The following is a 52,326-nucleotide window of genomic DNA, read 5'->3' on the forward strand; positions in this document are numbered from 1 at the left end:
AGGGAGCTGAGGTCGGTATTTTGATTGCTGCCGAGAGACAGGGATGTCATGCTTGAAAGTATCTGCTCCGCTGCTTGAGCGTCATCAGTGCCAGCCTTTTCTAACAACACTTTAACTGTGTACCTTGCCTCTTGTGAAAGGCTGTCAATATGCCTGCACCAGTCCGCAAAGCTGCTAAAACTCATTGGCTCGTTTGGTTGTTTTTCTGACATAAAACACTCCGAGATTGGTCAGGGGGCATGGGGCATAGGGGATGGGTAATGGGAATACTGTTGACTGTTGACTGTTGACTATTACAAATCGCCCTTGCGTACCTTCTGTTACTGAATTAAGTCTTCTATTTCAAATCTTCCAGCTTAATCCTAGAAGCGACAGCTTTCAGCAGCAAATCTGCCAACAAATTCCCAAGAATCAACATCGCCGCACCCATCATCAAACTTGCCATTACTAAATACAAGTCTTGATTAGTCACAGCCTCCAAAGTCAGCTTTCCCAAACCCGGCCAATTAAAGAAATATTCGGCAATAAACGCACCGCTCAACAAACTAGCTTGCCTCAAAACCCAATAGCGTAATCAACGGATTAACAGCATTCCGCAAAGCGTGAACGTAAATTACTCGATCGTCCGGCTTCCCGGCGAGCCCGTGCTGTTGGCATCTAATCTTGACGCAGCACGTCCAAAAATTGTCCGCGCCTCAATCTTTGCTGAAGAGCAAAACCAGTAAGGCCCAGGGCGACAGTTGGCAAAATTAAGTGCCAGCCGTAATCGAGGATTTGACCCCACATTGGGTAAGTCTGCGCCCTCGATACAAGTCATTCCTCCGACGGGAAACAGAGGCTTCGTATTCTGAGCAAAAAATAGCAGCAGCTTTGCTGCGAGCGAGCTGGGAAATCCTTGTCCCCTGTAGCTGACTACTTGTAGATATCCATCGCCGCCATTATATCAAGTCTGCACGGAAAATTCCTCTGGATCAATATCCCAATTTACCCAGCGAATTGCCTCCCTCGCTGATATCAGGTACGGCGGCACTCTCAAAGCGTGAATGAATCCCGTACTTGGACAAGTCATTTTTAACAAACAAATCGGCTCGACATCATAGCCGTCATCTATATCATCGGCGTCATCTATTTGTAATAGTGCATACTCCTGCCAACTATCTATTTGTTTTGCTGACAATTCTTGAATTATGCGAGCGTAACCAATTCCTTCAATTAACACTCGCCGAACTTCGGCATTATATTCTGCTAAAATCCATTGGGATTGCCATTGATTTGGGTGGAATTGGCCGTATTCTTCAGGCAATCTGACACCGTGATAATAATAAAAATTCCATCCATCCGCAAACTCAATCGCAGGTTCTGCTTCGGCGTGCAAGCGGTTTTGACTGTCAAAGCGCAGGTGGCGGGGGCGATCGCACACAAAGCAAATTTTTTCAAAGGGAAATATAAAACCGCAATGCTCGAAAAGCAGCTTTTGGCAGTGATGTATTTCTTGTGCCTTTTGGGAAAGATTGACGCCTAATGAAGAAATATACCATTGAGTCAAATAGATTTCTTTAAACAAAGTCGTGGGGGTTTCAGGGAATTCCAGGTCTAACAAATGAGCGGGAAAAAAATTCCCCATCGTTCGTTCCGATCGAGCATATTCCTCAACAACTTCGTACATTAGCGAACTCAGCGTGCTGTCTGCTTCGGACTCGATCGTCATGCTACGGAGCTCATACTCCCACACCGCCGGACTTGTAAATTCTCTCACAATCGATGGGGACATCCATTTCCCGTCTAGCTTTTTCCCCAATCTATCCCAATGCCCTTCCTTTGACCAGTTTGGTGAATGGTCGCCTTTGGGCAAGTTGAAGAGTTGGAGAAAAGCGTCGCGGGGACTGCTGCAAACAATAACGGAGGGTTCTTCTAAGCCAATAGCGGCGTAAGCAACTTTGACTGCTTCTGTGGCTTTTTGAGCATCAATTGGCGTAGTCGAGAGAGTAATAAGATGTTTCTGTGCGAGGAGGCCTAACACGCACAGAGCGGTAATTTGATTGCCGCCGAGATCCAGTGTTGTCAGATTGGTGAGGGCTCGCAAGGCGCTGATGTCGGTAATTTGATTGCCGCCGAGATCCAGTGTTGTCAGATTGGTGAGGGCTCGCAAGGCGCTGATGTCGGTAATTTGATTGTTGTGGAGATTGAGTGTGGTCAGATTGGTGAGCGAGCCGAGAAAGCTGATGTCGGTAATTTCCTTAATTTCCTTGTTGGCCAGATTCAGTGTGGTCAGATTGGTGAGCGAGCCGAGAAAGCTGATGTCGGTAATTTGATACCAGTCGAGATTGAGTGTGGTTAGATTGGTGAGCGAGCCGAGGAAGCTGAAGTCGGTAATTTTATTGCTTTCGAGATCCAGTGTTGTCAGATTCGTGAGCGAGCCGAGGAAGCTGATGTCGGTAATTCGATTTCTGTAGAGATTCAGCGTGGTCAGATTGGTGAGCGAACCGAGATAGCTGATGTCGGTAATTTTATTCCAGTCGAGATTGAGTGTGGTTAGATTGGTGAGCGAGCCGAGAAAGCTGAAGTCGGTAATTTTATTGTCGCCGAGATCCAGTGTGGTCAGATTGGTGAGCGAGCCGAGGGAGCTGATGTCGGTAATTTGATTGCCGCGGAGAGACAGTGTTGTCAGATTGGTGAGCGAACCGAGAGAGCTGATGTCGCTAATTTGATTGTAGCCCAGATCCAGTGTGGTCAGATTGGTGAGCGAGCCGAGGAAGCTGATGTCGGTAATTCGATTTCTGTAGAGATGCAGTTCTGTCATGCTTGAAAGTATCTGCTCCGCTTCTTGTGCGTCATCAGTGCCAGCTTTTTTTAACAACACTTTAACTGTGTGCCTTGCCTCTTCTGAAAGACTGTCAATATGCCTGCACCCGTCGGTAAAGCGGCTAAAACTCCTTGGCTCGTTTGGTTGTTTTTCTGACATAAAACACTCCTAGATGGGGAATGGGGAATGGGGCATGGGAATATTTATCGCACTTTTATGGTAATTTATCGCGTAGTAATAGCCAAGTGTTGAGTTTTTCATCTAAAACATATTTATCAGTATCAGAAAGTGCTGCAATAACTTTCAAGCGATTTTTAAGTTTTCTTAACTCGCGAATTTCTGCAATAGGTAGCGTTTGCCAATTAGCAGCCTTTTTTTCGACATCTTCCTGCGACTCTTTGATGTTATCCCAAAACCATTCTAAAATTAAGTTAACATCGAGAACAGGATGATCGGAAATTACTTCCTGTTTTTCTATCATCGCAGCCCGCAACATCATTGAGGAAATCGTAAAAGACTCGCCACTACCTGGTTTTTTGAGATCGGCATCATCGGCCTTGCGATCGTAAATTGCGATCGCGACTTCTGCCCATTTGCGATCGCACAAACCGGAACCATTTTGACCTTTTCGAGCCTTAGCCGAGGCAACATCGGCTAATAATAGCCAGTTAAACCCTTGTGGTTCGGTGGTTTGACCTGAAAATATGTTGTTCGCCCAAATCAGTACAGATTCGGCATTTTGTTCGAGAATGCGATCGAGGGATATTGTCGTAGGAGATTGAGTCATAATTTATCTACTCCACATATTCGATATCAGCATTATTTGTATCAACTCCTTGCTGCCTAAAGGCTGCAATTCCTAGTTCTAAGCTCTCTGAATTGGGTCTAAAATGCCCGCTGTGATTGCTGATTGTTAGCAAAATATACAAACCGTTGGTGCCGACAATCTCGGCTTCTCCTGCCGCCAAAACCGGCTGACCGCGAGTTATAACCGTATGGTAAATTTCATTGTTAACATCTAAAAATTTCGGAATTATAAGGAGTTCTAGGTTTGTTGTCACTGCCCATTTGACAGTACCTTCATTAATTATATCGTCAAATCCTGCTTCTCCCACTTTAATGGGTCTGATACCTAACTCATCTGCCGATCGAATTTCATCATTTAGCGTCGCGGGGGACTGATTGGAAAAGCGAGGGCTAGGAACATTATTTGAAAATGATTGTGTCACAACCGAAATTAACGAGAATCAAATTTATAATCAAATATGATTCTCTCACTTCAAATCTTCCAGTTTAATCCGAGGATCGACAGCTTTCAGCAGCAAATCCGCCAACAAATTCCCAACAATCAACATCGTCGCACCCATCATCAAACTAGCCATTACTAAATACAAATCTTGATTGTTCACCGCCTCCAAAGTCAGCTTTCCCAAACCCGGCCAATTAAAGAAAAATTCCGCAATAAACGCACCGCTCAACAAACTAGCAAACTCAAAACCCAACAGCGTAATCAACGGATTAACAGCATTCCGCAAAGCATGAATGTAAATTACTCGATCGTCCGGCAAACCTTTCGCCCTTGCCGTTCGGATGTAATCTTGACGCAGCACGTCCAACAATTGTCCGCGCATCAATCTTTGCAAACCAGCAAAACCAGTAACGCTGAGGGCGACTGTTGGCAAAATTAAGTGCCAGCCGTAATCGAGGATTTGACCCCACCAAGGTAAGTCTGCATGGTCAATGCTTGTCATTCCTCCGACGGGAAACAGAGGCGAAGTATTCTGTGCGAAAAATAGCAGCAGCAACGCTGTGATAAAGCTCGGAAATCCTTGTCCGGTGTAGCTGACTACTTGCAGAACTCGATCGACTGTGCGGTTTTGATTGACGGCAGCGACTATTCCCAAGGGAATCGCGATCGCCCAAGTTACAATCAAAGATGCGATCGCCATTAATAACGTCGCCGGTACCCGTTCCCACAGCAGCGAAGCTACGGATCGCTGATACACAAAACTCGTGCCAAAATTCCCCCGCGTCACAATTTGTTGCAGCCACCGCCCATACTGCACAATCGCTGGTTTATCTAAGCCGAACTGCTGTTCGAGTTGCTTGAGTGTCTCCGGCGAAATCTTGGGATTTTGGCTCAAAGTATCCAAGTAATTTCCCGGTGCTAGCTCAATAATTGCAAAACAAAGCATCGATGCCAAAAATAGGGTTAAAAGTGCCTGCAACAGTCGCTTGAAAACATAAGTAAATGTCTCGCTGCTAAACAGAGAACTCAACATTCGCCAATTTCGATTCAATTTAATAGAAGTCATAGGATTTTAGATTTTAGATTTTAGATTTTAGATTTGAAGAATTGTGAATGATATTAATTCCGGTTGCATCGGAATGATTTAACCACAGAGAACGCAGAGATCGCAGAGAAAGAGAAGAGAGGGATGAATAATTCCGATGCAAAGGTCAAGGATATTATTTGTCTGTAGTTTTTACTCAGCAGTCAACAGTCAACTGTCAACTGTCAACAGTCAACTGTCAACAGTCAACAGTTAACTAACTAATACTCCACTAGCGTGACGATCGGCACATCGGGCAATTTCTGCCTGCCGCCCAAGGCCTGCAATTCGATGATAAAAGCAAAACCGACAAGCTCGCAGCCAGCTTGTTCCAACAATTTAGCCGTCGCCGCCGCTGTTCCGCCAGTGGCGATTAAATCGTCCACAATCAGCACCCGGCTGCCGGATGTCATTGCATCTCGGTGCATCTCCAGTCGATCGACACCGTACTCCAACTCGTACTCAGCAAAATGAACCGCACCTGGCAGTTTCCCCGGTTTGCGGACAGGAATAAAGCCTATTCCCATTTTATAAGCCAACGGCGCGCCAAAGATGAAGCCCCGCGATTCCATGCCCACCACATAGTCAACAGACATTGCAGAGCATTTTTCCGCTAAGCTGTCAATGGTGTAGCTCAGCCCTTGCGGGTCGCGCAGCAAAGTTGTAATGTCTCGAAACATAATTCCCGGCTTGGGGAAATCAGGAATGTCGCGAATCAGAGATTTGAGATCCATAAGCTTGCAGATCGGCGTTGAGGGTAACGAGGCATCAAAAATGGTACAATAATAACGTCAAAATTTAAAAATTTAAAAATAAAAATTAAAACTAAGAGCTTCTTTAATTTTTATTCTTTAATTGCTTAATCCTTTACGTACTATGTAAACAAATGTCATAATTCCCTAACAATAGGGTTGAATATCAACATTTGTCACCCTATGATCGAAAGTCAAAAATCTAATATCTAAAATCCAATGATTAAGTTGGCAGCACGAGTGGGTGAGGTTCCTCCTTCTATAACCTTGGCGATCGCAGCTAAGGCTAAAGCCATGAAGGCCGAAGGGATTGATGTCTGTAGTTTGAGCACGGGAGAACCCGACTTTGATACCCCCGAACACATTAAAGCAGCGGCAAAACAAGCTTTAGACGCGGGGAAGACTAAGTACGGCCCTGTGGCTGGGGAACCGCAGTTAAAAGCTGCGATCGCCCGCAAACTCCGATCCGACAACAATCTCAACTATCAACCAGAAAATATCCTTGTCACCAACGGCGGCAAGCATTCGCTCTACAATCTGATGATGGCTCTGATCGAGCCTGGAGAGGAAGTAATTATTCCGGCTCCCTACTGGCTGAGCTACCCTGAAATGGTGAAACTCGCTAGCGGCAAGCCAGTAATTGTACGGACTGATGCTTCTACAGGATATAAAATTACACCGGAACAACTGAGTAAAGCGATTACTCCCAAAACCAAGTTATTTGTACTGAATTCGCCTTCTAACCCGACGGGAATGGTGTATACTCCGGCGGAAATCAAAGCATTGGCCGAGGTGATAGTCGATCGAGATATTTTAGTCGTTGCTGACGAGATTTACGAAAAAATTATATATGACGGCGCCCAACACGTCAGCATCGGTTCCCTGGGCAAAGAAATCTTCGATCGCACCCTGATCAGCAGCGGTTTTGCTAAAGCTTACTCGATGACAGGCTGGCGAGTCGGTTATTTGGCCGGGCCGATCGAATTAATCAAAGCCACCAGCACCATTCAAGGTCACAGTACCTCAAATGTGTGTACCTTTGCACAGTACGGCGCGATCGCAGCTTTGGAAAGCAGCCAAGAATCTGTCGAAACAATGCGTCTAGCTTTTGCCGAAAGGCGTCAGGTAATATTTGAATTACTCGATGCTATCCCTGGAATTAGCTGTATTAAACCAGACGGTGCTTTCTATATGTTTGTCAACATCAGCAAGACTGGAATGAATTCTCTGGAATTTTGCGACGCTTTCTTAGAACAGCAGCAAGTAGCAGTTATTCCGGGGATTGCTTTTGGTGCAGACGACCACATTCGCTTGTCTTACGCCACCGATTTAGGCACAATTAAAAAAGCCGTAGAAAGGCTCGATAAATTTGTCCGCAGTATCTAAAAATTAGTCTTTTGACTGTTGACTGTTGACTGTTAACGGTTCACTGTTAACGGTTAACGGTTAACTGTTAACTGTTCACAACTGACAACCAACAACTGACAACTGACAACTGACAACCAACAACTGACAACTGACAACCAACAACTGACAACTGACAACCAACAACTGACTAATGACTAAAGCTGTTTAGTCATAATCTCTTTGAGCAAATCCAGCCCCTTCTTAACTCGCCGAGAAACAGTCACCGCACTGATACCCAAGCGTTCAGCGGTTTCCTTCTGCGTCAAATCGTAGAGAAAAACAAACTCCAATATCTCGCGAGTCCGTTGTTCCAACATCGCCAAAGCTTGCTGTACGCGAATTTGATCCTCTTGCGCCAACTGAAAACTCCGATACTTGCTATCGGGCACCAATTCTCCCAGACAAGTCGCCCCCTCATCTTCATCTTGCATCGGCGCGTCCAAACTCAGAGGCGATCTGTTGAGATGGGCCAACTTAATTTCTTGCCATTCTTGTACAGAAACCTCAAGGGCTGCTGCTACTTCAGCATCCGTAGGTTTGCGGTTTAACTGCACTTGCAAATCCTTGATCGCTGCTACAGATTTGCGTTCCAGGGACTGCCAGTGGCGGGGAAACCGCACAGAAGGGCTTTTGTCGCGCAAGTAGTGTTGAATTTCGCCCCGTATGTAGGGAATTGCAAAGGAACTAAAAGCGTGTCCCTTGGCGATATCAAACCGCTCGATCGCCCTGATCAACCCAATACATCCGACTTGCAGCAAATCGTCGTAGCTTTCACCGCACTGGTTGATCCAGTGGTAAACTTCTTTTCTGACCAGTCCAGTATTCAGTTTAACTAACTGATTGCGGATTTCATTCGATCCAGAAACTTGGTACTCGCGCAACAATTGCAAATTTTCGCTTTTTAGCTCGTTCGGCACTGTGGTAGACATGGTGACATAAGGGTTGGTAGAGCAGAGGACTGAGGTTGCTTTAGATCTAGCTTCTAATCTAGTCTAAAACAATTCACTTTTAGGTAGTGTAATCCTAGCACTTAATAGGTGTGATAGCGGACACACCTGTTTAACTTTCCGAAGGTGCAGGGATTGAGCGGGATTATCCGACGGTTTTCGGCATAAGGCAGACTTTTACCAGCTAGAAGGCTTTCGACCGAATCCCGAAGTTAACCAGGATTTTTGAAAATTATATTATAAGCTGAAAGCGCTGTGAATACAAAACTTTAATTAATAAAAAATCCCAACTTAATAACTTGCGACTGACCACAATTCAATCATAAATTTAGTCATTAGTCAACAGTCCTAAGTTATATTGCTCAAGACTGTTGGCTAATGAAGAGCGAGCAGTACCTTTAGTACCAGAAACTGCTCAAGTTCGATCGATCCAGAAAGCCAATTTTACGATACAGAAGGCTCAATGCGAGCGTAAAACAAACCCCGAATTTTCACGTCCAGAGCCGGTCTAGCTCCCAAATCAGTATCCGAAGGCTGTGTGCTCTCAAAAATCCCGCCAACTTCGCCAGTGGCGCTGTTGACTTTAGCAACTTGGAGAGAAATTTTGCCCGCCTTGGTACGGGTGTCAGCAACCTTAACATTAGCCCGCACACGTTTGGAATTGTCAGTAGCCGGAAGCGCTACAGCATTGTCATAGCCAGTCGCTACCCCACGACCTTTAGGGTCTAAAAAGCCTGCGCTGCGGTAAGAAGGAACGTTAAACTCCCCTCTCAAATCGGTGGAAGTATTGATAGCAACCACTCCGGGATCGGAACTGGCTACCAGTTCTTTAATAGTGAACAAGAAAGGTACTTGCTCTCCGCCCGGTAACTGAATCGTAATAGCTTGAAAATCCAAGCCGTCTTCTTCTGTGAAAGTCAGAGTTCCGTCAGTATCGACCTTGAGCGTACCTTGAACTTGGTCAATGCTCGACGTGAACCGGGTCAGCAATTTACCTGGCACAAATTCCGCTTCTTGGCGTTTGTTTGCTGGTTCTTCCTTCACAAAATAAGTTGTGGGCTGCAAACACAAACCAGTCAGTTTATAGGTGGCGCCCGCTTCGATGGGGATCGATCCCCGAGAAGTTTCTGCCAAGCTAGGGCAGTTATTAGCCAAGCCAGTACCTCTAATCTCGTCGTAGGTGAGCAACTCCGTAGTCGCCACCGTCGTGTCAGAAGCAGAAGAACAAGCAACCAGCGCACTCATGCAAAATGCTAAAAGTGCAACAATTAAAGCACGATATTTCATTGCAAACCTCAATATCCACCATCGGATTATATTAAGAAAAAGCCCTAGTTCGAGCAAAATATAATTGCCCGCCGGCAGGCTAGGCCAGCGCTTAGGGCAGCATTTAGATCCAGATCGCTCGCTTCACCGAGACCGGCATTGACTCAAAAAATCAAGCTAGTGCGCCGTGAAAATAAGCATGAACTTATGATTTCTCAAAGGTTCGGATCGCAGCCCAATACACATGGTACGACGGGTTGTGCTCTTTTCCTGACTTGGACTGCAAATTAATATTGCTTAAGTCAACCTACTTAAGTTACTTTGCTTATGGCCCCGAATGGCGATCGCGACTAGCTCGATTAGTCGGTTGACCAAAAGGCTGGGGACAAAGGCCTTGTAGATTTCAAAGGAAGCAGCGGTATGGACAACGGCAAAGATTTAGAGTCAGAAAAGTTGCAGTCTCAAATGCACTCGCTGACAGAGGCGATTCGGACTTTAGCCGAAAGTTGTCAGGGAGACAGTCTGCTGCTTTTGGCCCTGCTGCGGAGCCTGGAAGCTTCGCACCGGGAAATTCGGGACGGTTTGTTTCAAGCGTCTTTTCCCGACAACCGCCAAGCACTTTACAAACTGCTCAGGAATATTGAAGCCAATGGCGGCTGGCCTTACATCCACCGCATGAAACTTCGATCGCTCTTGGGGTACACCCAACAATTATCTCCTCTAGAAGATTCTCCAGCCGAGTCGCCACAAGACTCGGCAGAAACTCCCCAAGACGTTAAATAGTTATGAGTTATGAGTTTAGTGAGTTTTACATTAACTCATAACTCATCAGTGAGCGGCGCGATCGCACCTAGAACCCGTAAGGTGTAGGAGGTAAGGGTATCGGGTTCGGCACCGTCGGGAATATCGGCGTCTGACCAGGCGGCATTGGCCATAGTCCGGGCGTCGGAGGGATCGAACTAATTGATAGCAGAGGCGAATCAGGCACGCTAACTGTCGGCGGAATCGGAATTCTCGAAGCAGTCGGCGTTGGAGTCGGAGTTGGTGCTGCGGTGGGAGTCGGAGTTGGTGCTGCGGTGGGAGTCGGAGTCGGTGCTGCTGTGGGAGTCGGAGTCGGTGCTGCTGTGGGAGTCGGCGTCGGTGCTGCTGTGGGAGTCGGCGTCGGTGCTGCTGTGGGAGTCGGAGTTGGAGTTGGAGTTGGAGTTGGAGTTGGAGTTGGAGTTGGAGTCGGAGTCGGAGTCGGAGTCGGAGTTGGAGTTGGAGTTGGAGTTGGAGCATCAGTTGCAGCCTCCGTTGCAGCCCCAGTTATATCTGTAGTTGTGGTTGTAACTGTGGTTGTAACTGTAGTCCTAGTTGGTCTGGGGGTAGCCGTCCCAGTCACAGCGATAAAATCATTCGCCTCGATCAGCGCCGCCGGAGTGTCGATCAAAATTGCTAAAAGCTTGCCGTCGAGCGTCGTAATTACTGTATCCCTGACATTTGCACCGTTACCTTGCCGAACTTGCAGTTGAGCGAAAGATAAATTGCTCGGCAGTCCAAAGAAATCCTCTGTGTCATTGTAATCAGTAATTAAAGCCAAACTGCCAGGCCCGGCTCCCAATCCAAAGACATCGCTGCCGCTGCCGCCAGTCAGAGTATCCGAACCCTCGCCTCCGATTAAAGAATCATTACCTTCTGCCCCAAATAAATTGTCATTGCCGAAACCTCCCAAAATTGTATCGTCGCCGATACCTCCAGCCAAGGAGTCATCGCCAAAACCGCCGTCGATACCATCATTACCTTTGCCACCAAACAGGAAGTCATTGCCTTCATCTCCCAGTACCGAGTCGTCGGCTTCATCGCCGCGAAGGGTATCCGAACCGGTGCCGCCAAAAACTGTATCGTCAGCCTTGCCGCCGAATATCTGGTCATTACCAGCGTCTCCGAAGAGCGAATCGTTGTCGGCATTGCCGTACAAAGTGTCGTCGCCGTCGCTGGCACTCAAGTAATCGTTGCCCTCACCGCCCAACAGTTGATCCCTGCCGCTACCGCCGTTGAGAGAATCGTTCCCAAAATTCCCGTAGAGAAAGTCGTCATCAGCATTCCCGAACACGGAATCGTCGCCGTCATTCCCTGTGAGGGTGTCGTTGCCAGTACCGCCGGCAATCACATCAAAGCCTGCGTTCCCACTAACTAAGTCGTCCCCTGCATCTCCCAACACGCTGTCTATCCCGTCGTTGCCGTCGAGGATGTCGTTGCCCAAACCGCCGCGAATCGAGTCGTCGCCGTTGCCGCCGGAAGCAGAATCGCGGCCTTGGTTGCCAATAAGTTCGTCATTTCCTTCACCGCCAATCAGCGAATCTGCTCCGTCACCTCCAAGAAGCTGGTCGTTGCCGCCGTCGCCCTCTAGGGTGTCATCTCCTCCCGCACCCAGAGGCGTGTCATCGCCATCTAAGCCGCGAATTCGATCGCCCAGCGGAGTCCCTAGAATAAAGTCGTTGCTGTCTGTGCCGATCAGGTTTGTCATACGGGATACACCGGTCCTCAATAAAATAAATTGTTTGAAATTAGGTTAATCGCCTTCGTGACAAGGGATTGCTGCTTGCCTAGGTTAGCATAATTGAGATTTTGGCAATCTGGTCTTGGGCGCGGGAAGTTTTGCCCGTGTCCGCCGTTGCGATCGGGGCTGGTCTAATGCCCGATTAGTCATTAGTCATTAGTCATCAGTCATTAGTCATTAGTCATTAGTCCTTAGTCATTAGTCATGAGTCATTAGTCATGAGTCATTAGTCATTAGTCATTAGTCATGAGTCATTAGTCATTAGTCATTAGTCATGAGTCATTAGTCATTAGTCATTAGTCATTAGTCATGAGTCATTAGTCATTAGTCATTAGTCATTAGTCATTAGTCATTAGACCTCTTGCAAAAATCCTTTTCCTCAATTGATGGGACGGGCAAGATGCCCATCCCACAAGAGTTATTTTTTCTTGTGGGATGGGCATCTTGCCCGTCCTAATTATTTTTGCAAGAGGTCTATTAGTCATTAGTCAACAGTTAACAGTCAACAGTCAACAGTCAACAGTCATCAGTCAACAGTCAACAGTCAACAGTCAACTTTTATGCGCTAATAGGTAACACTATCTCAAATTCACTTCCTCCCCCCAAAGTAGAATTGACATTTATTGTTCCACCGTGGGTTTCGACTACAATCTGGCGGGCGATCGCCAATCCTAACCCAGTGCCTTTTCCTACTGCCTTCGTGGTGAATAGATGGTCAAAAATCCGCTGTTTTACTGATTCTGTCATGCCTGCACCGTTATCGGCAATCTGAATTTTGATGTGTCGATCATCCGATTGACTGGTACGAACTGTGATACAGTGTGGATTTGCTTTAATTGCCTCCAAACTGCGTCTTTGGTTTGATTCTTCTAGGGCATCGATCGCGTTAGCAAGCAGGTTCATAAAGACTTGGTTCAGTTGACCGGGAAAGCATTCGATTGGGGGGAGATTGCCGTAGTCTGTGACGACTTCGATCGCGGGATGGTGTTCGTTGGCTTTCAGCCGATGTTTCAAAATTAAGATTGTGCTGTCAATCCCCTCATGGATATTAAACGGAACTTTGTAGTCTTTATCGGCTCTGGAAAAGGTGCGGAGGCTGGTGCTAATGCCGCGAATGCGATCGCACCCGACTTTCATCGACAACAGCATTTTTGGCAAATCTTCTAAGGCATACTCTAAATCAATATCCTCAGCATCTTCTTCAATTTCCTCGCCGGGATTTGGCAGTTTTTGTTGATATAATTTTAAGTGGGAAATCACATCTTTGATCGTGGTGGTTGCTTCCTCAATATTGCCGCTAATAAAGCCGACAGGATTATTTATTTCGTGGGCTATTCCTGTGACTAGATTGCCCAAGGCGGACATTTTTTCGCTTTGCACGATCTGTAACTGTGCTTGCTGCAAATCGAGGAGCGATCGCTCTAATTCTTGTGCATAAGCTTGAGATTGTTGGTACAAGCGGGCATTTTCTAGAGAGATAGCCGCTTGGGCGCACAAAAGTTGGATGACTTCAGTGCGATTTTCTGTAAATGCACCCATTGTCAAGTTATTTTCTAGATACAGAATTCCTACCAACTTTCGCTGACTCATAATTGGCAAACACAAGATACTCTTGGGTTGTTGCCGGTTCAAGTATTCTCCAATTACAGGTATATCTGTTTTCAAATCATCAATTACCACCTGTTTTCGAGTATTTTTCACATACTGAATCAGTTTGACTGGTTGGTTGGGATGGTTATCTAGTAAATCCGAGCAAAGTTCGGTGATTTCGGGTGTGGCGATCGCTCGCACCTGCCATTTTTCCTCGAAATTTGGCAGAATCAAAACACAGCGATCGCCCCCGGAATTTTGCAGGATAATTTGAGTCAGTTGGTGCAGCAGTTGGTCTAGTTGAATCGTACGGGAAAGCATCTGAGAAGCTTTAAGAATCGCGGTGAAATCGATCGCATCATTGATGCTACTGGGCGAAAGAGTGGTTTTTGTAGTGGTTTTAATGGCAATATTGGAGTTGGTAAGCGAGGCTAAAGTTTCCCTGAAAGTGAAATCTTCTGCGGGCTGCAAAATAGGATGCAGCAAATCGGGATAGCGTTTTTCGAGGTCGTCTATTTTGGCTTTCGCACCCCATTTGGCATAGCAGTAATAAGCTTCCTGCATATAACCAGCGGCAACTTTTTCTTTACCCCAGTTGAGATAGAACTTAGCTGCTAGTTCGTTGGCAAGTGCTTCTTCTTGCATATAACCATTTTCTTTGGCTCCGTTCAGGGCGCGATCGTAGAAATCCGCTGCTTCATAATTTCTTAACAGCACGCGATACCGCTCTGCCTCTACAAGATCGTGTTTGTGCAAATAGTTCATAGGGGCGTAGTTCGCCCAATTTTTTATTTTCTTTTGATTGGCAGCAACTTCTGTTAGGTACTGCTGTTGTTTCTCTTGTGAAACATCCCCGTAATTTCGGAGACGTGCCAGCGAGTCGTATGTATGAAATAACGGGAGTATAATTGAGCCAGAGCCACCATCCAGATACGGTATTGTTTGGATGGCACAATCTACAGCAGCCTGTGAATCGTCGGCGAACAAATAGACAAGGATAAGTTTGTGGAGATAGTAATAAATTAGCCCCAAGCGGTTATTTTGCTTGTGGTGCTGAGGCAGCACGCTCCTTTCATCATAAACGGCTCCAGCGAGCATCAAAGGATCGGTTGATTTTCCTTGCCAGTTTAAAACGGCTTGATGAGTTATATTATGAATTTGCAAGATGCTATCTTGATGTTGTTTTCGCATAAATTCGGCAAACCCATCCATTTGAGTTTCCAGATGGGAAAGTTCGACTGCACCGCTAAAGAACGCTAATTGACCGTATCGTTCAACCGCATAGGCTGCGTGTTCTAGATCGCCAGTATTCACTCCACTGGTGTAAGCTTTTAGCATTAAATTAAAAGTTGATTGGATGGCAGTTTTCCAGGGTAGGGTAAAGTAGGTAGCGACAAATGTTGAGGCGGAGCGAAATGCTTCTGCTTCAATCCTATCCAACAAAGCGAGGGCTAATTTTCCTGCCTCATACCCTATTTCAATATCATCCCGCAAACAACAAAGAATGAGGCCTAAGCCTGCATAGGCGTGGGTGTGAGCCGGAGCATTTCCATAGCGCAGTGCCAATTTCACCTGCTGAAAAAGCAGAATTGGCAATAGGTTGAATTGCGCCATGTGAGCAACCGGACACAGGCTAGCGAGAATGCGGGTGGCAGCGAGAATTGCGCGATCGCTCATTTCAGGAAGCTCGATCAACTCAGAAATACTTCTGCCTTCGAGCGCTGTTTCCATTTCGTTAAATGCCTGTTCTATGTCAGAGGGTGTGGCGTTTTTAGGGAGGGAAATTTCGAGGAAATTGAGAATTTTTAGCCCCAAGTCGATCGCCTCTTGCAACTGATTTTGGGCTTTTAAGGCTTGCAGTTTGACTTCATAAGCTGCTAACCGATCCTCAAGGGTGCGAGCATGGCTCAGAATATCGGCAATAGAGTTGTTCATTACCTCAAAGCTGCCAGAAAGATAAGCCGCTTCTGCCGAACAGTTTCTCAGAGCTAGCATTAAATCGTAATTTGCCTGCCAAGCATCCTCCCCCAAGAGGGAGATACCTATCGAGGCGTATTCTCTGGCTGCTGCGAAGGCAGTGGTTTCGCGAGCTTTTGTGGCAGCAATGCGGTTGAGCTTGGCGATCGTCAGGATTTCCTCTGAAGAATCAACGATTTCAAGGCATTGGTTGAACTGGTTAACAATTTGGAAAATGTCACTTTCTCGGTTCTCAGATGAAGCTTCTAGCAACAGTCTGGCAATCCTCAAGTGGCTAGCTTGTTTTTGGTTGTCCGCAATCAGGGAATAAGCGGCTTGTTGGACGCGATCGTGCAGAAAACGATACCCAACATTTGCGATGTTGTCAGTATTCGTATTATCTACATCATCATGGTTCAAATAAAATTTATACACTTCACTTTGCGGCAGAATTAATCCTTCTTGCAAAGCTTTCCACAAAGCATCTGCCGCCTCGACTTTGGATTTTTCTGAAACAATTGCTAAGGTATTAATATCGAAAGAGTTGCCAATACAAGCCGCAAATTTCAAAATTTCTTGAGTTTTGGCAGGCAATTTCTGCAACTGCTGCGCCATAAATTGTACTACATCCGATGTGAGAGATAGCACATTGATTTGAGCAATATCGCACTCCCAATAGCCCCGATAGGGATTAAATACAATCAGCCCATCTTCGTGTAATGCCTTGAGGAACTGAGTGGTAAAAAACGGATTGCCTTGGGTTTTACGATCGATTAATTCGGTCAGCATTTTTGCCACAAGATGGTTACACTGCAACGTATCTGCGACTAACTGATTTGTATCGGAGAATGCTAGAGGAGCGAGGGTAATTGTATTGACAGTTTTTCCAGTTTTTTTCAGTTCGTCTAATGCTAACATGAAGGGATGAACAGGTGAAACTTCATTATCTCGATAAGCTCCCAATACCAGCAAATAACTATTGTTTTCCATCAGCAGTTTTATCAACTGTAATGAAGCTAAATCAGACCACTGCCAGTCATCGAGAAACATCACTAACGGATGCGAGCTGGTTGCAAACAGAGCAATAAATTTTTGGAACAATAAGTTAAAGCGATTCTGGGCTGCAGTTCCCGATAGTTCGGGTGCTGGAGGTTGCTTGCCGATAATAATTTCAAGTTCGGGGATTACCTCAATCAAAACTTGACCGTTGCCGCCGATCGCTTCTAAAATTTTGGTGCGCCATTGAGCTAATTGCCTGTCGGATTCTGAGAACAATTGTCCCATCAAATCCCGCAATGCTTGTACGAAGGCACTGAAGGGAATGTTGCGATTAAATTGGTCGAATTTGCCTTTGATGAAATAGCCTTTTTGACGGGTAATTGGCTTGTGAACTTCGTTGATGAGGGCGGTTTTGCCTATGCCGGAAAATCCTGCTACTAGCATCATTTCGCCCTCAATGATTCCCCCCGAACTTTGCGGAACCAGTCCGTTGCCCCGATCCTCCGCGTTGCAGGAACTGGCGTGGGATTGAGGAGGTTTGGCAACGCGATTCTCCGATGGATGCGCTACGCGCTCGAAGCTTTCTAAAAGTCTCTTAACTTCTGTCTCTCTACCGTAGAGTTTTTCGGGGATGAGGAAGCGATCGCACACATCCTTCTGGGCGATCGTAAAACTCTCTATCTTACCCTTTTCTTCAAGTTGCTCCAAACAAAATTCTAAATCTGATATTAGTCCCAACGCACTTTGATAGCGGTCTTCGGCATTTTTTGCCATTAATCTGCTGACAATCTCCGAGAGTACCGGCGGGATTTCGGGATTGATTTGATGCAGTGATGGCGGTTGCTTGGCAATATGAGAGTGTACCAATTCCATCGCATCGTTGGATTGAAACGGCAATTGTCCCGCCAGCAATTCGTAAAAAGTCACGCCCAAAGAGTAAAAGTCTGTGCGGTAGTCAATGCCGCGATTCATCCTTCCCGTTTGTTCGGGAGACAAATAGCCGAGTGTCCCTTCCAGCACGTTAGGATTCATTAGGGTTTGAGTTTCCCTTGGCAGCAATGATGCAATACTAAAGTCAATGAGTTTGACTTGTTTTGTTTGGGAATTAATTAAAATATTGGCTGGTTTAATGTCTTTGTGAATTATCCGGTGGCGGTAGAGTATATCTAATGTATTGCTCAGGTCGATGCCCACTTGCAAAAACTCGCTCAGAGACGGCCCCGTTTCCTGTTTTTCCATCCATTCGTTCAGAGAAATTCCCCCAAAGTCTTCCATTACCAGCGCATAGCTGTTTTGGTAGGTTTCCAAGCTGTAGGTTTCGATGATTCCGGGTAAGTTGAGGTTTTTGGCGATCGTGTACTGATTGCGAAATTGCACCAGTTCGCTGAAGCTGGGATACTTACTCCGCAAGACTTTGATGGCGACTGGCTGTTTGTCGTCAATACGGAAAGCTCGATAAACTAGGGTGCGAGTTCCTGAGTAAATGCGATCGAGAATTTGATAACCTGTCAATGTAAAATTTATACTTGCCATACTTTGATTCTTCGCGTCCTCAGCGGGCTATTTCCACATTAGCAGAAGCCCATACAGTTCCCCAGTCCAGTGATTGTTAAATTAATATGACATAGAGCGCTCAACATTTGTGATAGGGATCACTGAAATAATACACTTTTTAAACTTACCAAATCCTATTTTTATTAAAAATTAAATAGCCTCATCCATATTGGAATAGTGAATAATAAACTAACGCAGCCGATGCCGATCGCAGTTACGGCTAATTCGCGATCGAGATTGAAAGCTTCTGCCAGCAATGTAGTACCAAAAGCAGGAGGCATTGCCATTTGCAGCACTAGCACAAGTCGCGGCGCGCCCGCGATCCCCAAAAACGTTAATCCCATGCCAATTACCAAGGGAATTAACAGCATTTTAATCGCCAGACAAGCCAAAACTTGTTTGAGGTTGTGCAAGGAATTCAACTTGCTCAACTGCATCCCGATCGTAATTAAAGCTAAGGTAATTACAGTCCAAGCACCTGTTGTTAACAATTCTGCGATTTGTGCCGACAGCGGCAAGCTGCGCGAGACAAACCCCAGACCAAAAGCCCACAATGCCGGATTCATAAAAATTGCCCGCAGGGGAGTTAACCAACTCTGACGGCGATCGCTTTTACCGCAGTGAGAAGCAATAGCAACTCCCAGTATATTGATTCCCACGGTAGTGCCTAGCAAGTCGTAAAACAACGCCCAGGCAAAGTGTTCCGAGCCTAATAAGGACAAGGTGACGGGAATGCCTAAAAAACCCGTATTACCCACCATCGTTGCCAATAAGAAGCTGCCTTGAGTGGGCAAACTCCAAGCGCTGGTGTGTTCCGGGCTATTTTGGGCCGGATTAAGACTCTTGAAACGTTCCTCGCCGACACCGAAATTTATCAAAATCCCAGCGAGTCCTCCACCTGCTAGAATTGCCGCCCAAGCTATCAGCGGCGCCATCCAAATAGCGCCAGACAAATTAGCGCTGCGGATAAAAGCAACAATGCTCAATGGCGTGCCAAAGAAGAAAAGAAACTTCGCTAAATATGTAGAATAGCTTCTCGGTAGCAGGCGGCCGAGAATGAATCCGAACGCCACCCATCCGATTAGATTTAGATAAAGTTTGAGCAGCGGATTTTCTAAATAAAGCATGATTTACTAAATATTTACTAAATATTTACGCAGATCCACTACTTTTGCCAAAACAGCCCACCTTTACCCCAATACGCTTGGGTTAAAAATATTTATTCCGGGCGAGATCCCTTGCAGCATCCCCCTGATAGTCGGGGGACTTTGAATAAGTTCTTGTCCCCCCCTTTTTAAGGGGGGCTAGGGGGGATCGAGCTTAACTGAATTGTATTTACCTTTAGGCTATCGCCGCAGTTTTCCCTGGCATCGCAGGGCTAAATATTAATGTTTATTCAGCCTCCCAGATAATTTTCCACACAGGCCTTGACATCCACATAAGCGCGTGTCATGATTAAGTTGATGAATAAGTCAACATAGGTGAAAACTATGGCACGGCAAGCAAAACAATCATCTCAAGCCAAAAGTTCCAGCAGCCACGCAGCCTCCAATACTCGCACCAAGTTTACCCTCTACAATTTTGCCGGAAACGCCAAGGCATTCTATTTAGTCGATCGCATTAATTTAGAAAAAAAGCCCGCTGATATCCCAGAAAAATCCGTCGCTCACAGCATCATCATCATCGACCGTTCCGGCTCAATGTATTATGACTTAGAACCGCTGAAAGAAACTCTAATCAAGCTTTTGACCTTAGACGAATACAACAATTACCAGCTAATTGTCAGCCTAATTTCCTATGCTAGCAATCGGGACGTAATTTGTCACTTCCAGCGAATTCCCATTCAAGAAGTGCTGAAGTTTGACTCTCAATACATCAAAGAAATTCAAAAAATCCACACGGCTGGCAGTACCTGCATATCGCAGTCGATGCAACTCGCTAAATCTCTGGTTAAAGCGGGAGAAATGACAGCGATTAATTTGCACACCGACGGCTATGCAAATGACCCTAGTCCCAATTCGGAATCTGCAAAACTAGGGGAAATTTGCGAAGAACTCAAAGACATGGATGTGTTTGCAAACACGATATCCTATGCCGATGCTGACTTCAAACTTCTCTCCAAAATCGCCAACACATTATCGGGAAATTGCATCCGCGCTGGCGAAGTCAAAATGGTTTATGATGCTCTTTACGACAGCACAAAACTGTTAGGCACTTCGGTTGCACCTCCGCTGGAAGAACCGTTAATTAAGGAATATGATTATCAAGTTTTTGTTTCCAAAAGCGGCAAGAAAATCAACGGTTCATCGAGCACGCTGAAAATTTGCGGGCTGAAAGCAGACGATCGGGGACTTTTTTACAAATATCAGAAAGTCGCCAAAGATGAGTATGACAAACTAGATGTTCCCGTTGCTCAAACTGATGAGTCGGTGTTTGCTTTTGCGAAAGTTAACCTCGCTGACGGCAATTTAAATACGGCTAAGTATGCGCTGGCGAGCACCTTCGACGCTACTTTGACGGAAAAACACGCTAAAGCTTTGACAAATGCCCAAATAGCGGAGTTTACGGAAGATTTGGAACAGGCTGTTTTTGCGCCTGATGTGTTGAAAAATCATGAAATTGGCGATCGGGTAAAAGTCAGCGAGAAAATTTCCCTGCTGGAGTTAATCAAGATATTGGAGGAAAACAGCAACAGCATCATCATCAACTTGAAACACTTGCAAGAAAATTATCAGCGAAAAGGTTTGAAGCGAATTGAGGGAAAGCGAGACGAAAACGGCAACCTTGTCAAGCCTTGGCTGAAAACTGAATTCTTGGATGGTGGCGAATACGTGCAAATGGGTTCATTTGCGATCAATCAAAATACCGCTACCATCAATATGCTGATTACCCGAAAAGCTAAGCTGGTAAAAGTTGAGGATGAAACTTTAATCGCAGAAGTGGCGGGAATTCTAGTTACAGACCTCAATACTTTCAACAATTATACTATTGTCAGCGACGGCGAAGTTAATATCAAGTCGCTGCGAACCAAAATCAGCAGCAAATCAGTGTTTAATTTGCTCAAAAAATGCGGTGTCCTTGAAAAAGACGGTTCGCCTGTGCAAGAATTTGACTTCCGTTCAGAGTACGATATAAAGTTAGAGACTTTGCCGCTGGTGCCTTTTGACGGGCGTTACGGCAGCCTTGACGGAGTGTTTGAGGAACTCGCACAAATCAAAATTCTCTCTAGCATTCTCTCGGCTCATTTGAAGGAGGAATCCGAGGCTTACACAGCGGAACAATTGGAAGAATTGAAACAGCATTATCTGTCAAAGAACCTTTACATCAACTTTCCGACGACGACGGAATACACAGATTTAAAAAGTGCGATCGCCAACGGTTCAGTAGATTCGCGAGTCAGCTACAAAATCGACATCGGCAGCAAAAACATCCTCAACTTCGGCAAATTGCACTCTGCCAACAAATTTCTCGATCGCCTTTATGAAGTTTACCACAAAAACACGGGCGAAAAGCTAGCAAAACCGACATTTGACATCACCTTAGATGAGCCTGTTGTCTTCGCGCACAAAACGCTGTCATCCCGAACAAAAATTACCAAAGTTGACGACTTGATGAAACAGATTTTCGATGAGTTTTTGGGGTTGGAGGATAACGGAATTGTTAGCGCTACTTTAGCCAAAGTCGGTGCAGATAGTTTGCTGCGCCTTTTGCAAGCGAAATGGCAGGGAGAAGATGTCAAGCGAGACGAATTTGTCGCTGCTTTAGCTAATGCGAATGATCGACTGGAAGCTTATGCTGAAAAAGTGTACCGCGAAAAAGTTTCACCGCTGGTTTTCTATATCGGTTCTACCGGACTTATCCCGGATGAAATGGAGGCAAAAGCGGCGACTGCTGAGGAAATTAATTCTAAATACGGCAACTTGCAATTTTCTAAGGATGAGCAAGAGGGGATGTTTTTTGAAGTGGGAGACTGCATTATTAGCGTGTATGCTAAGAATGAGTATTTCACGGTAGGGAAGTAGGAATTAGGGTGGGCAAAATGCCCACCTTGGTTAAATATGGCGGATTGAAATTAACCGCAAAGGCGCAGCCGATAGTAACAAATCAGGTCAAAAAATATGGATACACCACCACTCCCACAACCAAAACTCGATCGCACACCGATCACTTTCGATCAATATGCAGCCTACACCCCCCAAAAGCTAGAACTGCGGCATGGTTTCTATGGCTATGGAGGGCAAGACTTGACAGGTTTTTATCTTGCAGTATTGGCAAATATGGGGTTACGGGAAGCTGTGCGCCAGGTACCGCTTTCACTATGGCTAGAAGCAATTCAAGAGTTAGCTTTGCAAAATCCTAAACTCAACTTTGATACTGAAACTGGGGAAGCTATGCTTAACAGCTTGAACCGAGGATTGGAAGATTTGCAAGCAGTTGCAGAGTATTTGGAAGAACAAGCTTAGTCGCGGTACACCCAGCAAAAATGAAACGCGATTCGTTTATACTGTAAGGGCGGTATCCCCGTACCCGCCCTCTATTTAAAACGGGATTTCCTCATCTTCATCTTCCACAGTCTTAGCCGTCATCCGCCAACTGGTAATATACTCAATTTGCACATCAATTTTGTTAATAGCTTCCCCTAACCGCTTTTGGATGTATTGAGTCAGCGTCACCATAAAATCTAACTCAACTCCCACAGATAGGGCAAGTTTTGCCAAGCTAGCAAAATCTACCTTCAAAATCGAGGAACTGGATAACTTAAAATGGGGAGTATTTTCCTTATTTTGCACCAACATTGCTTTTTTAATGCGCTCTTTCAGATGCTCAACTTCAGAATCCAACAACTTCCATTCAGGCAAAATTTCTTGATACCTTTTGCCCAGCACTGTTAAATCCTCACTCTCCGGTTCCGGCGCAATTTTTTTAGTAGATTTCCGCCGTTGCTGTAGATTAGAATTTAACCGCCAACTAGCAATATCCTCAACTTCCAAAGATGGATGAGCGATGAGTTCGCCTAACTGTTTTTGAATTTCTTTCGTCAGCGTCACCGGAAAATTCAACTCAATTCCCTCAGTTTGCGTCAGTCTGGCCAGCGTCATAAAATCAACTTTCATCGTTATCGAACTGGAAAGCTCAAAATAAGAACTGTCTTTGAGCTTTTGGGCTAGCATCCCTGCCTTAATGCGTTCTTTCACTTCAGCGATTTCTGAATCTAGCGGCTTCCACCGAGATTCTATTTCCTGATATTTTTCACCCAATGCTGTTAAGTTTTCTGTTGCGGGTTCGGGGTAACATTGGGCAAGGATTTCTAGCAGGCGACGATGCACTCCAGCTAAATAAACCGCGTCCATCTTGGCATATTCTAGCTGCTTATGGGTGAGGGGACGCTTTGCCCAATCGCCACTTTGTTCTGTTTTATCTACATAAGCAATGCCGCAAAGTGTTTCTATTAAAGTTTTGAGTTGTCGATTAGGTAAGGGCAGAATGTAAGTGGGAATCTTTCTCGCCAATTTTAATGTGCAAGTGACATTTTGAGCGTCGTCATTGCCTAGAAATCGGATGTCATAGCTGGCGTTGTGCAAGACTTTTTCAATATTTGGATTGACCATGATTTGGTTGATGAAATCTTTGGCCAATTCAGGTTGATCCAAGACATCTAGTAGAAAAGTACCCTCTCCACTCGAATCTGTGGAGTCAGGTAACACCTGAATCAGAGATAATCTGGGGTTGAATTTATAGTCTGCTATTTCTGTGTCAACCCACAGGATTTTAGCTTGGGCAAATTTAGCTATGATTGCTTTGATGTCGTTTGCTGCTGTTAAATAAGGCATTTTTACAGACTTTTGCTATTAACTTTTTGATTATATTATGCTATAGCAATTATCGGATCGATTGTCAACGATTCAAGCGCCGGACATGGCATTGCCCTGTCCTGGAGACACGCAAACCTCAGAAACCCGGTTTCTTCCTATATTCCTGGTTCCTGTTCGCAAAACTCTTAGAAACCGGGTTTCTAGCCTCCAGTTAAAAAAAAGAATGCAGTCGATCGCACTATTGAGGATTCCCGCGAACTTCCTCTAAAAACCAGTTGCCTACTTCTGTATTGTCCGTCTGGCGACTGCGGCGCAAACCTTCCTCTAATAAAGCAACTTTTAGCCCCGGCAAAACTTGAGATTCCGTCAGACGTTCGCTTCCCCGGTTAGCAATTATTTTGAAAGCAATAACTTGCGCTTTTTGTACGTCTACTACCCAATATTCCGACACTCCTAATTCTTCATAAATCATTCTTTTTGTCCCCAAATCGTCAACGAGAGAACTGTCGGCAATTTCAATTGCTAAATCAGGGGAAACTAGGCTATCTAAATTCACTACAGAACTGCCGCGAGGTGCCGTTTGTACCCGGTCTCCGATGTAGTAAGAAGCATCAGGTTGAGCGCCTCTGACACCTGTTTTGGCGTAGCTACAGTTGACCAGCAGTCTCATTTTTATACCTTTAGCAATGCCAAATAAATTGATTAAGATGACGATAATTCCGTTGTCATCCGCATGATCGGCCCCGACTGCTGCCATTTCAATCCTCAACTGTCCGTTGTAGTAGTAGCATTTTGCTCGATCGTACTCCGGCTGTTTAATAATTTCTATATATTCATCCCAAGTCGCTGTAACCCAGGTATCAGTTAGTAGTTTGGTTTGGAGTTGACTCATCATTACCTCACCGGAAAAAATCTTTGACTTTTGAGGGAAAACTTCTGAGTAGGGACGATCGCATTTTTACCATTCAGCAGTAAGGTACGCAGCGCGCACCTTACAAACTATTAACCTATGACTATTCTGCCACTTCCTCAGATTCCGATTCTTCCGCCGATTCTTCACCAGCAGGCGGCACTAAAGCCACAGCTACGATCGAATCATCCTCATCTAACCGCTGCACCCGCACACCCGTTGCTGTGCGCGATTGAGTAGAAATTGCACTCACAGCCTGACGGATAATAATACCTCGGTTGGTAATGATCATCAATTCGTCATCTTCGTTGACAATTCGCAGCGCAGCTACCTGATCCTTACCCTTTTTAGATTTGAATTTAGTAGCCGTCAATCCCTTGCCAGCCCGTCTTTGTAGGCGGAATTGAGAAACAGGAACCCGCTTGCCATAGCCGTTGGTGGTGATTACCAACACCGAAGGAACTTCGCTGCTCACTGTCGAAATTTCTTCCGCATCTTCGCCTTCAATTTCCTCGGCTTGCAGTTCTAATTCTTCGTCTTCCACCTCCGCATCTTCAGTGTCCAATTCAGCAATTTCTGCCCCTTCAAATTCCGAGTCGCCCGTTTCTAATTGAGCAATATTAGCTCCCTCAAATTCGGAGTCTTCCGTTTCCAATTCAGCAATTTCGGCAACAATTGAACTCGGCAAAATGTCCATGCTGATCAACTCATCGCCCGATCGCAATTTCATTGATTTTACACCCCGCGTCGCGCGGCCGACTGGGCGCAACTGTTCGTGATTGGTGCGGAAATGAATTGCCATGCCTTGGCGCGTACCGATGATGATGCTGTCACCCACTTTTGCTCTCCGCACCCAGCGCAATTGGTCGCCTTCTTCTAGAGAAATGGCGATTAATCCATTAGTGCGGATGTTGCCAAAAGCGGAAAGTGCGGTTTTCTTAATGTAGCCGCCGCGAGTCAACATTACCAAGTATTCTTCGCTGGTGAATTCTGTGACTGACACCATAGAAGTGATTTTTTCTTCTATAGGAATCGGCAGCAGTTGCACCACGGGAGTGCCGCGGGCTGTCCGGGAACAGACGGGGATTTGATAAGCTTTGACAGAGTAAACTACGCCCCTGTCGCTGAAGAACAAAACGCTATCGTGATCGCAGCAGGAAAGGAAATGTTCTACTCCATCGTCTTCTTTCATTTTCGCGCCTGCTTTGCCGCGAGTAGCGCGACTTTGGGCCTCGAAAGTGCTGACAGGCATCCGCTTGATGTAGCCCTGCTCTGTAATCAGAATAATTGCTTGTTCGTTGGCAATTAAATCTCTTTCATCGATTTCTCCTTCGGCGTGTTCGATGACGCTGCGCCTAGGAGTAGCGATTTTGGTTTGGATTTCGACTGCTTCAAATTCGGCGATTTCTAAGATGCGTTCCCGCCGCGCTAAGATATCTTCCAAATCTGCGATTTTAGTTCGCAATTCTTCGTGTTCTTGCTGAATTTTTTGCGCTTCTAATGCTGTCAAACGCCGTAACTGCATTTGCAGAATTGCGTCTGATTGCTGTTCAGAAAGACCGTAATTATCCATCAATTCTTGTTTGGCTGCTGCGGAGTCGGCAGCGGCGCGAATTAGGTGAATAATTGCATCTAAGTTGTCTAGGGCAATTAATAAGCCTTGCAGAAGGTGGTCGCGTTCTTCTGCTTTGCGGAGCTCATATTGAGTCCGGCGAGTAATTGTCTCAATGCGGAAATCTAGGAAGACATTGAGGAATTGGGAGAGCGTAAGTAGTTGGGGTTCCCCATTTACTAGCGCTAACATATTGGCTCCAAAGTTGGCTTGGAGGGGTGTTTGTTTATAGAGGTTGTTGAGGACGACGCGGGGATAGGCGTCGCGCTTGAGTTCGATCACGATCCGCATTCCGTCTCTATCGCTTTCGTCGCGAATGTCGGAAATTCCATCTAATCTTTTGTCGTTGACAAGTTCGGCAATTTTCTCAATTAGGGCTGCCTTGTTTGTTTGGTAAGGCAATTCGGTGATAATAATTGCTTCTTTGTCGGGGCGGCCGGGATGTTCGATGGTTTCAATGCCGGCGACTCCGCGCATTGTAATCGAACCGCGCCCGGTGGTGTAAGCATCGCGAATGCCGCCTCTACCCAGAATTTGCCCTCCGGTGGGAAAGTCCGGGCCGGGGATGTACTGCATCAATTCCAGGTCAGTAATTGCTGGATTGTGAATTAGTGCTACTAAACCGTCAATTATTTCGCCTAAATTGTGCGGCGGAATGTTGGTGGCCATCCCTACAGCAATCCCGGAGGAACCGTTGAGCAAAATTTGGGGGATGCGTGCCGGGAGTACGAGGGGTTCTTGCTGGGAACCGTCGAAGTTGTCGCCGAAATCAACTGTTTCCGAGTCGATGTCGCGCAGCATGGAGTCGCTCGTCAAAGCTGTGAGGCGACACTCGGTGTACCGCATGGCAGCGGGCGGGTCGTTGTCAACGGAGCCGAAGTTGCCGTGGCCGTTGATCAGGCGTTCCCGCATGGAGAAATCCTGAGCCATCCGCACCAGGGCGTCGTAAACCGCTGTGTCTCCGTGCGGGTGATACTTGCCCAGCACCTCCCCCACGACGCGGGCGCATTTGCGGAAAGGTCGATCGGGAGTCAAGCCCAATTCGTTCATGGCGTAGAGAATGCGTCGGTGAACGGGCTTGAGACCGTCCCTGGCATCTGGTAGCGCCCGACCGACAATTACGCTCATGGCGTATTCCAAGTACGATCGGGACATCTCATTACCCAGATCCGTCGGGATTATCCGCGACTCAGAGGTGCTCATAGGTTGAAAAACTCCGTTAAAAATTTAAATTTGACCGCTATAAATCTCAAAAATGCGATAAAATCGGTTTGGATTCAGTAGAGCTGCCAAATATTGCAAATTACTCCTGAAATTATATCACAATTTGCCTTGGAATTTATGGGAAAGTTGCCAGAAAATTTAAGGGACGAAACAAGCACAATTGATAATTTGTCAGTTGGTGATTTTGTCAGCAGTTGGCAAAAGCTAGAAAGTTTTTTTTAGGCGGTCGCTTTTCATGCTTTCGTGAGTTTTTTTGACGACCATATAAGAAATTAAAATGGTTACTCGATCGAAATTTTAATTTCACAAAACCGAAGGCATTCTTAAAGCCAACTAAAAATCTAAAATCTAAAATCTAAAATCTAAAATCAGCCGATGCTACCCGTCATCTACTCCGAAGATTTCTTGCTGCACAAGACTGGAATGCTTCACCCAGAGCGACCAGAACGTTTAACGGCGATCGTCAATGCTCTGAAAGCTGCTCCTTGGGCGGATAAAATTGAATGGCAACTGCCCACCCCAGTGGCGCAGCGCGAACAACAACTGTTCTCGGCTATCAAAAAAGTTCACTCGCAAAGATACATCAAAGAAATCGAACATTTGGCTCATCGGGGAGGCGGCTACCTCGACGGTGATACGCCGATTTCTGCTGAAAGTTACGACGTAGCGCTGCTAGCGGCGAGTGCTTGGCTCGATGGGGTCGATCGAGTGGTGGCTGCGGGGGAACCGGCTTTTGTGCTGGCCAGGCCGCCGGGACACCACGCCGAAAAAGCCCGCGCGATGGGTTTTTGCTTGTTTTCCAATGCTGCGATCGCCGCTCACTACGCCCTGGAACAGCCGGGAATCAACCGCGTCGCTGTCCTCGACTGGGACGTGCACCACGGCAACGGCACTCAATCTTTGGTGGAAAACTGTCGGCAAATTGCCTACTGTTCCCTGCACCAATCTCCGTGCTATCCGGGAACTGGAGATGCCGAGGAGCGCGGTGCCTACGACAACGTGCTGAACATTCCCCTGTATCCCGGCAGTGGCATAGCTGAATACCTGAGCGCCTTTGAATCTCTTGTCGTGCCTTTTTTGTCCAAATTTGAACCGGATTTGTTGATTGTCAGCGCTGGTTATGACGCTACTGCCTCCGATCCGCTGGCGAGCATGACTCTGATGCCGTCAGATTTCGGTACTTTCACCGGATACTGCCTGCAACTCACCCGCCGCATAGCTTTTGGTTTGGAGGGGGGTTACGCGCTGAAAGAGTTGGCCGAGTCGGTTGTGGCGACTATTGACCGATGCCTCAATTAGCTGGAAAATTGGCATAGGGGAAAATGAGGTTGAGAACCCATGAGGACGAGATGGAGAGTTTTTGAGGGCGATCGGGCCTGATGGTCTTTTTCCCTCTGACTTCTGACTTCTGACTTCTGACTTCTGACTTCCGTGACAAGCATCACCAATTTAAGAGATCCAAGTCACTGGGCATCCAAGTCTCGGTCACAGATTTTTAACCGAAAAATCACACCGTGTCAATGTTTTCGATCGCCTTTGAAGTCCCTCCCAGAGTGGATAATAAAAATACAACAAGCCTGTTAAAATTTTATCTGTCTCAATCAACTAGGAGGTTTATCATGTCAGTATCCCAAATGACACTCGAAGAGTTATTTGGTCAGGTCATGTTCTCCAGCGTCGTGACTCGCCACGACCGGAGACAGCTCAGATCTGCACTCTTAGAAAGAACACTGAATGAAGATGAGTATGCCATCATCAACCGACTGCTGTACAACGTTCGCCGCGGTTGGGTAAAAATTGTCGATTAAAGACCTGGCAGCCACTCCCTTTGGGGGAGTTAATACCATTTTCGATTTTCGATTTTCGATTTTCGATTAAAGAGTTGGTGATTACTGATAACTATCGGGGTTGAGATCGCGGGCCTACAGTTACATTTTTTGGGAACTCGTTACAAGTAGAACTTGCCAATTCGGGAAGTTTTTTGTGTTTAATAGTTGGCTCGAAAGTGTGATGTGTGTGACCAGTGTGTTAATTATCAAAATCTCGCTACAAATCAGCCTATAGGTAGAGATAATTATAAAGTAACAGGTTTCGGGTGCATCTCTACTTGTTGAAAACTTGTGAGTTTTGAGTTACTAACTGAGAAGTTATAATTAACTCAAAACTCATAATTTTTTGGAGGTGAGATGGGAGATGGGAGAGTGGGAAAACTGATGAATATCAGGGTTGAGAGCCGTTAAAAAGTTGATATTTTATAAACGGGTATTAAAAATCAAAACTATAAGCTGTTTCCGGTTGAGGAGGAGTGTGCGATCGTTACAAGCACACCGAGTCGCATTGGTCGATCGACCATTCCGGCAATTTGAGCCCAGAAGTGTCAAAATATTAACAACCAGTTCATCCCCAAAATATATGGCTCCCGCCGTTTTAATTGAAAATCTTCAGAAACGCTACGGCACTGTAGAAGCCGTTAAAGATGTTTCCTTCAAGGTAGAACCGGGGGAAATATTTGGTTTGCTAGGCCCCAACGGTGCAGGCAAAACCACAACCCTGCGGGTACTTTGTACTTTGAGTGCGCCCGATAGCGGACGCATTGAAGTGTCTGGCATTTCTGCTGTCAGCCAGCCGAGAATTGCCAGACAAAAACTCGGCTATGTCGCCCAAGAAGTTGCTCTCGATAAGGTGCTGACGGGGCGGGAACTCCTGCAACTGCAAGCAGCGCTTTACCATTTGCCGCGCAATACGATTAAAGGGCGGATTGACGAAATGGTGAAACTCCTCGGTTTGGAGGAGTGGGAAAATAAAAAGACGGGTACTTATTCCGGCGGTATCCGCAAACGCCTCGACTTAGCTGCTGGGTTGCTTCACCAGCCGGATGTTTTGGTGTTAGACGAACCGACTGTCGGGCTCGATATTGAAAGCCGGGTGGTTGTGTGGGATTTCCTGCGGCGCTTGCGGGAGGAAGGTACGACGGTTTTGATTACGAGTCACTATCTCGAAGAAGTTGACGCTTTGGCCGATCGCGTGGCGATTATTGACAAGGGTACGGTAATTGCACAGGGCACGCCGGAGGAGTTGAAAAATCGGGTTGGGGGCGATCGGGTGACTCTGCGGATTCGGGAGTTTTCGCCGATCGAAGAAGCTGAAAAAGCTAAAAATCTGATGCAATCGCTGCCTTTTGTGCAGGAAGTAATTGTCAACGCGGCTCAAGGAAATTCTCTCAATTTAGTAGTAACACCGCAAAGCGATGCGCTGGTGACTATTCAGCAAGCTTTAAAAGATGCGGGACTTCCTACTTTTGGGATTGCTCAATCTCGGCCGAGTTTGGATGATGTGTATTTGGCTGCGACTGGTAAGACGCTGTTGGATGCGGAGTTGGCTGCTGCTAGCAACCGCGATTTGAAGGCTGAGCAAAAACAGGCGATGCGATCGTAGTTTGAGGGAAGGGAAAAGTTCGTCAGAAACAGGCAAGATGCCTGTTCCACAAAGAGTTAATTTTATTGTGGAACAGGCATCTTGCCTGTTCAAGACTACGTTTTTTGGAGATGTCTGAAGCTCAGCGCGCGGGGTTAGAAACCCGGTTTCTTCACAGATTTCTCGTCGCCAAACCAGATTTTCCTCAGAAACCGGGTTTCTTTGGGCTTAGTCCTATATTATCGCGAGCAATTAGCAGATTCCGTCCATCAGCGTTTGTTAGGCATTCAACCCGATCTGGGCGTTGTGCGATCGCGCTTGTTAGCCCAAAAACAATCTTGAGGATTAAGTATTTCGGCGGTTGAAACCGCGTCTACACAAACAAAGTCTGCCTTCGCAGACTAAGAGATCAACCGATATTTAAGCTGAAGTTGATATCATACATCCAATACTTGCTCTGCTGTTAGTGATAATTCTGGGAAAGTTCGGGATATAATTCGCTCAGTTCCTCGGTAAGCAGTCATTTGATAACCCCCATTTTCATCGAGCAGGTAAACAAAAACAGTCGGTTCTTTCGGGTTGCCCAAATAGTTTCTGCTACCCAAAGCTAAATAATCGACAATCCAATATTCAGAAATTCCCAGCCGCTGATATTCATCTAGCTTATCGATATAATCATCTTCCCAATTTGTTGAGACAACTTCTACAACTAATTGTGGTGGTTCAGTTAGGGATGAATAGGCGAAGGGCTGCGATTCCCAGAGGGTTTTGTCTACTACTGTAACATCAGGATGGCGGCCTTGTTCTTTACCATTCGGGGTTAATGTCCTGACTACAATTCGGCCAGATACCCTGTAATTCAGGTGGAGTCTTTTTACCTCGTCTTGGAACGTATTTTCAAGGAAATCAGCTACATTTTCGTGCAGTCTGATTGTTGGTAATATTTTGATAATTTCTCCATTAACCAGTTCATAACGTCCGTCTTCATCTGGAAGTTGCTTGATGAATCGATCGAAAGTGAGCATTAGTTTAGGTTGGGTTTGAGTTGCGATAGTGGTTTGCTCTCATTTAGCTAGATTAGGACTTACGCATGGTGGCCCAGAAACCGGGTTTTTTTACGAAATACTTAGTTACATACCGTAAATTAGGTAAAAAACCCGGTTTCTTTAATCGGAGCGTGTCCCGGACTATAGATATTTAAGACTATTCTGCCACCATTTTAACATACTGTTTTAACACAGGTGCAATCCTGAAAACGATTTCAGCTTCACAGCTCAATTTTTCGATCATTCCCCGTCTATCTAAAGATTGAATTGCTTTACATAATTCGCCCTGCGAACCTTGACATTTTGCCAAAAATTGAGTAAAGGAAACAGGTTCGATTTCATTACTAAGTTGCGAAATAGCCTGTTTTTCTATTTCCGACAACCGCTGATAGTGCTGCTGCAATATCGGTGTCAATTCATCGCTTAAAAATACTGGTTGATAGCTTAAATATTGAGAGACTCTACCGCCAAATAAGTTGTTAATGGTTTGAGCGACTAATTTTAACCACAGGGGATTACCTTGATAAAGGTTAATCAATTCTGGCCAGTATTCTTCATCCAACAAACCTTTTTCTCTAAAAATTTCTGTTGCTGCTTCACCTACCCCAGTTAACTGTAATAAACATACTGCTGAATTATCGTCGGTGAATGTGAGGATGTCTGAGGGTGGTTCCCAACTATTGAGAATTAAGCAGCTATTATGGGGAATTTCGCCGATGAGTTTAAATAGGGTTCCGTAGTTTTCATATCCTGGTTTATAATGTCCTGCAAGTTGCCCGCTGCTGAGAATTTGCTGCACGTCATCGAGGATGATTAGACAGCGATTGTCTCGCAATGTTTCTATTAGGATTGACAACTGAGCATCGATGTTGGCGGAAAAGTTAATTTCTGTGCGATCGGATAGAAATTGAATCAGGTTTTTGAGGGTTGTTTCGAGGGGTGGGGAGGTGCGGAGACTGCGCCAGATGATGCGATCGAATTGAGTTTGAATTTGGGGGATGAGGTGACGGGCGATCGCACTTTTGCCGGTGCCACTCATGCCTGTGATGGTGAGGAGGCGGCAGTTTTGGCGGGCGATCGCATTTTCGAGGGCGGTGAGGGGTGAGTTGGGGTAGTTGTAGAATGTTCTGATCTCCGGTGCATCTCTTAAATCGAGTCGCGGTTTCTCTTGGGTGTTGTCTTCATTTGATGTTGGTGTTGAGGGTGAGTTTTGGGGAGTTTTGGGAGGGTGGGATGTTTCTGTGCAAACGTTTATATTCCCTTTTTGGACAAGGTTAAAATAACCGGAATTTGAAAATTTAGAAATTTCATAGCTTTCCATTGCAGAGCGCAAAGTAGTTTTACTAACCTTTTCACCTAACTTTTTTTTAATGAGTTGCCATAATTTTGAAGCTACATTAGCAACGTGACGTTCAGTACAGTGATATTCTTTAGCAATTTCGGAGTATCTTTTACCTTGCCAAGTAGCGAGCAATACTGCCTGTTGCAGGTTATCTAAGTGTTTACCCGTTTTGGCTAAAACCAGGTCATCGGCAAATCTCAAGACTTCCTTGATTTCCATAGTCAGGTAAGTGTAGATAATTCCAGTATCATATCAGACTTTGATGATATTTTATGACATTTGTAATAAAAAATGATACTTGATGATAAAAATGTCGAATAAATTCAGGATATTTTATGATATTTTGTGATGGTAAATCCCAAAAATATTGCTTATGATAGATTCCTATAAAGCAAATCTGTGAATTATTTTTTTTGTAATTACAGACTCAACGCATATTTCGTCTATAAATATAACTAACTAGCCGAAAAGCACAATGCACGGAACAAAAACACACTCTCAATTTAAAACCCTCATCTACGAGGAAGAACTAGACCGGATTGCTGGATGGGTTGAAGAGTATCCTAACTTAGAAACAGGTGGAGACTTGTTTGGATTTTGGACTCATTCAGGAGCACCAGTAGTTCAGTATGTCCTTGGGCCAGGTTCAGATAGCCGACATAATGATACCAGCTTTTATCAAGATAGACAGCATTTGATTAAAGCTGGAGAGATTCTCAGGAGCAAGCATGGATTACAACATATCGGTGAGTGGCATTCTCACCACCAAATGGGATTAGCACAACCCAGTGGAGGTGATAGTAATACCGTTATTCGGGCATTACAAAGATACAATTTTCCAAGGTTTCTGCTTTGCATTGCTAACATACGTTCTAATTCAGTAATCATGAAAAAATGGAATGTCAATGTTGGCTGTTTTTTGTATTCCAGCCACCGAGCTAATTATCAAGCTGGTGCATGGGTGGTTTTGCCAGGGGAAAGTCCTATTCGCTCCAATTTGAAATGGAAAAGTGAATTAAGCCGGATAAATTCTCGTCCTTCAAAAAATTGGACTGTTGACGAAACAACTCTTGAAGAGGAACCTTTGGTAACAACAGAGCCAATAGAGATATCTGAGAAACTATGGTACAGCAGTCAACAAGGTCAAGCCATACTGAAAAAACTATTCGACGAAATTCAGAAAAAATTTCAACACTGCGAAATGTCTCGAACAAATGAAGATCGAATTTATTTAACCTTTGAGTGCCAAGATAAACATGGGTGTGTAGATCGCTGGCGTGCAGATTTTCCAGAGGATTTTCCGCAATCTTCACCTCAGCTTAAGGTTAACCATGAAAAACCTTTTACTGTGCAAAATTGGCATAATAATTCCCCTCATTTTGAGCAAGTTGAAGATTGCATTAATCGTTACTATAATAGAAGGTAAGGATTACTATGACATGGACTCAATTGCAACAACAACGCTTACAAGTAGAGCGGCAAATACTTAAAAAGTATTTTCCCAGCTTTAGTTGGATTAATCCAGGAGATTCTAACAATACACGAGTTGAAGGTAATGTTTGCACTAATGCTGGTAACGTATATACTCTGCGAGTTTATATACCTTCCGATTTTCCCAACTCTCGACCTGATATGGTCGTGACATCACCCTATCCTTTTAAGGGATATCGCGGACAAGACTTAAAGGAATATGGAACAAGCGCAAGTATGCACACTTTAGATCCAAGAGATGGATATGTCAAGATTTGTCATTACAGAGAGTGGTTGCCTAATTTAACTGTGTACTTAGTTGTGCTGAAAGGTAGAATCTGGCTCGAAGCACTGGAAGGACACAGAAGAACAGGGCAAGCTTTAGATAGTTTTCTTCCTCATATGCAATAAACTCATCAAACCATAAAGAGACATAAAACTCATGACCAACTCTCAAGATGTAACCCGCCACCTACAAAGAACCGTTCAAGAAGGAGAGGCACCTTCAGATCAACAGCTTATGTTTGATCCAACAACTGGTCAGTTGGTAGTGAAGAGACCGTCTGAGCGAGCCCCTAGTCCCGATGCTGTAGTTGCCGATCAAATTACAGAAGATGGTTTCTTCCGAGGTTAATTATTATGACTTTCCCCTTAGTTTATATGCACGAAGACCAAGTGCAGACTCTTTTTGGTAAGTTTCTACAATCTCAAGTAGATAGGTGTGAAGCCGTTGCATTTGGTTTTGATAATGGTGATGTATTTCATGTTTATACATCTAGACCTAAAACGCAGTTATCCGGTTATCCGTGTACCTCAGCAATTCATTTTTTAACTACGATGCCAGAGGGTGAAACTGGCTGTGCTGTTGCCACTCAAATTTACAATGCCATGTTTGGCAACCGAGTCAGTCACCCTGTTAATACTTCTGTAATTGTCTTGTTTGCCATTCAGGATAATATATTACGTCATCGTGCTTTTATTGGAAACTCCGAAGGGGAATTTCACGAAGGAAGCGTTAAATTTATTCCTGAACGTTCAGAACTTTACTCTCGCAGTAAAGGTTTGTTAGAGACTTCTGTGCTTGAAAATTGCAAAATAGGAATTGTTGGATTAGGCAGCGGTGGCTCTACTGTAGCACTAGAACTTGCTAAAGCAGGCGTGGGAAATTTTGTCTTGATAGATTTTGACCGCCTAGAGTTAGAAAATGTTGCTAGGCATATTTGTGGCACAGGAGATTTAGGTCGCTACAAGACTAAAGCTGTCAGGGATTTACTTTATGGGAAAAACCCATATATTCATGTGCAAACGGCTGAAGTGGACATCAATCAAAATCTTGAGGAAACTAAACTTCTCCTGAAAAATTGTAATTTGATTATTGCTGGCACTGATAATGATAGAAGCCGTTTTAACCTCAATAGCATAGCTCTTGAATACAAAATTACTACTATTTTTGGCAGAGCATTAACTCGTGCTTGTGGTGGTGATGTTTTGAGAGTACGTCCTCATCAAGGCCCGTGCTTGGGCTGTGTTTTCACTAAGGATTTTTTGGAGAGTCGCCAAGAGGAAATATCCCAGTTTAGACAATCTCGATCAGAGACTCCTGCTTATGTTCCAGATGAGGAAGTAAAAGCTACAATTCAGGTTGGTCTTGCTTCTGATATTCTGCCTATCTCTAACATGATTGTTAAACTGGCTTTGGTAGAGCTTTCGCGTGGTAAAGCAAGTGGTATTAGTTCATTAGAAGAAGATTTAGTGGCAGACTTCTACCTTTGGGGTAATCGTAGAGAGAATACTTATGCCAGTTGGCCCAAGATGGAGTATAATTTTAATACACCGTCTATTCTGCGTTGGTACGGAGCAAATTGGGAGCGTAGTTTATCATGTCCTGTTTGTGGGGAGCAACATGAACCTTTGATTGATGAGACTGAGCAAGATAATATTTTTGCTAGCTAGTAGTTCATAACAATAGCAGCGCGCGCGCCCTTCCTTAAGCCAAGCTCGATTTCCACAAGTCTACAAGGAGAATGAATTATGTCCAAAGAAAAGCCACCCGATAAAAGAGATCCAAACGCTTTTGAAAAAAAAGAACAGAGAGTAATATGCCCTTCATGCCAAGGAAAGGGAAAAATAAAACCTAAAGATGCAGTCCGAGAAGCAGTGTGCCAACGGTGTAAAGGGAAAGGTTTTCTGTTAAAATAAGCAGGCGGTTGCTGGAGCGAAAGCAAATAACAACATCAGTTTACAAACGAAGCCGAAACTTTCGTTAAACCATTAGCAATATCTGGCTCAATCTTAACGTGCCAGATATTACCAGCATAATATTCTTTCCAATCTGTGATAGGTGCAGCCAATTTCACTGGTAACTTACCAACATTATCAGAACTTACCACTACAGCCGGACGAATTTTTTTGATTTCGGCTCCCAGTGTTGGGTCAAAATTAGCCAACCAAATATCACCCCGTTTAGGAGAAGGAGAGTTAGTAGTCAATTAAATCTCCTGCTTCTAATTCTTGCCATTCTCTATCTTCCTGGTAATGTTGCAACATTGCCTCAGCTTGTCTTTCTAAAATCCTTCCCCTCTCTTCCAGCGGTAATTTCATAAATTCTCGGCGACTGGGATAGTTGGCTACTGTTGGTATTTCTAAAGCTATATCCGTCGGCTGCTTTTGAATCTTACGCTGAGAATTCAATGCTTCTATTCGAGATCTTTCTGCTTCCTCCGCTGCAATATCAGCCTCAATTTCCTCTCGGTTAGCATGGTAATAAGTCAAAGCTGCATAGACTTGGGTGAGAGTTAAATGCCCGATGCGATCGGCAATTTCTTCTGCACTCAAACTTTGCTTGTACCAAATAGCGATGCGCCGGACTGTAACACCAGTCCCGGCAATAATTGGACAGCCACCATGTATGTCAGGCTGACGGCTAATTAGAGTTCCTATATCCGTGATAGTTGACAAGATTTTTTCCCCGCCAATGTCTGATGGTTCTTTTATCTAGGATAGCACTGTCAAATGTAGTTAGCAGACGGCGGGAAGTTTTAGGCAGAGGGAATTCTTCTAAATAAAGTTCCGTTGCTTCTTTGAGATTGGCGATCGCCTCTTCGATCGTCTCTCCTTGGCTAGCCGTTCCCACTTCAGGACACTCGGCTACATAAACATCCTCTTCCCAATAAACAATTGCCGTGAAAGTACAAGACATTTTTTTGCCAAATTCTTCATACTTAATCTAGCATATCCAGCACCGTTTTTCAGTCGCGATCGCCCATCTCATCCCCTATCGCAAAAAAGTGCGTGAAGCGGAGCTATCCCGAAGGGAATCGCTCTCATTAACTTCTTACCTCTTGATACAAACCGTCAGAAGATTCTGCTATTTTAGGCAGACTACCATCCTTAATAGCTTTCATTAAATCTTCGCGCAACGCTTCTAAAAAATAGCGATCGTTGCCGATATCTGATGCTTCATCCTCATCCAATTCTTCATCCTTCAAACGTTCTAGGTATGCCTCTATCCGAAACTCAAGAGCTTCGATAATAAATTGTACATCCTTAAAAGATAGAATCATCTGAACTCCATTTTTAATCTTTACACTCACTTGCCACAATGCTAACCCACTCTGTGTCAAAGCTGCTAAAGCTGAAAATCGTTAACTCACTTTGTAGAAAGATGCACTTATCAGTCGAAGAGACTCCTTGTACTCCTCTATCGGCATAATATGACTCGGTTTCCACAACCAATGATCGTTGTGGTCATTAACTAAATCAAGCGCGGCAGGAATTTCACTCTCCGCATCTAACTTCCACCAGTTTTTGTCGCTTCTTTGAGTAGCAAATGTCGAAATCCCACCTCCTAAAGTAGGATCTACCCAGATGCGACCATTTTCTTCATAAGTAGCAACATCTTTGTTCGGTCGGACATTATCCATTCTAGGTGAATTAGCGTTGCCTTGCCGATATAGAGCGATCGGTGTTTCTGCCATGTCTCGATCGAAGATTCCCAGCTATGTAGAATTTATCATAATGACTATACAACCTAATCTGCTGGCTTGTGACGATCGCCCGCCCAACACCACCAATACCTCCAGACTTGCTACCCTAAAGAGAGTTCGATTTAACTCACCCAAGAGCAGCATTCTCGCTTAACAGGCAAGATGCCTGTTCCACAAAGAGTCAATTTTCTTCTTGTGGGGAGTAGGGGTTGGGCTTCTAGCCCGCCCTAAAGGGATGATTGCAACTGGTGCAATATCTCAGATTTAATCAAAATCAACAACAAGCAATTATGAGCGGTACTGTTACATCCCCCAACAACCTCAACCAGCAGCGGCCACTCTCCACGGCATCCGCTGACACTTCCACTTCCCTGCTGGCCGACTTCATCCAAGAAACACTCGCCTTAACCAAGCGCCTGTTTATTCAATTGCAGCGCCGCCCCTCGACGCTAGTTGCAGGCATTATTCAGCCGCTGATGTGGTTGGTTTTGTTCGGAGCTCTGTTTGAAAATGCACCCGCCGGCTTGTTCGGCGAAAGCCAGAATTACGGACAATTTCTCGGCGCTGGTGTAATCGTTTTTACTGCTTTTGCCGGGGCGCTGAATGCTGGTTTGCCGATTATGTTCGATCGCGAGTTCGGATTTCTCAACCGCTTGTTAGTCGCGCCGTTGGCTTCCAGATTTTCGATCGTCCTGGCTTCGGCTATTTTTATCGTCACCCTCAGCTTTATCCAAACCGGCACAATCGTTACAGCGGGAGCGTTTTTGGGCGCGGGATTCCCCGGAATTGCCGGACTTGGGGCGATCGCCCTGATTGTGCTGCTGTTAGTTTTGGGCGTCACCGGCTTGAGTCTGGGTTTAGCCTTCGCTCTCCCCGGCCACGTAGAATTAATAGCGGTAATTTTTGTTACTAACTTGCCGCTGTTATTTGCCAGCACAGCCCTCGCGCCGCTGTCATTTATGCCAGAGTGGCTGCAAGTTGTGGTGACTCTCAATCCTCTGAGTTACGCGATCGAACCGATCCGCTACCTGTACCTGCACAGCGATTGGTCGCTAGCCAGTGTCGTGATGCACGCTCCTTGGGGTAATGTTACCTTTGGAGGAGCGCTGTTAGTGCTGCTGGCGTTTGATTTGGTGGCGCTGCTGAGCATTCAACCGCTGCTGAGACGCAGGTTTGCTTAGGGCGATCGTTTCACCTGCACCGTCAATTCTAGGACACGGCGCCGTGCCTTTCGTCGTGTCAACTTAAGGTAAAACCGATAGTCCGTCAGGGGTTGAAACAAGACTCTCAAAGCCAAAGTCCTCTTGGATAGGACTAATGACTTCTTCAGTCCTCTTTCAGAGGACTTTCGCTATGAGACAGGGAATTCATTCCCTGGCGGACTGCTGGGTCAACGATAGGACTGCGGGACTAAAAGCTTAAGTTGACACGCCCTGGGCATTGCCCTGTCCTTAGCCCCAGCGAAGTAATATAATATTTAGTCACAAGTCAGAATATTGTTTAGATACAATTGTTTTTTTGAAAGTTCAACTAATAAATAAATGATGAACACCAAAACTTCCAAATCCGGCAAATTGATGATGGGGATTGCTGCAAGCGCGATCGCATCCTGTGTTCTGTTCTCCCCTCAAGCAAGCTTCGCTCAAGCCAGCGGTTTAAATAATGCCCAACCGCTGCAAGACTTTCAAACTCAAGACAATACCGACCCCTTTTCCGGCGACAGCAGCGGAAGGGGAATATTTGATTTAATTCACCGATCGAAATTGGGCGGTGGCCGCAGCATGGAAGAATTTAATAGCGAACAGCGCCAAAATTTAAACGATGCGGCCGCAGAATTTCGCAACAAACAGCGCCTACTACTGGAAAACCAAGCAGTACCTACACCAGGGGCGATCGCACCAGCAGAAATTACCGCCCCCGTCCCTTAAATTGCTTTCTTAGTCCGCGTAGGCGGACTTCGTTTGTCTAGCAGCGGTTTCAACCGCCGAGTTTTAATTTTATTCCTTAGTCCGCGAAGGCGGACTTCGTTTGTTTAGCAGCCGTTGAAACCGCCGAACAATCTAAAAACCATCCTCCTTAATCCCGTTCCAACCACGCCCGCATTTTACCCGGATTAAGCAAACCGTAAGGATCGACCAACTCTTTAAACTGCAACTGTTCCACATTAATACTTTTCATCCCTCCATCTTCCAATATATAAGTGTGAGGATTAGCAATCAATGCGCCTTGCTCTTCGTGATAGCGAATAATTTCATTGAGCCGTGATTCCGTAGTGTAGCGAACTATTTGCAAAGCCGCGGCGATCGCCCTGCCATTCATCCGCAAAAACTCCAAGTGCATCATCACCTCATCCCCATAATAATTGTACAGTTCCTCAATCAATTTCCAACCTTTATCTGCGGGAAAAAGCGTCTGCAAATAAGTCAGAGACGGGTCAGCGCTGCGAGCGTGGAGAGTTGTATGATTCCAAGTAAATTCAGCAATAGCTGCACCTTTGCTCGCTGCTTGCGCGTTTTTTTGATAGCAAATTGTGCCGCCATATTCGCGCACCAAATCTTGCAGCGGTTCCAGACAAGATTCAGCTACCATTAACAAAGCGCAGTGCTTACCTTCAGGAATTGCATCGCGGAAAGCAGCAAAATAAGCAGGAATCGGCCAAGCACAAACACAAATTAGTTTTTTGATAATTCCGTCAGCATCGCCCAAAGCTTGACCGAAGTTTGCCGATGTCATAAAATCGTCAAAAGCGACGATGATTTCCGCCCAAGGATAAGCAGGGGCGAGAGGAATTTCTAACTCAGTAATAATTCCATTTGTGCCGTAAGCGTGATTGACTTTTTGCACTTCATCGCCGCGCAATTCGATGACGCGGGGCTCGTCTTCCATTGTAACGACTCGAACAGCATGAAGATTTCCGCGATCGCGCAATTGCCCGTAAGTTATCGAACCAATTCCCCCGCTACCGCCACCGATAAATCCCCCAATCGTTGCGGTGCGATAGGTTGAGGGAACCATCCGCAATTCCCAACCGGTTTCTCGCGCTTGTTTGTCAAAAACCGACATTTTCACCCCGGGTTCTACGCAAGCTAAACCCGGTTTTATCCAGCGGATATTGTGCATTTTGCTGGTATCTAAAATGACGCCGCCCTTGAGGGGAATGCACTGCCCGTAATTGCCCGTTCCTGCACCTCTAACAGTTAGCGGAATTTTGGATTTGACGCAGGCTGCTGCAATCCGCAAAACTTCGGCTTCGCTGGCGGGACGAACGACTAAATCTCCTGTTTTATCACTTAAGAGAGGCTGCAAAACAGGACTGAAGTGATAATAGTCTTGAGATAGCTTGACAACTTGCGCGCGATCGCTAATTATTTCAATTCCCGATAGTTCCGAAGAAAAAGCATCCCAGTCAATACTTTGAATCGCAGTGGCAGTCATTTTGTTTCCTTTATGCTCGCAGTATTATATCAAATCCGTTAGCATCGGAATTATTCATCTCTCTGTTCTCTCCTCTGCGTTCTCTGCGTTCTCTGCGGTTTAATCATTCCAATGCAACCGGAATTCATATTATATATTTTATCAAGCAGAACTTAGTAACATAAAATACTAATTGCAATCTTTCTTTAAGCAGTAAGGTGCGCGGGTCGGCGCACCCTACATATAGAAGTTCGGCCTCCAAGACTGCTTTTTTCAATTAACAAATCCCCCAAACACCGCCATACCGTAGTATTTCCAAGGAACTGCAACAGTATCAAATCCAGATGAGGCCAGCATTTCCAACTGTGCAGAAAGTGTAGCTAGGCGATCGGGATTAGAATAGCCGTAAGAGACACTCGTCCCCACATTTGCGCGAATTTCGGCTAAAGTTTCTCCCTGATTTAGCGCCCAATCTTCTCGCGCCGCTTGATAAATATCTTTCATTGCTGCTGCTTCTGCTAAAAGAGGATCGGCATTCCAAAAACAGCCACCAGCATTTAAACTTTCGCGAATGCGTTGAAACAATTTCAACTTCATGTCATCCTCAAGATGGTGAATTGCCAGGGATGAAATGCAAGCATTGAATTTATCGCCCAAGCCTGAGAAATTTGGATTGTTCGCCCATTCTCCAAAATCCATTTCTATGCCAGTCCACCGGGCTGCGTATCCTGCAGACTCTATTTTGGCGCGGGCAAAATCAAGCATTCGCGGCGAGTAATCGACAGCAACTATTTCGGCAGACGGGTAGCGTTTGAGAACTTTTAAAGTGAGTTCCCCCGTACCGCAGCCGAGTTCTAAAATGCGGTGGTTTGTGTTAGCAATGCAGCCTGCTAATACATCCAACATTTCGTCATATTTAGGTAAAAGTCGCCGAATACCCGTATCAAAATTGGCAGTATTGACGAAAACTTCTCCCGGCAAAATTTCGTTGCGCGCAGGTGAGGCAGTAGAGTCAGAATTCACGATCGCCAACCATAGACTACAATTGCTATCCTAACCGATCTCAAGCAAAAATTGCGTGAAGTAGGGACACGGCACTGCCATGTCCTTAACCGAGCATCTGTACTTCACTCAACAGAAAACCACTATAAAGTTATGCGTATTCTTACGGATAAGCGGAACACTCGCGGTAAACAATAATTAACCCTCCGTTACACCCAGAGAGTCTTGCTTTACCCCGGACGCCAGCAAAACACTTTGAAAAAGCAGTGTTATGTTAGTAGTGCATAAATTCCACTCAAGATTAAACCTCACACTTGAGGATACCATGCGCCAGTTGATTTCTCGAATTCGGGCTGCCATCAGCCAATTAATTTACAAGGGAATTCTGCTTGCGGTGACAATTTTATTTTGTGTAGGTGTAGGAGTAGCGATGGCAAATATGTCTGAGCTTTCCTCTACCCTAACGGGATTGTCGGCGCGATTCAAGTCACACAATCAACTTGCGATATATTGAGAAATAAGTATCTGTTTGAAGACAGAGGAATTATCCACGTCAAAGCCAAGGGCGATATGAATACTTATCTGCTTGCAGGCAGGCTAGTCAGCGCAGTTTCGGTTTAATTTGTTTATTATATTATTAAGGGGTCTGCTAGTTAGTCGAGAGTCATCAGTAATTCGTTGTTAGTCGTCAGCCAAGAACTAACAGTTAATAGCTGCTGGCTGTTGACTACTGAGAATTACAGGAATTACACAGGAGATTTGAGAACCCGGTTTCTGCGCGGTTGCTTCGTTGACACACCCAAAATTGATTACCAGAAACCCGGTTTTTTTTCCTCTGTCCTACATTAGCCATTTGCAAAATAGTAAGTTTTATGTTATTGCGGATTTTCTCATTTTTGAAATTTTTCAAATCTCGCTTGTCTAGGCAAATAGCTTTGTGGGTATTTGTTAGCATTCTTGTCATAGAGGGAATTATTTTAGTTCCCTCTTATTTTCGGCGCGAAAATGAACTTTTAAGTCAACTGGAACAGGTATCTCGGGCGACTGTTGATTCCCTAGAGTTTTTGCTACAGCAAGACATTTCCGATCGCACTTTCTTGCAAGAAGAAGTAAAAAATCTTATTAAAGATTCTCAAGTAGTCTTAGGACTATCTATTTACCAAGCTAACGGTGAGCTAATATATACACTTGGCGAACCCCCAGAAATCAGTTTAGAGCAACTAAAAAAAGCTCGTATAGTTCACCATCACAATTTCGATGGCAAGCGCTACGATATTGCTTGGACGGAGCGACATTTTGGAGGCGATTACATCTTAATTGTTCGCCACGATGCTTCCACCGTCCAACCAGAACTCTACGCATTTATCGGGCGAATTGCGGTTCTAGTCATCATTATATCAGCCTTTGTCACTTCGGTGACTATGTTCTTTTTAGGGGTGACAGTAATTGCACCTCTCTTGAGCTTACGCGATGACTTGATCGCTGCCGGAGACGCTTTGAGTAAAGATCGAGCACAACCTGATTTCTACTCTCTGTCTGTCAAGCGGGATGACGAGTTGGGAGAACTCATGGTCGCATTCAATCAAATGTTTCACCGAGTTTACCAGGAAATTGCACAGCGGAAACAAGCTGAGGAAGTATTGCGCGCCGAACAAGAAAAGTCGGAACGTTTATTACTAAATATCTTACCGGTAATGATTGCCGATCGCCTAAAACAAGGTCAGATAAATATTGCGGATGGATTTGCCGAGGTTACGGTTTTGTTTGCTGATATTGTGGGCTTTACCGAAATATCTTCGCGCACGTCTCCTGAAGAATTAGTCGAGTTGCTTAACAAAATATTTTCATCTTTCGATCGCTTAAGCGAACAATACGGCTTAGAAAAAATTAAGACTATCGGCGACAATTATATGGTAGCAGGCGGTTTACCACTTCCCTGTACAAATCACGCCGAATCTATTGCCGAAATGGCCTTAGAAATGCAGCAAGAAATTATGAAATTCCGCGACGAATGCGGTAAACCTCTCAATATCCGCATTGGCATTAATACTGGGCCTGTGGTAGCAGGTGTCATCGGCACTAAAAAGTTTATTTACGATTTGTGGGGAGATGCTGTGAATACAGCAAGCCGCATGGAATCTCAGGGACTTCCTGGTAAAATTCAAGTTAGCAACTCAACTTATGAGTTGCTGTGCGATAAGTATTTGTTGGAAAAGCGGGGTAAAATTAATGTTAAAGGCAAAGGATCTATGACGACTTATTTGCTCAAAGGCCGAAAATTGTAACTGACAAATTTAACCATCGCCCTGGAATACGTGATATGGGGGCTGACGTTGCAGCGCAGCCGCCCTCAACACCCAACTAGATTTTTTTTGAACGAACCGCGAAGACGCGAAGGACAGGTTCGGCGAAGCCGTTCCCGAAGGGTAGGAAGAGAAGTAAAAATAATTAAAAATAAAAAGTTCATAAGTGACTTAAAATTGCTATATTAAAAGGCGACTTGATATTAGCTGTATGGGTAAAGATGACTGCGAATCAGGAACATAATTCTTCAATCTCACCGATTTGGCAGCCCTTCACGCAAATGAAAACGGCTGCCCCGCCGCTGAAGGTAATTCGCGGCAAAGGATCGGTGCTGGAATTAGCAGACGGGCGGCAAATTCTTGACTGCATTTCGAGTTGGTGGGTGACTGTTCACGGGCACAGCCATCCGGTTCTCGCTGAGGCTCTTTACGAACAAGCTCAAAAGTTAGAACACGTAATTTTTGCGGGTTTTACTCACGAACCTGCCGAGAAACTTGCGAGTAAATTGCTCACTCATACGCCTGCTTCTTTAACGCGGATTTTCTTTTCTGATAACGGCTCGACTGCTGTTGAAGTTGCTCTGAAAATGGCATTTCAATATTGGCGCAATCTCGGAGAAACTAACCGCACTAGCTTTATTAGTTTTGAGGGAGGTTATCACGGCGATACTGTGGGCGCGATGTCTGCTGGGAGAAGTTCGCTGTGGTGGGAATCTTTTGCACCTTTAATGTTTGCTGGGGATGTTGTTCCTTTTCCGGCGACTTTTGACGGCGATGAGGAGGTGGAAAGCAAGGAGGCGGCGAGTTTAGAGAAATTGGAGTTTTTGTTAAAGCAGGGCGGCTATGCGGGTATTTTTATCGAACCTTTGGTGCAAGGTTCTGGGGGGATGCGAATGTGCCGCCCTGAGTTTTTGCGGGCGATCGCACAACTTGCCCGCCAGTTTAATGTATTGTTGATTTACGATGAAGTAATGACGGGTTTTGGGCGCACGGGCGAACTGTTTGCCTCGGTTAAATCTGCAACTTCACCGGATATCCTGTGTTTGTCTAAAGGATTGTCTGGTGGCTGTTTGCCAATTGCTGTCACAATGGCATCGGAGGATATTTATCAAGCTTTCTGGCGAGATGAATGGGACAAAGCTTTTTTTCACGGTCATTCTTACACCGGAAATCCCTTAGCTTGTGCGGTGAGTGTAGCATCCTTGGAGCTTTTGGAGCAAAACCCAAATGTGTATCAAGGGATGGAAAAACTCCACCACAAATATCTGAATCAATGGCTGAGAAATCATCCTAAACTCGAACGGATTCGGACTTGCGGCACCATCGCAGCAATGGATGTGAAAACGGAAAGCGATTCCGGTTATTTTAATGACATCGCTCCTGTATTGAAAGCCAAATTTCTCGAAGCGGGGTTTTTGCTCCGCCCCTTGGGAAATACGCTTTACTTGATGCCTCCCTACTGCATTTCTCCTGATGAACTAGAATCGATTTATCGGGTGATTCGTCAGGTTTTGGATACTCTGTAAACCCTTTAATTTTAGTAATGAATTTACCCAATTGGAACGATTTGGCTGACGACGCGCTGGCGGGCAAATGTCTCTCTCGCGAGCAATCTTTAGCCGTATTGCGCGCACCGGATGAGGTTTTGCTGGAACAACTAAACGCAGCTTATCGGGTGCGCCGCCACTACTGGGGAAACCGAGTCAGGCTGCACTATTTGTTAAATGCTCAAAGTGGCCTTTGTCCTGAAGATTGCCATTATTGTTCTCAGTCAAAAATTTCGACTGCGGAAATTGAGAAATATCCGCTTTTAGCTAAGGAGAAAATTCTGGATGCCGCCCAACGCGCCGCAGATTTAAAAGCTGGTACGTTTTGTTTGGTGATTTCGGGCCGCCAACCTAACGCATCTACTTTCGATCGCGTTTTGGATGCTGTCGAGAGTGTGAAGGCAAATTATAACCTAAAAATTTGCGCTTGTTTGGGATTGTTGAGCGAGGAGCAAACTCATCGTTTGGCTAAAGCTGGAGTCGATCGCGTAAATCACAATCTCAATACTTCCGAATCATATCACACGGACATTTGCACCACTCACACTTTTGGCGATCGGGTGGAAACCGTCGAACACGTAAAAGCAGCGGGGATCACAACTTGTTCCGGCGGAATTTTGGGGATGGGCGAATCGGATGATGATGCGATCGATTTAGCGCTTTCGCTTCGCAAGTTGGGCGTTACTAGCGTACCCGTCAACTTTTTTATTCCGATTCCCGGTACGCCATTTGCAGATGTGAACAGGTTAACTCCCCGCCAATGTTTGCGAATTCTCTGTTTGTTCCGATTTTTGCTTCCGAGTCAAGAAATTCGGATTGCTGGCGGACGGGAAGTACATTTGCGATCGCTGCAACCTCTCGGACTCTACCCTGCTAATTCTATCTTTGTTGGCGATTATCTGACAACTCCCGGACAAGCTGCCCATCAAGATTGGGACATGATTCGAGATGCGGGATTTGCGATCGAATCCCCCGAAGGTTCTCTCTTAGAAGTTGATTCAGCAGTTACCAAATCCGAACAAAAAACCCTGGCTGTGTAACTCTTATACCAGTTTTCAATCGGATGAAATAGAGTAGGACACGGCAGTGCCCAAAGCCTGTCAAGTTAACGTTCAACTTAGTACCATTCTGCTGTTTGACTATGAGGGTTCGATCCCCCCTAGCCAAGGGCGGGCACGGGGGCACCGCCCCTACGAAGGGGGGGACAAGAGTCCTATCAAAGTCCCCCTTCTTAAGGGGGATTTAGGGGGATCTCGACTATGGTAAAACCGATATTTATCAAGGGTTTTAGCCTTAAGTTGACACCAATGGGCAGTGCCGTGTTCCTACGGTTAAAATTCTTCAATCTAAAATCTAAAATCTAAAATCTAAAATCATACAACAGGGGGAAATTGTGGACAAACGCGAAGAAATTACGATCGCAGAATACCAGCTAACTGCCGAATCTTTCCGAGAAGGAACTTGGCATCACGACGTATCCCAAAATCGCTCCGCACTGACCGCTGCCATGCCCCGCAATCCCGGTAAAATTCTCGATATAGGATGCGGGCCGGGACGAGATTTAGTAGCCTTCAAGAGCCAAGGACACACAGTTGTAGGCTTAGATGCAACTCCAGCTTTTGTAGAAATAGCAAAAGAGTTGTCAGGATGCGAAGTTTGGCAACAATCTTTTCTGAATCTCGACTTGCCAGAGGCAGAATTTGACGGTATTTTTGCCAATGCTTCCCTGATTCACGTTCCCAGCGACGAGATGGTGAAAGTGCTGCAAGATTTGCACAAAGCCTTAGTTGTTAACGGTGCAATTGTCATGTCAATGTGCCGGGGAAATTGGGAGGGATACGACGAGCGGCCAACGGGAAAACGCTATACTGCCGGATGGGAATATCATACTTTAGCGCCTTGTTTAGAACAAACAGGATTTGCAATTGTCAATCACTACTATCGCCCCCCCGGCTTACCCCGCGAAGCTCAATCTTGGGTAGTAATAGTGGGCAAAAAACTCTAACGTAAATGGGAAATTGCCAATCCTTCCCCTCTCTTCCTCTGCGCCCTCTGCGCCCTCTGCGGTAAAAAAAAACTAATTCAAAAAATTACAGAGGATTGTTGTATACTGTTCCACAGTCAAAACAACCAATTTCTGCACAACTTAAAACACAATTAATATGACAGAGAAATCCCACATTTTTTTAGCAGGTGCTAGTCGAGGAGTCGGCTTAGAAATCGCCAAATGTCTGACAGCAAAAAAGATGCAAGTAACAGCACTTTTGCGATCGCCCACAACCCGCACCGAATTAGAAGCAATGGGCATCAAAGTCGTGACTGGTGATGCTTTAGATGCAGCAGCTATGGAAGCGACGATGGCTGGCGGTGAGCCAATTCATGCCGTAATCAGCACAATTGGCGGCTTGCCCAAAGATGGAGAAAGAGCCGATTATTTGGGCAACAAAAACTTGATTGATGCGGCTGTCAAAGCAGGCGTGGAAAAATTTATTTTAGTTTCATCAATCGGCAGCGGTAATAGTGTCGGCGCTTTGCCGCCCCAAGCTTTAGAAACTTTGCGCCCGGTTTTAATTGAAAAGGAAAAAGCCGAAAATCATTTGATAGCAAGCGGGATGATTTATACAGTAATTCGTCCCGGCGGACTCAAATCGGAACCTGCAACAGGCAACGGTATTTTAACAGAAGATTGTCGAGTTTCTGGAACGATTCACCGGGCAGATGTAGCGCAGCTAGTTTGTCAGTGTTTAGTTTCTGATGCTGCTAACAATAAAGTTTTGTCGGCGGTAGATAAACAGATGGTTTACGGCAGTTCAGAATTTGAGGTATTAACTTTCGAGGGGCGGGTTTAGCGCAAAATAAGCTGTCTGTCATCTAAATTGTATTTTTTGGGCGGGCTAGAAGCCCAACCCCTACTCCCCACAGGAAAATTGAACTTTTGTGGGACAGGCATCTTGCCTGTTCAAAAAAATGCTGCGCCCACCCCACAAGAAAATTGTGGAACAGGCATCTTGCCTGTTCAAAAAAATCCTGCGCCCACCCCACAAGAAAATTGAACTTTTGTGGAACAGGCATCTTGCCTGTTCAAAAAAATCCTGCGCCCGCCCGATAGGAAAATTGAACTTTTGTGGAACAGGCATCTTGCCTGTTCAAAAAAATGCTGCGCCCGCCCCACAAGAAAATTGAACTTTTGTGGAACAGGCAAGATGCCTGTTCAAAAAAATCCTGCAAGATTTGGCACTCAAGAATCAAAGGGCTTAATCCACGATCGCCCGATCGCCCAATCCAGAACCAAACCCGCGATCGCAAACAATACCACACTCTCGACACCGCGAACAGCAAACGGCAATAACTCCTGTAGGGCGGGCATCTTGCCCGCCTCAAAAGAAAGTCCCGCCTCAAAAAACAATCCAGCATCCAACTGTCCAAAAGCCCGCACCAACCCAAAAGCCAACACCGCACCAGATTTAAGCTGCGGGTTAACATCTCGGCGAATCGCATAGCGGTAAGTCACGCCGAACAAAAAACCGCCCAAAAGTGCGATCGCCCCTCTGAAGGCAAAATTTAGGTCAATTTCCCTTACCTGCAAACTCGCCAGAGAATCTAACCTATTTGCTAAAATTAAGCTATTACCAAGGGCGATCGCCCCAAAAGCCAGCAAACAAGACAAAGCAGCAACACTCCCTGCCTTCAAAGATTCTACCCGTTCAGCGGCACTAAAATTTGACGAATCCTTCACAGCGCCCTCATTTCAAAAATGGCTCAAATTGACCTATCATAAGGTTTGGAGTCACTTTGTACAGTTTGTTCAATAAATAGCTATGGATATTTTGTCACTCGGTTGGGTTTCGGTGCTAGTTCTGTTCTCCTTCTCAATTTCAATGGTCATTTGGGGACGCAACGGTTTCTAGATTCCAGAATAGCTTGCGGGGCCAGCTTTTTAACTGCCCCGCATTTTTTAATCCTATTTAACACAATCAAAATAACAGGAGTTGGAAACATGACAGCAAAAAAAATATTAATGTTAGTCGGCGACTTTGTAGAAGACTACGAAGTAATGGTACCTTTCCAAGCACTGCAAATGGTAGGTCACACCGTCCACGCCATCTGCCCGGACAAAGCAGCGGGTCAAACAATTCGCACCGCAATTCACGACTTTGAAGGCGATCAAACCTACAGCGAAAAACCCGGTCACAACTTCACTTTAAACGCGACTTTTGACGAAATCAACCCCGCCGACTACGACGCTTTGATTATCCCCGGAGGGCGCGCCCCAGAATACATCCGCCTCAACGAACAAGTGCTGCAAATTACCCGCTACTTTGCCAACAGCAAAAAGCCGATCGCATCTATATGTCACGGCTTACAGGTTCTAACAGCAGCCGGCGTACTCGAAGGCAAACGCTGCACCGCATACCCCGCTTGCAGCCCCGACGTACTCCGGGCCGGCGGCAAATATACAGAAGTTCCCGTTACCGAAGCCGTAGTCGATGGCAATTTAGTCACCGCGCCCGCGTGGCCAGCACATTCTAACTGGCTGGCTGAATTCCTGAAAGTTTTGGGAACGAAGATCGAACATTCAGATAGTCATTAGTTATTAGTCATTAGTCATTAGTTATTAGTCATTAGTCATCAGTTATTAGTTATTAGTCACATGAAAATTTTCACATTCAAAGTTAAACCGAATTCCAAACAGCAAAGCATCGCGGAACAACCCGACGGCAGCCTCACAATACATCTCAAGTCGCCGCCAGTCGAGGGTAAAGCCAATCAAGAATTAATCATGCTGTTGGCAAAAAAGTTTAAAGTGCCGAAATCTGCGATCGGCATTAAGTCTGGTATTTCTTCTAAAAATAAACTTGTCGAAGTTGCGATCGAACCTGCAACTTCTATCTCTCCGTAGGGACACGGCAGTGCCTTTCGTCGTGTCAACTTAAGACTAAAACCCTTGAGAAATCTCGCTAATAGTCGAGTCTAGATCCCCCTAAATCCCCCTTAAGAAGGGGGACTTAAAGAGGCTTCCTGTCCCCCCCTTCTTAAGCTATGCTTTATAAGGATCTTTCTTAACAAGAAAGTTGACAAAAATAAACATCTATGATG

At 45.4% G+C, this 52,326-nt stretch carries 45 protein-coding genes and 2 pseudogenes; 22 read left to right on the forward strand and 25 right to left on the reverse strand.

Annotation, left to right across the window (positions count from 1 at the left end):
• From QUB04_RS20920 to QUB04_RS20950, 7 genes and pseudogenes are all read right to left on the reverse strand, one after another.
• Positions 1-212: pseudogene (locus QUB04_RS20920) on the reverse strand (leucine-rich repeat domain-containing protein); the annotation flags it as partial.
• A 125-nt stretch (positions 213-337) separates the two neighbouring features.
• Positions 338-931 (reverse strand): annotated as a pseudogene (locus tag QUB04_RS20925) (ABC transporter permease); the annotation flags it as partial.
• Between the two features lie 12 nt (positions 932-943).
• Entirely contained in the window at positions 944-2,962 is a 2,019-nt protein-coding gene (locus QUB04_RS20930; protein ID WP_333287275.1) for a leucine-rich repeat domain-containing protein, read from the reverse strand.
• A gap of 55 nt (positions 2,963-3,017) precedes the next feature.
• Entirely contained in the window at positions 3,018-3,590 is a 573-nt protein-coding gene (locus QUB04_RS20935; protein WP_333287277.1) for a hypothetical protein, read from the reverse strand.
• 7 nt (positions 3,591-3,597) lie between these two features.
• The gene (locus QUB04_RS20940; RefSeq protein ID WP_333108845.1) at positions 3,598-4,032 is read right to left on the reverse strand and encodes a hypothetical protein; all 435 of its coding nucleotides are present in this window, start codon (positions 4,030-4,032) and stop codon (positions 3,598-3,600) included.
• A 45-nt stretch (positions 4,033-4,077) separates the two neighbouring features.
• Complete coding sequence (locus QUB04_RS20945) at positions 4,078-5,118, reverse strand: ABC transporter permease (RefSeq protein ID WP_333287279.1); 1,041 nt, start codon at positions 5,116-5,118, stop codon at positions 4,078-4,080.
• A gap of 239 nt (positions 5,119-5,357) precedes the next feature.
• Entirely contained in the window at positions 5,358-5,870 is a 513-nt protein-coding gene (locus tag QUB04_RS20950) for an adenine phosphoribosyltransferase (RefSeq protein WP_190740620.1), read from the reverse strand.
• 237 nt (positions 5,871-6,107) lie between these two features.
• On the opposite strand from QUB04_RS20950, the gene QUB04_RS20955 reads away from it, so the two are divergent.
• Both QUB04_RS20955 and QUB04_RS32600 read left to right on the forward strand, forming a co-directional pair.
• Positions 6,108-7,274 (forward strand): pyridoxal phosphate-dependent aminotransferase, encoded by a 1,167-nt coding sequence (locus tag QUB04_RS20955; RefSeq protein WP_333287281.1) that lies wholly within the window; start codon positions 6,108-6,110, stop codon positions 7,272-7,274.
• Positions 7,275-7,376: 102 nt separating this feature from the next.
• Positions 7,377-7,454 carry a hypothetical protein gene (locus tag QUB04_RS32600; protein ID WP_445301082.1) on the forward strand — a complete coding sequence of 26 codons (78 nt, stop codon included), beginning with the start codon at positions 7,377-7,379 and terminating at the stop codon, positions 7,452-7,454.
• On the opposite strand, the gene QUB04_RS20960 is transcribed toward QUB04_RS32600, so the two are convergent.
• Both QUB04_RS20960 and QUB04_RS20965 read right to left on the reverse strand, forming a co-directional pair.
• Complete coding sequence (locus tag QUB04_RS20960; RefSeq protein WP_333287283.1) at positions 7,451-8,224, reverse strand: RNA polymerase sigma factor SigF; 774 nt, start codon at positions 8,222-8,224, stop codon at positions 7,451-7,453. The two genes, QUB04_RS32600 and QUB04_RS20960, sit on opposite strands and share 4 nt — an antisense overlap.
• A gap of 462 nt (positions 8,225-8,686) precedes the next feature.
• Positions 8,687-9,529, reverse strand: a complete 843-nt coding sequence (locus tag QUB04_RS20965; RefSeq protein ID WP_333287286.1) for a photosystem II manganese-stabilizing polypeptide — start codon at positions 9,527-9,529, stop codon at positions 8,687-8,689.
• A gap of 399 nt (positions 9,530-9,928) precedes the next feature.
• On the opposite strand from QUB04_RS20965, the gene QUB04_RS20970 reads away from it, so the two are divergent.
• On the forward strand, positions 9,929-10,291 hold the full coding sequence (locus QUB04_RS20970; RefSeq protein ID WP_333287288.1) for a hypothetical protein: 363 nt from the start codon (positions 9,929-9,931) through the stop codon (positions 10,289-10,291).
• Between the two features lie 67 nt (positions 10,292-10,358).
• On the opposite strand, the gene QUB04_RS20975 is transcribed toward QUB04_RS20970, so the two are convergent.
• The 3 genes from QUB04_RS20975 to QUB04_RS20985 form a co-directional block, all read right to left on the reverse strand.
• Positions 10,359-12,014 carry a calcium-binding protein gene (locus QUB04_RS20975; RefSeq protein WP_333287290.1) on the reverse strand — a complete coding sequence of 552 codons (1,656 nt, stop codon included), beginning with the start codon at positions 12,012-12,014 and terminating at the stop codon, positions 10,359-10,361.
• Between the two features lie 591 nt (positions 12,015-12,605).
• Entirely contained in the window at positions 12,606-18,125 is a 5,520-nt protein-coding gene (locus tag QUB04_RS20980) for a protein kinase domain-containing protein (RefSeq protein WP_333287293.1), read from the reverse strand.
• Between the two features lie 164 nt (positions 18,126-18,289).
• Positions 18,290-19,273 (reverse strand): AEC family transporter, encoded by a 984-nt coding sequence (locus QUB04_RS20985; RefSeq protein ID WP_333287294.1) that lies wholly within the window; start codon positions 19,271-19,273, stop codon positions 18,290-18,292.
• A gap of 363 nt (positions 19,274-19,636) precedes the next feature.
• On the opposite strand from QUB04_RS20985, the gene QUB04_RS20990 reads away from it, so the two are divergent.
• The gene (locus QUB04_RS20990) at positions 19,637-22,168 is read left to right on the forward strand and encodes a VWA domain-containing protein (protein WP_333287295.1); all 2,532 of its coding nucleotides are present in this window, start codon (positions 19,637-19,639) and stop codon (positions 22,166-22,168) included.
• Positions 22,169-22,264: 96 nt separating this feature from the next.
• The gene (locus tag QUB04_RS20995; protein WP_333287297.1) at positions 22,265-22,609 is read left to right on the forward strand and encodes a hypothetical protein; all 345 of its coding nucleotides are present in this window, start codon (positions 22,265-22,267) and stop codon (positions 22,607-22,609) included.
• A 75-nt stretch (positions 22,610-22,684) separates the two neighbouring features.
• Here QUB04_RS20995 and QUB04_RS21000 read toward each other — a convergent pair whose 3' ends face one another.
• The 3 genes from QUB04_RS21000 to gyrA form a co-directional block, all read right to left on the reverse strand.
• Positions 22,685-23,977, reverse strand: coding sequence for a ribonuclease D (locus QUB04_RS21000; RefSeq protein WP_333287299.1), 1,293 nt, complete (start codon positions 23,975-23,977; stop codon positions 22,685-22,687).
• Between the two features lie 220 nt (positions 23,978-24,197).
• On the reverse strand, positions 24,198-24,854 hold the full coding sequence (locus tag QUB04_RS21005) for a Uma2 family endonuclease (protein WP_333287301.1): 657 nt from the start codon (positions 24,852-24,854) through the stop codon (positions 24,198-24,200).
• A 118-nt stretch (positions 24,855-24,972) separates the two neighbouring features.
• On the reverse strand, positions 24,973-27,684 hold the full coding sequence (gene gyrA / locus QUB04_RS21010) for a DNA gyrase subunit A (RefSeq protein WP_333287303.1): 2,712 nt from the start codon (positions 27,682-27,684) through the stop codon (positions 24,973-24,975).
• A gap of 396 nt (positions 27,685-28,080) precedes the next feature.
• Between gyrA and QUB04_RS21015 the strand changes: the two genes are divergently transcribed.
• The 3 genes from QUB04_RS21015 to QUB04_RS21025 all read left to right on the forward strand — a co-directional run bounded on the left by QUB04_RS21015 (position 28,081) and on the right by QUB04_RS21025 (position 31,140).
• Positions 28,081-29,004 carry a histone deacetylase gene (locus tag QUB04_RS21015; RefSeq protein WP_333142501.1) on the forward strand — a complete coding sequence of 308 codons (924 nt, stop codon included), beginning with the start codon at positions 28,081-28,083 and terminating at the stop codon, positions 29,002-29,004.
• 320 nt (positions 29,005-29,324) lie between these two features.
• Positions 29,325-29,513 (forward strand): hypothetical protein, encoded by a 189-nt coding sequence (locus QUB04_RS21020; protein ID WP_015175516.1) that lies wholly within the window; start codon positions 29,325-29,327, stop codon positions 29,511-29,513.
• Between the two features lie 604 nt (positions 29,514-30,117).
• A complete protein-coding gene (locus QUB04_RS21025; protein ID WP_333222266.1) occupies positions 30,118-31,140 on the forward strand; it encodes an ATP-binding cassette domain-containing protein in 1,023 nt (340 codons plus the stop codon).
• A 416-nt stretch (positions 31,141-31,556) separates the two neighbouring features.
• Here the strand turns inward: QUB04_RS21025 and QUB04_RS21030 are convergent, their stop codons facing one another.
• Both QUB04_RS21030 and QUB04_RS21035 read right to left on the reverse strand, forming a co-directional pair.
• Complete coding sequence (locus tag QUB04_RS21030; RefSeq protein WP_333142499.1) at positions 31,557-32,144, reverse strand: Uma2 family endonuclease; 588 nt, start codon at positions 32,142-32,144, stop codon at positions 31,557-31,559.
• Positions 32,145-32,322: 178 nt separating this feature from the next.
• Positions 32,323-33,726: an NB-ARC domain-containing protein gene (locus QUB04_RS21035; RefSeq protein WP_333142498.1), complete on the reverse strand. Its 1,404-nt coding sequence runs from the start codon at positions 33,724-33,726 to the stop codon at positions 32,323-32,325.
• Between the two features lie 256 nt (positions 33,727-33,982).
• On the opposite strand from QUB04_RS21035, the gene QUB04_RS21040 reads away from it, so the two are divergent.
• The 3 genes from QUB04_RS21040 to QUB04_RS21050 all read left to right on the forward strand — a co-directional run bounded on the left by QUB04_RS21040 (position 33,983) and on the right by QUB04_RS21050 (position 36,930).
• Complete coding sequence (locus QUB04_RS21040; protein WP_333142497.1) at positions 33,983-34,933, forward strand: hypothetical protein; 951 nt, start codon at positions 33,983-33,985, stop codon at positions 34,931-34,933.
• A gap of 8 nt (positions 34,934-34,941) precedes the next feature.
• Complete coding sequence (locus tag QUB04_RS21045) at positions 34,942-35,388, forward strand: hypothetical protein (protein ID WP_333142496.1); 447 nt, start codon at positions 34,942-34,944, stop codon at positions 35,386-35,388.
• 249 nt (positions 35,389-35,637) lie between these two features.
• Positions 35,638-36,930: a ThiF family adenylyltransferase gene (locus QUB04_RS21050; RefSeq protein WP_333287306.1), complete on the forward strand. Its 1,293-nt coding sequence runs from the start codon at positions 35,638-35,640 to the stop codon at positions 36,928-36,930.
• Positions 36,931-37,211: 281 nt separating this feature from the next.
• On the opposite strand, the gene QUB04_RS21055 is transcribed toward QUB04_RS21050, so the two are convergent.
• From QUB04_RS21055 to QUB04_RS21075, 5 genes are all read right to left on the reverse strand, one after another.
• A complete protein-coding gene (locus tag QUB04_RS21055; protein WP_333142493.1) occupies positions 37,212-37,466 on the reverse strand; it encodes a type II toxin-antitoxin system PemK/MazF family toxin in 255 nt (84 codons plus the stop codon).
• Positions 37,456-37,935, reverse strand: coding sequence for a DUF433 domain-containing protein (locus QUB04_RS21060; RefSeq protein WP_333142492.1), 480 nt, complete (start codon positions 37,933-37,935; stop codon positions 37,456-37,458). Before QUB04_RS21060 ends, QUB04_RS21055 begins: the two co-directional genes overlap by 11 nt.
• A complete protein-coding gene (locus QUB04_RS21065; RefSeq protein WP_333142491.1) occupies positions 37,901-38,176 on the reverse strand; it encodes a type II toxin-antitoxin system HicB family antitoxin in 276 nt (91 codons plus the stop codon). Before QUB04_RS21065 ends, QUB04_RS21060 begins: the two co-directional genes overlap by 35 nt.
• Before the next feature lie 127 nt (positions 38,177-38,303).
• Complete coding sequence (locus tag QUB04_RS21070) at positions 38,304-38,540, reverse strand: hypothetical protein (RefSeq protein WP_333142490.1); 237 nt, start codon at positions 38,538-38,540, stop codon at positions 38,304-38,306.
• Positions 38,541-38,621: 81 nt separating this feature from the next.
• Positions 38,622-38,954, reverse strand: coding sequence for a Tse2 family ADP-ribosyltransferase toxin (locus tag QUB04_RS21075; protein ID WP_333142489.1), 333 nt, complete (start codon positions 38,952-38,954; stop codon positions 38,622-38,624).
• Between the two features lie 299 nt (positions 38,955-39,253).
• Between QUB04_RS21075 and QUB04_RS21080 the strand changes: the two genes are divergently transcribed.
• Positions 39,254-40,144 carry an ABC transporter permease gene (locus tag QUB04_RS21080; protein ID WP_333142540.1) on the forward strand — a complete coding sequence of 297 codons (891 nt, stop codon included), beginning with the start codon at positions 39,254-39,256 and terminating at the stop codon, positions 40,142-40,144.
• Positions 40,145-40,504: 360 nt separating this feature from the next.
• Positions 40,505-40,891 carry a hypothetical protein gene (locus QUB04_RS21085; RefSeq protein ID WP_333287308.1) on the forward strand — a complete coding sequence of 129 codons (387 nt, stop codon included), beginning with the start codon at positions 40,505-40,507 and terminating at the stop codon, positions 40,889-40,891.
• A 148-nt stretch (positions 40,892-41,039) separates the two neighbouring features.
• Here the strand turns inward: QUB04_RS21085 and QUB04_RS21090 are convergent, their stop codons facing one another.
• Both QUB04_RS21090 and QUB04_RS21095 read right to left on the reverse strand, forming a co-directional pair.
• On the reverse strand, positions 41,040-42,398 hold the full coding sequence (locus QUB04_RS21090) for an FAD-binding oxidoreductase (RefSeq protein WP_333287310.1): 1,359 nt from the start codon (positions 42,396-42,398) through the stop codon (positions 41,040-41,042).
• 252 nt (positions 42,399-42,650) lie between these two features.
• Positions 42,651-43,400 (reverse strand): class I SAM-dependent methyltransferase, encoded by a 750-nt coding sequence (locus tag QUB04_RS21095; RefSeq protein WP_333287312.1) that lies wholly within the window; start codon positions 43,398-43,400, stop codon positions 42,651-42,653.
• A gap of 489 nt (positions 43,401-43,889) precedes the next feature.
• Here QUB04_RS21095 and QUB04_RS21100 point away from each other — a divergent pair, with 489 nt between their 5' ends.
• The 6 genes from QUB04_RS21100 to QUB04_RS21125 all read left to right on the forward strand — a co-directional run bounded on the left by QUB04_RS21100 (position 43,890) and on the right by QUB04_RS21125 (position 50,078).
• Entirely contained in the window at positions 43,890-44,000 is a 111-nt protein-coding gene (locus QUB04_RS21100; RefSeq protein ID WP_333287314.1) for a hypothetical protein, read from the forward strand.
• A gap of 251 nt (positions 44,001-44,251) precedes the next feature.
• Positions 44,252-45,664 carry an adenylate/guanylate cyclase domain-containing protein gene (locus QUB04_RS21105; RefSeq protein ID WP_333287315.1) on the forward strand — a complete coding sequence of 471 codons (1,413 nt, stop codon included), beginning with the start codon at positions 44,252-44,254 and terminating at the stop codon, positions 45,662-45,664.
• A 239-nt stretch (positions 45,665-45,903) separates the two neighbouring features.
• Complete coding sequence (gene bioA, locus QUB04_RS21110) at positions 45,904-47,208, forward strand: adenosylmethionine--8-amino-7-oxononanoate transaminase (protein ID WP_333287317.1); 1,305 nt, start codon at positions 45,904-45,906, stop codon at positions 47,206-47,208.
• A gap of 17 nt (positions 47,209-47,225) precedes the next feature.
• On the forward strand, positions 47,226-48,269 hold the full coding sequence (bioB, locus tag QUB04_RS21115) for a biotin synthase BioB (protein ID WP_333287319.1): 1,044 nt from the start codon (positions 47,226-47,228) through the stop codon (positions 48,267-48,269).
• Between the two features lie 353 nt (positions 48,270-48,622).
• Positions 48,623-49,234, forward strand: coding sequence for a class I SAM-dependent methyltransferase (locus QUB04_RS21120; protein ID WP_333287321.1), 612 nt, complete (start codon positions 48,623-48,625; stop codon positions 49,232-49,234).
• Between the two features lie 157 nt (positions 49,235-49,391).
• The gene (locus QUB04_RS21125; RefSeq protein ID WP_333287323.1) at positions 49,392-50,078 is read left to right on the forward strand and encodes an SDR family oxidoreductase; all 687 of its coding nucleotides are present in this window, start codon (positions 49,392-49,394) and stop codon (positions 50,076-50,078) included.
• A 389-nt stretch (positions 50,079-50,467) separates the two neighbouring features.
• Here QUB04_RS21125 and QUB04_RS21130 read toward each other — a convergent pair whose 3' ends face one another.
• Positions 50,468-50,965, reverse strand: a complete 498-nt coding sequence (locus QUB04_RS21130) for a hypothetical protein (RefSeq protein WP_333287325.1) — start codon at positions 50,963-50,965, stop codon at positions 50,468-50,470.
• An 82-nt stretch (positions 50,966-51,047) separates the two neighbouring features.
• Between QUB04_RS21130 and petN the strand changes: the two genes are divergently transcribed.
• The 3 genes from petN (at position 51,048) to QUB04_RS21145 (ending at position 52,129) form a co-directional block, all read left to right on the forward strand.
• Positions 51,048-51,137, forward strand: a complete 90-nt coding sequence (petN, locus tag QUB04_RS21135; RefSeq protein ID WP_071883976.1) for a cytochrome b6-f complex subunit PetN — start codon at positions 51,048-51,050, stop codon at positions 51,135-51,137.
• A gap of 89 nt (positions 51,138-51,226) precedes the next feature.
• Entirely contained in the window at positions 51,227-51,820 is a 594-nt protein-coding gene (locus QUB04_RS21140) for a DJ-1/PfpI family protein (protein ID WP_333287327.1), read from the forward strand.
• A 60-nt stretch (positions 51,821-51,880) separates the two neighbouring features.
• Complete coding sequence (locus QUB04_RS21145; RefSeq protein ID WP_333287329.1) at positions 51,881-52,129, forward strand: DUF167 domain-containing protein; 249 nt, start codon at positions 51,881-51,883, stop codon at positions 52,127-52,129.
• Positions 52,130-52,326 lie beyond the last annotated feature (197 nt).

This window comes from Microcoleus sp. D2_18a_B4 (assembly GCF_036702475.1).
Taxonomy (GTDB): domain Bacteria; phylum Cyanobacteriota; class Cyanobacteriia; order Cyanobacteriales; family Microcoleaceae; genus Microcoleus.

Excerpts from the sequence above, each read along its gene's own strand:
- QUB04_RS20930 (WP_333287275.1), bottom strand. The coding sequence starts at position 2,962 with ATGTCAGAAAAACAACCAAACGAGCCAAGGAGTTTTAGCCGCTTTACC.
- QUB04_RS20935 (WP_333287277.1), bottom strand. The coding sequence starts at position 3,590 with ATGACTCAATCTCCTACGACAATATCCCTCGATCGCATTCTCGAACAA.
- QUB04_RS20945 (WP_333287279.1), bottom strand. The coding sequence starts at position 5,118 with ATGACTTCTATTAAATTGAATCGAAATTGGCGAATGTTGAGTTCTCTG.
- QUB04_RS20950 (WP_190740620.1), bottom strand. The coding sequence starts at position 5,870 with ATGGATCTCAAATCTCTGATTCGCGACATTCCTGATTTCCCCAAGCCG.
- QUB04_RS20955 (WP_333287281.1), top strand. The coding sequence starts at position 6,108 with ATGATTAAGTTGGCAGCACGAGTGGGTGAGGTTCCTCCTTCTATAACC.
- QUB04_RS20960 (WP_333287283.1), bottom strand. The coding sequence starts at position 8,224 with ATGTCTACCACAGTGCCGAACGAGCTAAAAAGCGAAAATTTGCAATTG.
- QUB04_RS20965 (WP_333287286.1), bottom strand. The coding sequence starts at position 9,529 with ATGAAATATCGTGCTTTAATTGTTGCACTTTTAGCATTTTGCATGAGT.
- QUB04_RS20970 (WP_333287288.1), top strand. The coding sequence starts at position 9,929 with ATGGACAACGGCAAAGATTTAGAGTCAGAAAAGTTGCAGTCTCAAATG.
- QUB04_RS20975 (WP_333287290.1), bottom strand. The coding sequence starts at position 12,014 with ATGACAAACCTGATCGGCACAGACAGCAACGACTTTATTCTAGGGACT.
- QUB04_RS20980 (WP_333287293.1), bottom strand. The coding sequence starts at position 18,125 with ATGGCAAGTATAAATTTTACATTGACAGGTTATCAAATTCTCGATCGC.
- QUB04_RS20985 (WP_333287294.1), bottom strand. The coding sequence starts at position 19,273 with ATGCTTTATTTAGAAAATCCGCTGCTCAAACTTTATCTAAATCTAATC.
- QUB04_RS20990 (WP_333287295.1), top strand. The coding sequence starts at position 19,637 with ATGGCACGGCAAGCAAAACAATCATCTCAAGCCAAAAGTTCCAGCAGC.
- QUB04_RS20995 (WP_333287297.1), top strand. The coding sequence starts at position 22,265 with ATGGATACACCACCACTCCCACAACCAAAACTCGATCGCACACCGATC.
- QUB04_RS21000 (WP_333287299.1), bottom strand. The coding sequence starts at position 23,977 with ATGCCTTATTTAACAGCAGCAAACGACATCAAAGCAATCATAGCTAAA.
- QUB04_RS21005 (WP_333287301.1), bottom strand. The coding sequence starts at position 24,854 with ATGATGAGTCAACTCCAAACCAAACTACTAACTGATACCTGGGTTACA.
- gyrA (WP_333287303.1), bottom strand. The coding sequence starts at position 27,684 with ATGAGCACCTCTGAGTCGCGGATAATCCCGACGGATCTGGGTAATGAG.
- QUB04_RS21015 (WP_333142501.1), top strand. The coding sequence starts at position 28,081 with ATGCTACCCGTCATCTACTCCGAAGATTTCTTGCTGCACAAGACTGGA.
- QUB04_RS21020 (WP_015175516.1), top strand. The coding sequence starts at position 29,325 with ATGTCAGTATCCCAAATGACACTCGAAGAGTTATTTGGTCAGGTCATG.
- QUB04_RS21025 (WP_333222266.1), top strand. The coding sequence starts at position 30,118 with ATGGCTCCCGCCGTTTTAATTGAAAATCTTCAGAAACGCTACGGCACT.
- QUB04_RS21030 (WP_333142499.1), bottom strand. The coding sequence starts at position 32,144 with ATGCTCACTTTCGATCGATTCATCAAGCAACTTCCAGATGAAGACGGA.
- QUB04_RS21035 (WP_333142498.1), bottom strand. The coding sequence starts at position 33,726 with ATGGAAATCAAGGAAGTCTTGAGATTTGCCGATGACCTGGTTTTAGCC.
- QUB04_RS21040 (WP_333142497.1), top strand. The coding sequence starts at position 33,983 with ATGCACGGAACAAAAACACACTCTCAATTTAAAACCCTCATCTACGAG.
- QUB04_RS21045 (WP_333142496.1), top strand. The coding sequence starts at position 34,942 with ATGACATGGACTCAATTGCAACAACAACGCTTACAAGTAGAGCGGCAA.
- QUB04_RS21050 (WP_333287306.1), top strand. The coding sequence starts at position 35,638 with ATGCACGAAGACCAAGTGCAGACTCTTTTTGGTAAGTTTCTACAATCT.
- QUB04_RS21065 (WP_333142491.1), bottom strand. The coding sequence starts at position 38,176 with ATGTCTTGTACTTTCACGGCAATTGTTTATTGGGAAGAGGATGTTTAT.
- QUB04_RS21070 (WP_333142490.1), bottom strand. The coding sequence starts at position 38,540 with ATGATTCTATCTTTTAAGGATGTACAATTTATTATCGAAGCTCTTGAG.
- QUB04_RS21075 (WP_333142489.1), bottom strand. The coding sequence starts at position 38,954 with ATGGCAGAAACACCGATCGCTCTATATCGGCAAGGCAACGCTAATTCA.
- QUB04_RS21080 (WP_333142540.1), top strand. The coding sequence starts at position 39,254 with ATGAGCGGTACTGTTACATCCCCCAACAACCTCAACCAGCAGCGGCCA.
- QUB04_RS21085 (WP_333287308.1), top strand. The coding sequence starts at position 40,505 with ATGATGAACACCAAAACTTCCAAATCCGGCAAATTGATGATGGGGATT.
- QUB04_RS21090 (WP_333287310.1), bottom strand. The coding sequence starts at position 42,398 with ATGACTGCCACTGCGATTCAAAGTATTGACTGGGATGCTTTTTCTTCG.
- QUB04_RS21105 (WP_333287315.1), top strand. The coding sequence starts at position 44,252 with ATGTTATTGCGGATTTTCTCATTTTTGAAATTTTTCAAATCTCGCTTG.
- bioA (WP_333287317.1), top strand. The coding sequence starts at position 45,904 with ATGACTGCGAATCAGGAACATAATTCTTCAATCTCACCGATTTGGCAG.
- bioB (WP_333287319.1), top strand. The coding sequence starts at position 47,226 with ATGAATTTACCCAATTGGAACGATTTGGCTGACGACGCGCTGGCGGGC.
- QUB04_RS21125 (WP_333287323.1), top strand. The coding sequence starts at position 49,392 with ATGACAGAGAAATCCCACATTTTTTTAGCAGGTGCTAGTCGAGGAGTC.
- petN (WP_071883976.1), top strand. The coding sequence starts at position 51,048 with ATGGATATTTTGTCACTCGGTTGGGTTTCGGTGCTAGTTCTGTTCTCC.
- QUB04_RS21140 (WP_333287327.1), top strand. The coding sequence starts at position 51,227 with ATGACAGCAAAAAAAATATTAATGTTAGTCGGCGACTTTGTAGAAGAC.
- QUB04_RS21145 (WP_333287329.1), top strand. The coding sequence starts at position 51,881 with ATGAAAATTTTCACATTCAAAGTTAAACCGAATTCCAAACAGCAAAGC.